Raw genomic sequence first — 42239 nt, forward strand, 5'->3', positions numbered from 1 at the left:
TCTCAAAACGATTTTGGAGCTGGCAAAGGAAAACGGCTTGTCCTGTGGGGTAGTAACCACCACAAGATTGACACACGCAACACCAGCCGCCTGGTATTCCCATAATCAGAACAGGGATAATGAGGATGATATAGCCATCGATCTTTTAAAACTACAGCTTGATGTTGCACTCGGAGGTGGTGATAGACATTTTTCACCTGAGGGAAGAAAGGATAAAAAGGACCTTTATGCAGAGTTCATGGCAAAAGGTTATGATGTAGTAAAAAACAGGGAAAGCCTAAAAGAGAAGCTTTACAGCAATAGACCATTACTTGGTGTTTTCAGTTCATCCCATATCAGTTACTATGTGGACAGGGTTAATGATAAAAATATTGCTTCAACCCAACCAGATTTGCCAGAAATGACCATTGCCGCATTAAATAGATTATCAAAAAACCCAAAAGGGTTCATCCTTCAAATCGAAGCAGGCAGAATCGATCACGCTTCCCATGCCAACGATGCCTGGAGTGCGATGATGGACTGTTATGAATTTGATAAAACTGTCGAAGTAGTACTTGATTTTATCAAAAAGAACCCCAGAACACTGCTCATAATAACCTCTGATCACGGTAACTCTGGATGGGGTATCAATGGCACCGGCCCAGAGTACAATGACTCCACCGAAGGATTATTTTTTTATAAACAAAACAAGGCCTCCTTTGAGTACATGATAAAACTGATGAAGAAACAGGACCAAAAATCAATAAAGGAGATCTTTGAACAGTATACCTCCACCAAAATCTCCCCAGAAGAAGCTGATGCCATCTTCAAAGGTCTTAATGAAAAAAAAGAATACACAATAAACGATATTTGGTATGAACCAGAAGCAACTATGGGTAGAATATTAGCCCACAGCAAATATCAGTCCTCAGGGGAAAAATTATCAAAACCAGCTATTTCTAGAAGGGGGAATGTAAACTGGACATCCACCAACCATACCGCAGAAGACCAGATCGTTATCGCCTATGGGCATAAAGCCCATGAACTGGGAATTAAAAGTTATATTGACAACACCGATCTTTATTTTGCCATGTCAAAATTTTTAGGTCTCAAATACAAAAACCCAGTCATGACCGAAGAGGAAGCAAGGTCTTACCTAAAATCTATTTCCATGAAAGAGTGGATGGAGCATCTTAAACTGCATATCTCCTGATCAAGAAGCTCCCCGTTATTTGGGGAGCTTTTATTTTTTTATACCTTTTATGATCTGTTCCATCACCTTCACAGCATCGTTATTTTTAACTGCTACCCAATAGTTGGTATCTTTTAAGAGAAAATAGTAGTTATCCATATCCATGCCTGATACATAATAGGCATCTATATCAGCTATCTTAACTTTTTTTAAGCCCATAAATACCTTACTGTGGGGCATTTTACGATGCATCTCTTCAAATAGTCTCTTAGCTTCGTATTCGTTTTTTGATTTTGAACCCCACATAATTATCAACTTATCTTTAAAGCTGTACTCTGCCACAAAACCGTCCACGAGCGGAAACCTTGTCCCATGCAACCTGTGTATCTCTTCTATGGCCTCATTACCCTTTACTAGCCTTGTCAAATTTATATTCAGTAGTTTTTTAGGTGGCTCGTAGCTCCATAGCATGTTGATGAAGGAAACACACATTACTAAGACTAATATAAAAACTCTCATATCACTGCACCCCCATTGTTCCGCCTTTTTTTACAGCAGTTATATATATCGCGGGTTTGTCTGTTATTGGGCATTTATATTGACATATACCACAGCCTATACACAAGTCCGGTTTTATTTTCGGTAGATGCACCTTCTTTTTGAGGCCATCGATGGTGGTAATTTCGCCCACTTCAAAAACAATCGCTTTAGGAGCCGTAGGGCAATGTTCTTCACATACCATACAATTTATCCCAAAAGCGTAAGGTAGACAACGATCTTTATCGAAATAAGCAGTACCTATAACAAATCTTTTTTTATCTGCCAAGGGAAGATTTTTGATAGCACCCGTAGGGCAGATCTGCCCACATAAGTTACAATTGTAAAGACAATAGCCATAGTTAGGATCACCAACTGGCGTCCAAAGCCCTTCCAACCCTGCTTGTAGAAATGCAGGTTGTAAAAAGTTTTCTGGGCATACTTTCATACAACCACCACATCTTATACAAGTTGATAAAAATTCCGATTCGACAAGTGCTCCGGGAGGTCTTATAAGGTGTTCATTTCTCATTGGGTCTTTCCTACCTGATTTAATTAGTAAAACTGCTATAAAACCGGACATTAAAGCGTGGATGGAGCTCCTTTTTTCAAGATCGATTTTAGAATAGGGTAGACTTTTTTCATATTTTAAAACCCCAGTAGGGCACTGCCTGAGGCAATCAAATAGGAGCATACATTCCGAACTTTTTATCTCGCCCATCGAAGGTTTCTGGCCTGCATAGCAAGCCCTATCGCAGCGCTGACAGCCACTACACCCATTATATCTCCTGATCTTAAACATAGAAAACTTTGCAATAAAGCCATACAATGCCCCCAAAGGGCAAAGTGCCACACACCAGAATCTTTTATAATATAAGTTCATCCCAAGGATGAACAAAAAAAATAACCCAACAAACATCGATTGATGATAATAAAACCTTTCTCTCCCCATCACATTATAGAAGAGAAAATTCTTAAATACCTCAGGAAATATATTCACATCATAAATCTGGGAAACAATCGGCAAAATAAAGATACTCAAACCTTTTACCAATATAGACAGTGGATCAAGGTAGCCTGAAAAGTTTATACCAAAAAGAGATAATGTTACCAATAGGATAAAAAGATAGTACTTAAGTTTGTGAAGATCATACCTGTAAGTATCCACCTTTTTTGAAAACATACTAACTATGTGATTTAACGTCCCCATTGGACAGACCCAACCACAAAAAAACCTCCCCATCACCCCAGTAAACAACAAAAAAGGGATAGACCACAAGAAGATAGTCTCAAGCCTGTATGTGGACAGAAGTGTTGTAAGAGCAACTAACGGATCCACCGCAAAAATATATTTTATCCCCCCTTTCAAAACCAAGCTTTCACTATAAATACCGCTATCAATGATCGCTGATAAAAAAATATAAATAAATATTATAAAAAAAATACTCTGGGATATAACCCTAAAGCTTTTCATATCTCATACTGATGTTTGTTTTAGCAATATTACCCAAACCGTTTTTATACCCCATCACCAGATACTGAACATCTTGGGGATTGACACCCAAAAACTCAGAGGCTATTGCATCAGCCGCTACCACATCAGTACTTACGATTACCCTATTGAGCTCCTTTACAAATCTCAGATCCCCACCAGTTGGACCACCCTTTAACATAACCCTTGTGCAATCTACAATAGTTAATGTTGGCTTAAAAAACGCAGCCAACTCATATATCGCCTGATGTAGATTCTGATGTAAAAAACCCCTATTTCCACCAATTGCACCCATCCAATTCTTCATACCTATCGTTACCCTTGAGGAAGCATGATCTTTTGCAACTGGTATATTGATCACTTTGTCCGCTTTCTTGAATACTTCAAGGACAGGCCAGTCTGTAAGAAACCTTCCTCCTATATCCATGTTTTTATAATGTCTACTCTGAGGGATAAAAACATTTGCATTCTCCTTCTGGGCAAAAAGGGGTATTTTTGATAAACTGAACACATTTCTGGCGTTATCACAGGGGTTATCCGTTACAATCACCTCTTTTGCCCCAGCTTTATAACACAACCTTACAACCTCCGCCACCACTACCGGATTGGTATTGGCAGCGAACTCCGGCTCCCTTGCCCATGCCATATTAGGCTTAATTGCAACAACATCCCCTTTTTTCACAAACCTTTCAATACCATTTGCCATCTCAACTGCTGCCCGCACCGCTTTAGCATGATCATTCGACTCGGCAACATATACATCAGATTTACCTATCTCTGATTTGCTATACAATGGGATAGCCATTGCAGCCAGCGTAAAAGAACCTATTTCTAAAAATCTCCTTCTATTCACCATATCTGCACCCCCATAAAGATATTTTAATATAATGTAGAATTAGTTCAACATTTTATTTCATCTCTATCATATTTATCATAAAAAACATGATTTTTATGTTGACAATTCATCTTTTTCGATATATATTCCTCAAAAAGGCAGGTTATATGCAAGTTACAGCCCAATCATTATATGCGATATATGCTCTATTTTATATAGGTAGGCTTGGCTACCCCATAAAAGCCTCCACCATATCCCACTCCACAGACATACCCAAACGTTTTCTGGAAATCACTTTGTCGAAACTAAAAAGCAGCGGCATCCTCGACTCTAAAAAAGGACCTAATGGAGGTTTCTACCTAAAGAGACCCCCATCAGAGATTACGCTATTAGAGATACTATCTTCAGTTGAAAGCAATCTAAACCTTTTCGAGTGTGAAAAGTATCTTAAAAACAACTGTGTGTTCAAAGAATTATTCTCCAGTATAAATGAAAAACATAAACAATTATTAAACTCTATAACCCTCGAGGATATACTAAAATCACAATCTCCAGGCTCGCTGGATTTTGTAATATAAAATTTTTAGGAGGAACAGATGAAAAACCCCGAATCAATACTTCTTCACTACGGATACGACCCCGATGGAACAGGTGCAAGAGCAGTACCCATCTACCAAACCACCTCTTACCTGTTCAGGTCCACAGAACATGCAGCAGATCTATTCGCTTTAAAGCAATTCGGTAATATTTACACACGTCTAATGAACCCCACACAGGATGTCCTTGAAAAGAGGTTAGCTGCCCTTCATGGTGCCACTTCAGCCCTTGTGGTCTCCTCAGGACAAGCAGCTATCACCTACTCAATACTTAATATCACAAGACCGGGAGATAATATTGTTTCCACATCCTTTTTATACGGTGGCACATACAATCTTTTTAAGTATACGATGAGAAAGCTCAGTAGAGAGGTAAAATTTGTAGACTCTTCCGATCCAGATAACTTTGCAAAAGCTATCGATAGCAACACAAAAGCACTATTCATTGAAAGCATCGGCAACCCCAAAAACAATGTAAACGACTATCAGGCCATAGCAAATATTGCCCATAAACACGGCATCCCCTTAATAGTTGACAATACCGTATCCCCATACATACTTAACCCCTTTGAATTTGGTGCAGATATTGTCATCTATTCCCTAACAAAATTTGCCTCTGGCAATGGAACCAGCTTAGGAGGAGCTATAATAGAAAAAGGTGATTTCCCCTGGGACAATGGTAGATTCCCTGAAATGACAGAACCCGATGAATCATACCATGGTTTAAATTACTGGAACACATTTGGTTCCCACGACAAATCTGTAGTAAAAGGGATCGCTTTTACCATAAAGATAAGGTTACAGCTTTTAAGGGATATAGGTGCTTGCATTAGCCCCTTCAATGCTTTTTTGATCATAGAAGGTTTAGAAACACTCCCCTTAAGAATGTTAAAACACTGCGACAATGCCCTTAAAGTAGCCCAATATCTTCAATCTCATCCTAAGGTCAGCTGGGTAAACTACCCCGGTTTAGAGTCCCATCCAGACCATGCCAATGCTAAAAAATATTTAAAGGGTAATTACGGAGCTATCATAGGCTTCGGTGTAAAAGGGGGGTATGAAGCAGGCAAAAAGTTTATCAATTCGTTGAAAATGATCTCCCATTTAGCTAATATTGGTGATGCTCGATCTTTAGTCATACACCCAGCTAGTACAACACATCAACAATTAAGCCCTGAGGACAGATTAAAATCTGGCGTCACAGATGATTTTATTAGACTATCTGTTGGTATAGAAAATGTAGACGATATTATCGAAGATCTTAACAATGCTTTGAATGGGTGAGGTTACCTATGAACAACTTCTATGAAAAATACTATTTAACAGTTGGTAATACCCCACTTGTTTTCCTACCAAAAATCAGCAGGTATACGAAAGCAAGGCTATATGCAAAGTTAGAGAGCCGTAACCCAGCTTTCTCAGTAAAAGATAGGATAGGGTATGCCATGATTATTGATGCCATCCAAAGGGGTACCTTAAAAGAGGGGATGGAGATACTTGAGCCCACAAGTGGCAATACTGGCATCGCCCTTTCCATGGTCGCAGCATCTATCGGCTTTAAGATAAAGCTAACAATGCCAGAATCTATGAGTATAGAAAGAAGAGCTCTCATGAAAGCCTTCGGCGCCGAATTGATCCTTACACCAGCTGAAAAAGGTATGAGAGGTGCCATAGAAAAAGTTAACGAACTCATAAGTACAGACCCTGATAGGTATTTTGTCCCCTCCCAATTCGACAACCCAGCAAACCCCAAGATCCATGAAGCCACAACAGGCCCAGAAATCTATAGAGATCTAAAAGGAGATATAGATTATTTAGTAGCTGGTGTTGGAACTGGGGGCACAATATCAGGCACTTCAAGATTTCTTAAAAAAGTCTCCTTTAAAAAGTTAACATCTATAGCAGTGGAGCCCTCAAAATCACCAGCAATCACAAGATTTCTAAACAATGAACCCTATACCCCATCCCCCCACAAGATTCAGGGTATTGGTGCAGGCTTTATCCCTAAAAATCTCGATTTGAGCATTGTGGATGAAGTGATTACCATCGACGATGAAGAGGCTATCGATACCGCCAAAAGACTTTTTACTGAGGAGGGTGTTATGGCTGGGATCTCCTCAGGAGCGAACTTAGCCGCAGCAATGAAAGTAGCTCAGAGGGAAGAAGCCAAAGATAAAAATATCGTCTTTATTGTTGCTGATACTGGTGAACGCTACCTAAGTACCGCATTATTTGCCTAAAGAGATGGGGGAAGCCCCATCTCTTTATTTTGTATACAAAATACAGTCCCCAAAACATAGATGTTTTGCAATATATTGATAATACTATGCTATAATCGAATCCCTTGACACATTATTAATTATACTATATAGGGGGGTTAATTTATTAGGTCACAATTGGAATGACTAATAAATTGAAACAAAATAAGAAGGAGGTTTTATGAAACTAGTAAAAACACTTTTGTTGCTAGTGCTCCTGGTCTATACTGGCACGGCAATCGCTCAAGTCAATCACGCCGATCTGGTAAAGGGTGATTTTAAAACTGGGAAAGATGTAACCAAAAAATGCCTCGAATGTCACGAGAAACAGGCAAACGATTTCATGGCTTCCAGTCACTGGACATGGAAAGGTGATCCAAAACTGTTGGCTAAAAAAACCAAAGAACAAATCGGTAAAGCAAATCTCTTAAACAACTTCTGCATATCAATTGAAGGTGGAAACTGGAAAGGGTGTACCAAATGTCACGCTGGGTATGGTTGGCAGGACAAAGCTTTTGATTTCAAAAACAAGGAAAACATAGATTGTCTGATGTGCCATACCAAGGAAAAAGCTTACTTTAATGCTAAGAAAACAGGTGTAGCAGGAAATATCAACCCCCAATCCATTGCATCTGGAATGTTGAATCTCGAAAAAGCAGCACAAAATATCGGTAAACCCACAAGGGACAACTGTGGTAGCTGCCATTTCTTTGGTGGTGGTGGAGATGCAGTAAAACATGGTGACTTAGACTCAACCCTTGCTAAACCCAAACCCGAGCTTGATGTACATATGGGTAAGCTCGATTTTGCTTGCCAAGAATGCCATGTGACTAAAAACCACAAGATTTCAGGTGCTTCCACTATGACAGGTGTTCATGAGGGCAGGGTAGAATGCAAAACATGTCATGGTGATATACATAAAGACAATAAGATCCTCTCCAAACATACAAACACCATAGCCTGCCAAACCTGCCATATCCCTTATTTTGCAAAAGGTCAAGCTACAAAAGTATTTTGGGATTGGTCAACCGCTGGTAAGGAAAAGGAAGATATACCTGAACAGCATGGAAAAGAGACTTACGCAAAGATAAAAGGTGATTTCAAGTGGGAGAAAAATGTCGTCCCAACTTATGCCTGGTATAATGGCACTATAAACCGCTACATAAAAGGTGATAAGATCGATCCAAAGAAGGTTGTTAAGATATCAGCTCCTGTTGGTAGTATCAAAGACCCAAAATCAAAGATCTATCCATTTAAAGTTCACGCAGGTAAACAGCCCTACGATGAAGAGTACAAACATCTACTCACTCCAAATACCGTTGGCGGTTATTGGGATCATTTAAATTGGCAAAAAGCCCTTGAAGATGGTGCAAAAGCTGCTGGTATACCTTTTAGCGGCAAGTTTGGATTTGTATCCACTGAACAATGGGTTTCTATTAATCACGAGGTTGTTCCAGCCAAATCTGCTCTTCAATGCAACGATTGTCATATGAGTGGTAAAAGATTTGATTGGAAAGCACTGGGCTATAAAGATGATCCAATAAAAATAGGTGTAAAGGTAAGAAAATAGTCGTAACCCAAAGCTCAGGCAACTGCCTGAGCTTTTTACTATTACATTTATCTTGTACCAATCAAAAATTTGTTGTATTTCAGATAATAATCGGATATATTTTAAGCATGCAAAATTTTTATATAGGTAGACAACCGATATTAGATAAAAACAACGCTGTTTTTGCTTATGAGCTGCTTTTTAGGGACAGCAGTCAAAATGCTGCAAATTTTAAAGATGCCAGATATGCCATCTCCAGAACCATCTTAAACGCCATTGATAAGTTTGGTATAGATAACATTTTGCATAATGCTAAAGGCTTCGTCAATGTAAACGAAGAGTTTATCATGAACGATTTTATCGAGATCCTCGACAAGAACCGTTTCATTTTCGAGATCCTTGAAACATCTAAGGTAGATGAAAAGCTGATAAAAAGAGTTTTTGAACTGAAAAACAAGGGTTATCATTTTGCACTGGATGATTTCATTTTTACAGATGAATATGTCAATACTTTCAAGCCCTTCTTCCAGATAGTGGATTACATAAAAGTTGACATCCGAGGTTCTACTAAATACGATCTGATCAAAAAGACAAGAAACCTAAAAACCTTAAAGGCTAAGCTCCTCGCCGAAAAAGTTGAAACCTATGACGAATTTATTTTTACGAGGGATTTGGGTTACGACTTCTTCCAGGGTTATTATTTTGAAAGACCCACTATACTTGTAAGAGAAGGACATAGTTCCAACAGAACTATAATTTTCAAAATTATAAGTGCTATCAACAAAAACGCAAAAACCACAGAGATAGCTAACTATTTTGAGATAGACCCAAACCTAACCATCAGTCTATTAAAGTTTATTAATTCAGCTGCTTTTTATTTCAGGACAACCATCAAATCGATAGTCCATGCTATAAACCTTATAGGATTAATAAAACTTCAAAACTGGCTACTACTCATGAGTTATGCTGAAGGAGAGTCGCCTGCCACATCGCCCCTTTTTCAAAACGCCATAATAAGAGGTAAGACCATCGAGTACCTATTAGAAAAAACAAGCAATGATAACAAACTAATCGACAAGGGCTTTTTATTAGGGGTGCTATCTTTAGCTGATGCCATCTACAAAGTAAAGATGGAGGAGATTCTCAAAGACCTCAACGTTGATGAAGAGATAGCCACTGCTATTCTCAAAAAAGAAGGGCTTTTAGGGAACCTTCTTAAGCTTACTGAACTTGATGAAAAAGCAAATTATCCCCAGTTTATAGAACTGGCTGTGGAATTAAATATTGATGAAATACTTTTCAACGATGCCAAACTAAGTAGCTACATCTGGCTGAACAATCTTTTAAAGAGTATCTAAACTTCCAAAAATCTTTATATATGTAGCAAACTGCTTCGCAGTTCTGCCATTTCTACCACCCTTGTGGATAGCAAAACTTTCTGCATCTTTCTCCCAATTATCCCAAAAAGGTATCTGAAACATAACAAAATAGTGTTTTACTATCTTAAGATAATCCTCTCTACTAAAAGGATAAAAACCAACTGTCAACCCAAATCGAGAAAAAAGAGAAATAGCTTCGTTTTGATCATCTCTACTGTAGATATCTTCTGTATCTAAAACCCTTTCTTGAATAAGATGCCTTCTATTTGAGGTGGCAACAACCAAAACATTTTTAGGTTGCAACAAAAGCCCCCCTTCAAGTATAGACTTAAATCGCCTATAGCCCTCGTTATCCGCATCAAAAGAGATATCATCGAACAGGAGCAGAAATTTATATTCCGCATCTGAAATAGCTTCATAGAGTTTGTACAAACTGGTAATATTGCTATCCACAAACTGAACAACCCTAAGTCCCTCATTATAAAACTTTGCCAGCATATTTTTTATCAACGAAGACTTGCCCGAACCCTTTTCACCCCATAAAAGCATATTCAGATAAATACCCTCCTTTATAAACGATGATATATTAAGAAAAACCAACTTCACCTGATGATCTATTGCTATTAAAGGCTCCTCCTTTAATTCAATCTTCAAAGGATAAAGAGATGAATCAGTCCACAGAAAACAGGTGCTTTTATCCAACATAGTTTTTAGTCGATTATTCTTGCTACATCTTTAGCAAAATAGGTAAGTATAAGATCTGCTCCAGCCCTCTTTATACCAGTCAAAGATTCCATAATCACCCTATCTTTATCAATCCATCCATTCTTAGCAGCAGCCATAATCATGGAATATTCCCCACTTACATTATATGCCGCAATAGGCAGGTCATAACGATCCCTCAATTCACGTACTATATCCAGATATGGTAGAGCAGGTTTTACCATCAGGATATCAGCCCCCTCTTCGATATCATATCTGGCTTCTCTTAAGGCCTCAAGTCTGTTTGCAGGATCCATTTGATAGGATCTTCTATCACCAAATTGGGGTGTACTCTCTGCAGCATCCCTAAAAGGCCCATAGAAGGCGGAAGCATACTTTACAGCATAACTCATGATCGGTATATTACTAAATCCATTGTCATCCAATATATCTCTAATCGCTGCAACCCTTCCATCCATCATATCACTTGGGGCGACCATATCTGCACCTGCTTTAGCATGGGATAAAGCCTCCATGGCCAGATACTTCAAAGTCTCATCATTATCCACATCGCCATCTTTAATTATACCGCAATGTCCATGGGATGTATACTCACACATACAGACATCAGTGATTACATATAGATTTGTATTTTGCTTAATAGCTTTTATGGCTTTTTGAATTACACCATTGTCATTATAAGCTTCACTACCCCACTCATCTTTACGAGCTGGTATCCCAAAAAGTATCACTGACAGTATACCTAATTTTTCCAACTCGATACATTCTTTGACCACATAATCGATACTCATCTGATAAATACCAGGCATGGAAGCAATCTCTTTTTTTACCCCTTCACCTTCGGCAATGAACAAGGGAAATATGAGATCGTCCAAAGAGAGCTTAGTTTCCCTAACCATTCTTCTGACCGTTTCATTTCTTCTCAGACGTCTTCCCCTATCGATGGGATATGCCATATATACCTCCAGAAACAGTTTAAGTCCATCAAAAAGATAATGTATTTCCGACTAATTGTCAATTTTTAGTTGACAAAAAAAATCACTTCTGTTAGTAAATATATCCCCATAAAAAGCCTGGGTGGTGGAACTGGTAGACACGCAGGACTAAGGATCCTGTGGGGTAACACCTGTGGGGGTTCGAGTCCCCCCTCAGGCACTCACCTTTTGTAAGCTTTTTTTAGATAGCAAATTTTTACTACTTATTCCATAGCTCCGTTCTTACAAAGGCAATGAACTGGTGCAGAGTTTTAAGACCAACAAGGCTATGGGGTTCAAAATATTTGAATGTCTTAGCGATATCAGCCAGTATCTCCAATTGCACCTGAGTATCCTGTTTTGGGGTAAGAATCAAAAAGATCAGATGGGCAGCATCTCCATCCCTACTGCCGAAATCTATACCTATTTCAGAGATACCAACAGCTATTATAGGTTTTTTAATACCTTCTACACGGGCATGGGGTATTGCAACACCGTTGCCTATCCCTGTGGGCATGAGCGATTCCCTTTCAAGCACTAAATTTTTTATCGTTTCATAGTCAAGCTTATGCAAGTCACAGATAGATTTTGTTAATTCTTCAATAGCCTCTTTATCAGTTTTGGCATGGATGTTAGGGATATACAGCTTTTCGGATAGATAATCATAAAATTTGTAATGATATCTCGTTGGAAGTATAAGCCTTAAGACAATAGGTGAAAATAAAACGATTAATAAAACAGACAAAATATAAGAAGCCAAAACCTTCTCATTGACAAAATGTAGAGAAAATAGGATAGACATGAATATTATATCGGTCGCTCCCCAGATTGACAAACCGTAACCGTAAGCAATACTCTCTCTCTTCGAGCCATTTATTTTATAATGGGGGAAAAAGCCAGCCAAAAACGATACCAAAAACCCCAAGAAAATAAATAGAAAAGTTAGTCTTAAATCGATATTTTTAAAAAAATTCAGGTATAAACCAAGCGAACCAAAGTATATCGGAGCAAAAAAGGCATTCACTATACCCTCTATCTTAGCCTGAATCTTATCCCTAAAATGCATGGAATCGCTTATAATAAGTCCAGATAAAAAAGCCCCCACTATGGCATGTGCCCCTAAAGATTCTGTAATAGTAGCAAACAGAAAACACAGTGAAAAAACAAAAGCAATAACCCCATCAGGCCAACTAAATTTTGACTGTATAATTGGTAACATTTTATCCACATAGCGTCTTATAACGGTAAGTATTAAAACAACAAAAAAAACTGTAATAACGATCTTAAGTACTATTCCAAACAAACCAGAAGACTGGGACTTCCTCGAGATGATCATAACAACAGAAAACCCAAGCCAAATCATGACATCTATAAACATTGCTGTCCCCACCAAGGACATGCCAAGATCCGATCGATAGATATTGAGTTCAGATAAAATTCTCACCAAAACTGGTAGAGCTGTAATGGAAATAGCAAAACCCATTGATAAGATGAAGAGATCCCTATCAATATTATTAAAGTTTAAGTTGATTAAAAAGCCAAAAACGACATAAGAAACTAAAATAGCAAAGAAGATTTTTAGGGGAGCAGCTATAACTATCACCTTCTGTTTTAGGATAGACCTCATATCCGATTCCATCCCAGCAATCAAAAGTAGCATAATCACGGAAATACTGTTGAAAAGACTTAAAAATTCTTTAAAACCTTTTTCATTAAATGTGAGATTGTAATAATCCGGGAAAAAATACCCAAAAACCGATTGCCCCAAAAGAATACCAGCAGAGATTTCCCCCAAAAGGGAACTCTTAAAGAGCTTTTTTGTGATTTCACCCAAAAACTTAGAACATATCAAAATGAGGGAAATAGACAAAAGTATAATTGTAAGATTATGTCCCATTGGCTACCATCAACAAGCTATTTCTCTTTAGCAATATACACACCGTTCCAACTATTTTTTTCTATGTTTAGAGCTATAAGCTCTTCACATCTTTTGTTATAATACTCGGACAACCCATCGTTGTACTTTTCGTACAATCGACCAAACTCCTCCTTAGCTGTCCTAAATTCAGCATCCAGGTATAAACTATATGCTAACTCAAACTCTTTGACAAGAGCTAAATTATCTTCATTTTTTTCCATAAGCTCAAATATAGATATGGGCTCCGTTTTCCCCTTTACCACCACTTTATCCACAATTCTGAACAAAAAAGGCTCTGTTGTTTTTGATTTAGTGGATTCACTGACTATAATATGTGTTTTGTAATACTTATTAAGCCCCTCAAGTCGGGAAGCAAGGTTTACACTATCACCAATTGCTGTATAGTCGAATCTTATATCAGATCCAATGTTACCAACAGTTGCTTCCCCAGTGTTTATCCCTATACCTATCTTCACAGGAGGTAAACCCTCCGCTTGAAACCTTTGGCTTAGTTCCTCCACCTTTCTATACATAAGTAGAGCAGATCTACAAGCTCTGTCTGGATGATGATCAATATCCACCGGAGCATTGAATATAGCCATAATAGCATCACCTATATACTTATCCAGAAGCCCACCATTTTCTATGATAATCCTTGTAAGAGGTGTGTTGAGTTGGTTAAGCATATACACTACCTGTTCAGAACTCAGCTTTTCTGATAATGTAGTAAAACCCCTTATATCTGTAAAAATAATTGTTACCTCTCTGTTTTCTCCACCGAGCTTTAACCGGTCGGGATCTTTGAGCATCAGTTCTACTACTTCTGGAGATACATAGGTAGAAAAAGCCTTCTTAATCTGCAGCGATTTTTGATCTGTTATAAAAAATAGCAATGCCTCAGTGGCTACAGCCACCAAAACAAAAGCGAAAAGATGATAAAACTCGTTTAACCATATCTTATTTAATATAAAAACTGTATTTGAAAACCCAAGTATCAACAAGGAGATAATGATATAAAGAAATATCCTATGACCTAATCTTGTAATAAAAGATATACCAAAACCTACGATGGGCAGTAAAATGATTATAGCTATATCCAACAGTGGTTTATCCACCAAAAAATCATTTTTCAAAATATTTGAAACAAGTGTATAGTGAAGCGATACCCCCGGTGTCACTGGATCTATTGGTGTTGGTCTCAAGTCGAAGACACCCACCTCAGTGATACCAACAATGACGATCTTGTCTTTGAAAAAAGAAGATGGTAGCTTTCCCGTTATAACATCATACGCAGAAACATAGGACACATTATCATAATAGTTAAGCCGAACATAATTCATCCCCTTTAAGCGTACATCCCCCATAGCAAACTCTTTAAATCCATTATCATCAAGCACAACCTCTATATCTTTGCCGGTATAAAACCTCAACAGTTGAAAACCCATACTTGGAAACAAAACACCTCTACTAATATAACCTAAGGGATAATTTCTATAAAGCCCATCCACATCCGGCTCAATGGAGAAAAAAGCACTTGCCATACCTGCTTTACTTATTTCCGGGATATTGGCTTCAATATATTGAAACTCCCTTATCTTGGTTGAGCTCGATTCCATCTTCACCCGGAAGATGGAAAATTCGGATAGAACATTAAATATATCTTCCTCCACATTCTCAGTTGCTTTATCCCTAAAGAAGAAGCCTAATATAACATTGCCATTTTTTGATATCGTTTCAGCTAAAATTTTATCACTTTCAGCATTTGATGGCTCAGAAAAAACGATATCAAGCCCTACTACATTTGCTTGAACTAAATTCTCTATCATCTTAGCAATCAATCTTCTATCCCACGGCCAACGCCCCAATTTATTTATACTTAGCTCATCCACATCGACTATCACAACCCTCTGATCAGGTTTATGATCAATACCAAGGGCCGTTCTGATTTTAAACTTTGAATCATTAACGGTATTCGAAACCTTTTCAACAAGCTGAAACTTCATTTTGAATAAAATTAGTACAAAAAGAACAACAGATACAACTACGATAACCCTGAACCAAACATATCTTTTCATCTATACCCCCTTAGGGATAAAACTCAAACTAACTTTAAAATTTCCAGATATAACATGAGGGGTGGCATCTGAAGCTTTTCTGCATTAAGCTTTATATCTTCCCACTCTGGCAAACATCTATCAACACCACCACCAGTAATCCTCTTGACCCGAAACTCATGCCCCTTATAATCTATCTTAAAGCTCTCTTTTTTAAGCTCATACCTACCTAATGGATAAAATCTTATACCTCCCGTAGTTGTATGCCGAAAAACTATATGTACGATTTCATCCTTTCTGCTCTCATCCAACAGTATGGACAACTTATATGCAGGTCTGTTTTTCTTCATAAAAATCGGTGTATAAAACACATCCAAAGCCCCCTTTTCAAAAAGGGTATCAAAAAGACCACCCAAAAACTCTGAAGAGATATCATCAAGATTCGTCTCGAACATATATAAATTATCTGCACTGATCCCCACATCAAACCCAATTAACCTTAGTATGTTGGGATGATTGACAAACCTCTTACTACCTGCAGAGTAAAAGATATCCCTTATCTCCCCCCTAAAAGAGTATGTAGTCTCCTTTGCATAATAGCGTATAATTGCAGCTCCCGTGGGAGTTGTTAACTCCGACTTTATATCCAACCGTTCAAAAGGAAAACCCCTCAAGATCTCAAGAGTAGCTGGTGCAGGTACCGGGATAAAACCATGAGCCGTACTTACAGTCCCAAAACCACATCTTGCAGGTGATGAATATATCTTTTCAGGTTTTATTTTATTTATTAAGTAGGCACATCCCACCACATCCACAATGGAATCTACCCCACCTACCTCATGGAAATGCACCTCATCAATATTACTACCATGAATTTTAGCCTCTGCCTCTGCAATTATTTTGAATATAGAAATGGCATCCTCTTTTACACATTCATCTAAGGATGAGTTTTCTATCTTCCTTCTTATATAGCGAAAATCCCTGTGAATATGGGGCTCTTTCTGTATATCTAAGTTTAGTACTGCTGCCTTTATACCATGTACATGATCAAACGATAAAGAGATCTTAATATCCACTGAAAACAAAGAGGAGACAACTGATGACAACTCTTCAAAACATGGAACCTTTTGAAGCAGAGCTGCCAGAGCCATATCCCCTGATATACCGGAAACCATATCAAAATATAAATTTCCCATAGGCTATTTTAACCGATAAAATCTTTCTTGTCAAACATACAAGCGGAGCAAAAAAACCACTTTGAGAATTTCTATTTTTTATATATAATGCAGAAAGAGGTTATTATTATGCGAAAAAGCATTGTTTTTCTAACTGCTATAATTGCTCTTATGTTTATATTCTTTATCAATCAAATGCTCTATAAAAATACAGAGCTTAACAGCAGCGAAATAAACTATCTAAAAAGCAAAAAAGAAATTGTTTTCATCAGTCAAAACAACTATCAACCCTTTGAATTTTTATCAAACAACTTACAATCATCAGGTATGATGATAGATCTGATCAGATGGATCAGTACCGAATTTGGTTTTGAACCTGTTTTTAAAAATACCACTTTTGCAAATGCCCAGGATATGGTGCTTAAGGGTGAAGCTGATGTATTGACAAGCTTTTTTTACAGTACCGAAAGGGACAAAATATTTGATTTCACTAAGCCTGTCTTCAAAATTCCAGCTTCCATATTCGTAAGACCAAATAACACCAGTATAAAAAGTATTGACGATCTGAACAACAAAAAAGTGGCAATACAAAAAGGTGATTATGCTATAAGTTATATCAAATCAAAAAATATAAACATTGACCTTGTGACAACAGAAGATTTCCATGCAGCAACGAATAGGTTAATAAAAGGTGACGTTGATGCAGTAATAGGTGACGAACAGATCATCTTTTTTTATCTAAACAAATTTGATTTAACATCCGAAGTAAAAACTGTAGGTCAACCCCTGTATACAGGTCTTAACTGTATGGCCACAAAAGAGGGCAACAAGATTTTAATCTCCATACTGAATAAAGGGATCCTAAAAGCCCAAAAAGCTGGTGTTTTGGATTCTATAAATAAAAAATGGTTTGGCATCTATCCCGACAATACTTATAAAAAGGCCTTATCTTTTTTTATAGTCTTTCTAATTATTCTCTTTATTTTGTTAATCATACTCTGGTTTTGGAACATTATACTTAATAAGAAGGTTAAAGAAAAAACAACCCACCTCACAGAGATCAACCAAAGCCTGCAACAGTCAAATAACAAGCTCAACGCTATTTTTCAAGCCTCTCCAGATGGCATAGGGATATGCTCTCTGGAAGGGGAGCTTCTTTTTATATCGGACAATTTTGCCAAAATGTATCATATACCGGTTGAAGAAAAGGAGTTCTATTTGGGTAAAAGTGTGTTTAGTTTTTTAGACCCATTATATGTAAACAGTGCAAAAGAGCATTTTCAACAACTGCTCAAAGGAGAAAAAAAAGAAAAATTGTCAGAATACTTAGCAATAAACAAACAGAATCAACGATTCTGGATAGAAGTAAGTTCATCAGTAATCTATGGTAAAAACAATAAACCAGAAAATATTATTTTCATCGTAAGGGATATCACAGAAAGAAAAAAATTAGAGCAGGAATTGATGGAGTATTATACCCGCATAGAACAAAATAAGGCTCAAGCTGAAGAACTAAAAGAAAAAGCTGAAAAAGCAAACAAAGCCAAAAGCGATTTCCTTGCCATAATAAGCCATGAGCTAAGAACACCCCTTAACGCTCTACTCGGCTATCTCGAACTGTTAAGCTTTAATCCCAATAAACTTAACGAATATTTACCGATAATGATCTCATCCGGTGAATTACTAAAAACACTAATAAACGATATAAGTGACCTCAACAAAATAGAACAAGGTAGATTCGAACTTATTGAAAAAAGGTTTAATCTCAGTGAACTGCAAAAAGATATCATCTACAACTCAAAATTAAGTAACGAAAGTAAAAACTATGATATATCTTTTGACATAGATCCAATGGATATAAATGTTGTGGGAGACAATTTGAGACTCAAACAGGTAATGTTAAACATAATCAATAATGCAAAAAAATATACTACAAATGGCAGCATAAAAGTTTGCTTTAAAAAATTATACGAAGATCATGGGAAAATAAGATTTCTCTTTTCCGTGGAAGATACAGGTATTGGCATAAAAGAAGAGAACCTACAAAGGATCTTTTTACCTTTTCAGAGGATTAACGATGATAAAAACCAAAAAAAGCATGGCTCTGGCATTGGCCTTTATATCTCAAAAACTATTATAGAAATGATGGGTAGTACGATAGAGGTAAAAAGTGAATACGGAAAAGGGTCCACATTTTATTTCGAACTGGAATTGCACAAAGCTACCCCCGAAATGTTTATAAACGAGGAGACCAATTATGACTTTTCAAAGCTCAAGGCTTTGATTGTGGAAGACAATACAGTAAATGCATTAATAGCTCAAGAGATGCTTAGAAAACTCAATATCCAATCATCTATCGCGACAAATGGCAAACAGGCCATTGAGATGCTAAAGCAAGAATCATTCGATTTTGTATTGATGGATATTCAAATGCCAGAAATGGATGGATTAGAAACCACGAGAAAAATAAGGGAGATGGGTTTGGATACAAAAATATATGCGATGTCAGCAAATGTTTATCAGAAGGATTTTGACGAAGCGTTAGCAAGTGGTATGAACGACTTCTGCCCAAAACCCATTTCATTGGAGATGTTAAAAAAACTTCTCATAAAACACTTCCCCGTCATCACCTGATATTTTTCAAAACATTTTCTATATCTACCACAGAATACCCCTCCGAAAAACATCCTAAACCGGCATCACAGTTAAAATAACTTAATTTCTCTATGAGTTTATCAGCGGTGATATCATCTATAAACTCTAAAGCAAGTATCCTTTCTAAAATATAATCGGGTAGGCCTCCTGTTTTGTTTTGCATTTTTGCAAGAGTTTTAACCTCTTCTAATCTATTCACCATTGCCTCCTATGATAAAAATATCTAAAAAAAGTAAGCTTTTAATCAGCCTTTAATCAGCCTTTAATCACTCACTTAAACATATTATAATATTTTTAAAATAAATTAAACTATTGACTTTGCAATAAATTTCTTTATAAATTAATTTATGGTAAATCGGATTAAGCAAAAGTCTTACATCATTTCGGTAGCAAGCGGTAAAGGTGGCGTTGGTAAGAGTAACTTTGCCCTTAACTTAGCACTATCATTAGCCAGATTGGGCTACAAGACTTGTCTATTTGATGCCGACTTATCTTTGGGGAATGCTGATATCCTACTGGGCTCCAAACCCTCCTATACAATAGAACACCTACTTTCCGATGAAATCTCCTTAAGTGATATCATCTTTACCTCTGAAAAATATCCCAATTTCTACCTCATACCAGCAGGCAACGGTGTAGCTAGACTTGCAACACTTTCCAAAAAAGATAGGATTAAAATTTTTCAAAAACTAACTGAATTCAGAGAAAACGTTGATTTTCTCATTATAGATTGTGCAGCTGGTGCATCAAACGATGTCCTTCAATTTGTCAAACTTGCAGATATCATGGTACTTATGATCATTCCAGAAGTAACTTCCATTAAAGATGCCTATGGACTTTTAAAAATACTAAAAAGCAAAAATATTATTAAAAATACTCAGGTAGTTATCAATAGAGCTCAGAATAAGACCCAGGTAAACAACATATTTTCAAAATTTAAAGAAGCGGTTAATAATTTTTTAAATTTAGAGATCTCTCTTCTAGGGCCTGTTCCAGAGGAGCCTTTGGTAAGAGAAGCCGTCAACAGACAAACCCCTGTCGTAAACCTTGCCCCCAATGGCGTTACAGCAAGGATATTCACTGAGTTTGCAAAAAATTTTATAAACAGTAAAAAACCCAACATGGATATCATAGAGTTTTTTAGTGAGATATTTACCTCAGAAGAAGGAAATGGTGAAATAGATGGGAGCAAAGAATACTCAGATATTAGGCAGGAAACAGATACCAGTCAAAACCAGCCAAAAGCTGTAGAGCTAACAAGTAACGAAACGTTTTTCATAGCTAATATTGAAAAATCTATCCAGAACCTATCCAAAGAGTTAGGGCAATTAAACAAAATCTTCAATATTTATGCCCGTAAGCATTATATCCAAAAGGAAGAAAAGATATATTTTAACAACTTTGAAGTGGGGCAAGATCTCATTTTTGTTTACAAAGAAGATAGGTTTTTTTCCACAAAGATCATCGGCTGGGATCTCGGCAAATATATCCTCATTGAAGCAACTCCCCCAGTTATAGAGATGCTAAGCCAAAACAAAGAGTGTAAAATAAGATACATGTACAGAGATAAACTGGTGGAGTTTACCACCAGAGCTATTCAGCTAATAACAGAATTTAGCGATATCATAAAGATTTCATATCCAAAAAATTACAAAGAATACAGCCTTAGAAACAACAAACGCTATCCGGTCAACAGAGAGTGTAAAATCTACATCAACGACTTACCACCATTTTCTGGTACAGTACTTGATATAAGCTTAAATGGACTTTTACTCTCTTCCACCAAACCATTGGAGATAGGCTCCTTTATAAGACTCAATTTCATTTTACCCAATGGAAAAAAGATCGACAGCCTTGTGGGTATGGTAAAAAATCTCAGAGATGCAAACAACTACGGCATATTTATACAAGAGCTCTCTCCAACAACTATAAAGTATATCTCTGAATACATAGAGCTTTATGATCAGCTTTTAGGGGAAGAAACAAAAACCACCTCAAAAACAACCCTCACCGGTAATCTCGGTAGTATCAACATTAAAGAACTCATTGATCTAATCGCAAGATCGAAAAAGAACACATTACTTGAAGTTGTTGGCAAAGAGATCTTTGGTAAGGTATATTTTAAGCAAGGGAATATTATCCATGCAGAAACTGAAAATAACAATGGCGTAGAGGCATTCTACGAAATCATGACTATTACCGACGGAGAATTCAATCTCTTTGATTGTAACGACTATGTTAAGCAAACTATTTCTGATACGGTTAACAAACTTTTGGTGGATGCTGAATTTATACAGTCTGCTCCAAATGATAAAAAATAAAGCAATCAAGGAGGAAGCATGAAGAGATTCTTCTGGTTAGTCCCCATTATTACACTATTTATAGCCTGTTCTTCGATTACCGATATTCAGCAGGTATCCATTAATAAAAACGCAAAAATCTATGTATCAACCTTTAAAAACAATACAGAAACCTATCTTGCCGGCGAAAGGGCTTCCAACATAACTAAAACACTACTAAAAGTCAAAGGGTATAATGTTATAAACATATTAGATGAAAAAAATGTTGAAGAGAAATACGATATAGAAAAGATAAAAGCATCGGCAAAAAATGCTGGAGCTGATATTTTAGTCACAGGTGAAGTTAATGAATGGCGCTACAAAACTGGAATCGATGGTGAACCTGCTGTAGGACTATCCATAGCTTTTTTTGACATTAACACTGAAAAAACTATCTATTCAGCAATAGGCGCCAAAACCGGGTGGGGGCATGAATCCATAACAACAATAGCACAAAAGTTAGTCAATGATCTTTTAAAATAATATAAAAATGAAGTTATTTAAAAGATCCTATTTTGATGTTGCAACACTATCCGTTCTATTTGAAATAGTGTTGTTCAGTTTGATATACTTTACCATTGGCTTTTTATATAATAAGTCTGATCCCCTCCTTTTTTCCTCTGAAATAAACTTCCTGCTTATACTACTATCCACAATAACCCTTTTCTATGGCCTAAATAAAGGTCTTATTTTACTTGTTATATTTGCTGGGGTGATGTTTTTATACTACAAACCCTTCCCCTTTATGACATTTGTGGAGAATTTAATTATAGTGCTTATATGTGGAGAATTCCATTTTTTTTATAAAAGAACTATCAGAAGATTAAATGAAGAACATTCATATATTACATCAAAATTTAATCAACTGCGGAACTCTTTTTACCTGTTAAAGCTTTCCCATGATCAACTTGAGAGAAGCTTTCTGCTAAAGCCTGTGAGCATTAGATCTATACTAGACGACATTAAAAGTATGTTAATATGGGATAAGGATGAGGCAGCTAAAAAGCTTGTCAATCTGATTGCAAAAAACTTAGGTGTTGTTCAGGCTGGATTATTTTTAATAGCAAAGGATGAATTAAAACCAACAGTGTTCATAAATGAAGAGTTTAAGCTTAACAAATTTAATATGCTACTTAAAAAAGCTATGGAAGAAAAAAGGGCTACCTTTATCTCCGAAGAGTTTGAAAATCTAAAAAATTATGAATACATAGCCGTAATTCCAGCAATAAACTGTGAAGACACTATAGTGGGGTATCTCATCATAAAGGAGATGAAGTTTTTATCGTATAATAGAGAAAATATGTTAACGATCTCCATAATAATGTCTATCTTTGCAGACTTTTTAACACAAAATGAGGTTTTGGATAAACTGAATGCGGTTTCAGAGGTACTAATTTTTGAACCTGAATTTAATTATGAACTGATCAAGCTGTATTCACTTAAAGAAAAGTTTGATATAACTAGTACTTATGTGATTTTCAGATATACCCCTGATCTTCAAATCAATAAAAATAGACTTTTTGACTTTATAAGAAATAGCATAAGAACAGTGGATTTAGTTTACGAACTTCAAAACTCCATCGTAGTTCTGTTGCCACTTATATCTTTAGACGGTGCCAAATCATTTCAAAGCAGAATCAACAATCTTATAAGAAATAAACTGAATTTTGATCCGGATAAGATTGATGAACGTATCATCGTTTTCAGTGATTATAATACCGATATTCAGATAATAAAAGAATATGCAAATTAAGTTTTTGTATTACTCCATATTAGCTGAAGGGTTAGCATTGGGAACATTAATAATAAACAACATCTATGGCTATCTTCTGTTTTATCTCATCCATACTATAGCAAGTCTTCTTATTTCATTGTTTCTACACCAATTTCTTCCGCCCCATTTTAGGACTAAAAGAAATCATTTTATAATCACCACAACCCTTATTATATCAGCAACATTTATAATAGGCTTTATCTCATCAATCGTTGTTTATTTGTATGTTATGCGAAAGCAAAAGGATCAAGAATTAATCCCTATGATCCAGATATCCCATAAAGATTATGACGACTTTCCAAACATAAAAAGGAACTTTGGGGAGGCTTCAGCAACAAAACTTGATGGCCCCAAAAACTATAAAATAAAACTATTATCCATGATTTCAGAATTCAAAACCAGAGACACATTAGCAGTAGTACAAAAAGGGGTCAGTGAGGAGGATGATGAAGTAAGACTAACAAGCTTTAGCATTATAAACAGATTCACATCCCAGATAAACAATATAATAAAAATAAAGTTAGATGAATACGAAAAATCCACCGACGAACTTAAAAAGGCTGAAATCGCTGTGGAACTTGCCAAAAACTATTGGGAGCTTATCTACTATGGGCTCTCCGACAAAGAGCTCGAAAAATATATCCTATTTATGATAGAAAAATACACTTTTTTCGCCATAAACATCAATCCAGACGATCCAGAGATAAGTTTTCTAAAAGGGAAATTACACCTGTACAAATATGAGCTCAGTAGCGCAGAAGAAAGCTTTTTAAATGCAATCAATAAAGGTTTAGAAGGTGAAAAAGTCTACCCTTACCTTGCTGAAGTCTATTTTTATAAAAAAGATTTTAAAAAGGTAAAAGAGCTAATAATGGAAATAGCTATTTTAGAACGATTGGATCCCAGACTGTTTACCATAATGAAGATGTGGACCCAGACATGAACCCCTTTAAAAAGTCTGATCATGTAGATATAGTAATATTAGCAGAGGGCACTTTCCCATACATAAAAGGTGGTGTATCTTCGTGGATATACCAGTTGATTACCGGATTGCCAGAGTTCAAATTTGGTATAATCTTTATTGGGAGTAGACCGGAAGACTACAAAGATATATCTTATTCAATACCTGAAAATCTCGTTTACTTTGAGAAATGCTATCTCTTTGATATATCTTCCTACCCTAAAGCAAGGAAAATAAAGGGGAGAAAGTCTGAATTGAAATTGATCAACGAACTCCATAACTTCTTTTTATCAAGAAGTGGAGAACTATCGGATGAAACCAAAAACCTCCATTTCTATAACAAAACGATCACAGAAGAGAAATTCTTATATAATAAGTTATTTTTTAATAGGATGGTTGAGCAATACCTCAAAAAATGCCCAGATTTTCCGTTCATAGATTATATCTGGACAATAAGAAACTCCCATTCTGCCCTGTGGAAATTGACAAAGGCAGGTTTGAATCTCCCCAGAGTACATCTTTTTCATAGTCCATCAACAGGCTATGCAGGTTTTTTAGGTGGAATGTTAAAGTTTACTTACAGATCTCCCTATATACTGACAGAGCATGGTATCTATACACGGGAAAGGAAAATAGACCTATTAACTGCCGATTGGTTAAAATACCACAAACCAAATCTACTAAGGGAGGTTACTGAAGAAAACTACCTTAAAAATATATGGATAAATTTCTTTCAGGGATTAAGCTATTTTTCCTACTATGCAGCAGATAAGATCCTCTCCCTCTATTATGGAGCCAGGGATGTACAACTGGAGTATGGAGCAGATATAGCTAAAACTGCTGTCATCCCAAACGGAGTAGACACTCAACGGTATGAAAAGATATCAAATATCCCAAGGGACAAAAAAATAATTACCCTAATAGGAAGAGTAGTTCCGATAAAGGATATAAAAACCTTTATCAGAAGTATCAGAATCCTTGCTAACATGTTTAACGATGTAGAAGGGTGGATCGTTGGCCCAGAAGATGAGGATGAAGAATACGTAAAAGAATGCAAAGATATGGTAAAAACTCTTTCCCTCGAACAAAATGTTAAATTTTTAGGATTCCAAAAGGTGGACGACATCTTATCAAAAACCAAAATTCTTACTCTAACCTCCATAAGTGAAGGGATGCCTTTGGTGATTTTAGAGGCCTTTGCCTCTGGAGTCCCAGTTGTTGCCACCGATGTTGGATCTTGCAGAGAGTTGATCTATGGTAGTTTAGACGATTATGATAAATCTCTTGGAAGCGCCGGTCATGTGGTAAAGATATCAAACCCCACCGCCTTAGCAGAAGCCTACAAAGATCTTATAACCGATGAAGAAAAATGGCAAAGGTGTAGAGAAGTGGCCCTAAAAAGAGTAAAAAAATATTATTCCCAAGAGCTTTTTTTCGAAAATTATCGAAATATTTATAACGAGTATATAAAGTATGGCAGGCATCGGGTTTGAGCTCAGGAAGATCTTAAAAGAAAACAGTCTTTTATCCCTGTTTAAAGTTTACGGGTATTCTGCTGTTCTATCTTCTGGATCCTGGATAATCTCTATACTAAGTATAATCTTCGTAGGCATAGTTACAGTAAAAATTACAAATAGATACGACGCCATAGTACAGTTCCAGGTAATCGTCACATACCTTGTTGCTTCCAGTCTTATATTCTCAGGTTTCTTTCAGCTTTCTTTTACAAGGTATATTGCCGATAGGCTTTTTGATAAAGATTTCTACAGAGTTCTACCAAACTATTACGGTCTGATTACCTTAACTATCGCTTTAGGTATGATTTTTGGGATCCCACTTTCGTTAATAGTGTTATTTGATCAGACAAACCTGCTTCGGATACTGTTTGTCTCCACCTTTGTAACATTAAGCAGTATTTGGTGTTCTAACAGTCTTCTATTAGGACTTAAGGAATACAAAAAGATCACTTCTTATTTTCTTATAGGCTATTTAATCGTCATTCTGTTATCTTTTTTACTTAGGCACTTTAAATTGGAAGGGTACATGATAGCCTTCCTGATGGGAAATGCCTTTATCTTCTTTGCAATGCTATCTCTTATTGTGAGAAACTACAAATCCGATCGTTTGATCGAATTCGACTTTATCCTCAGCAAAAGACATAAGTTTTACTGGAGCATGGCATTTGCAGGGCTATTTTTTAATTTGGGGATCTGGGCTGATAAATTTATATTCTGGTTCAATAATGAAACAAGTCATAGGGTAATCGGTTTATTGAGGGCTTCCGTTGTTTATGATCTTCCCATTTTTTTAGCATATCTATCCATTATACCGGGTAGTGCAATGTTTTTTTACAGACTTGAAGCAGATTTTGCAGAAAAATATGAAATCCTATACGAATCAATAAGAACAGATGGCACCTATGAACAGGTAATCAAACACAAAGAAGAAATGAATGAAACAATAAAGATATCCATAAAAGAAACAATCATAGTTCAAGGAATATTTAATATTCTCGTTTATGTGTTTTCTGAAAAGATCTTTGAGTTTTTAAATGTCCCATTGACTTATACCCCTCTTCTATTTATAGATATGGTTGGTGTTCAGCTACAACTCTGTCTTATGGTTATACTATCTATACTTTTCTATATGAACAGAAGGAAGGAAACCATCCTTTTGACAGTCTTCTTTTTTCTCCTAAATCTTACATTGAGTCAAATCACCATAAATATGGGTTTTATGTTTTATGGCTATGGTTATGCTATAGCCGGCTTATTGAGCTTTAGTCTCTCATTAATACTGTTAAAAAGGAGCATAGATGATCTTGAATATGAAACCTATTGTCTTATTAATTAGTTTTTTGACGCTTTACAATATTGCCTCTGCTTCAATCTTCGATAATCTTACATGCGGCATAGCCTTTTACTATAAAAAGGAACCCCCAAGACACATGACAGCTCTTTACGATTATATAGTGGTGAATCCAGATCATATAGAAAAGATCGACAAAAAATATATCGCCTATCTCTCCGTAGGGGAGATAAACCCAGTCAGCAATGATTACAATATGATAAAAAAAGACTGGATTATTGGTAAAAACGATCAATGGAAAAGCTATATAACAGACCTGGCAAATCCAGCATACAAAGATTTTCTGATCCAAAAAGCTGCCTCAATCCAGAAAAAGGGGTTTTCTGGGCTATTCCTTGATACCTTAGATAGCTACCAACTGATTATTAAAGATGAAGGACAGAAAAAAATCTTTGAACAGCACCTAACAGAACTCATCATAGAATTGAAAAACCGCTTCCCAGATCTGTATATTTTGATAAATCGTGGATTTGAAATATTAGATACTAAAATGAAAGACTATATAGATGCTGTAGTAGTTGAAAGCTATTTGACATCGTATGATTTCAAACAGAAAAAATATACAGAACAAACAGAAGAGGGCAAACGTTGGCTTGAAAATAAATTTAGCACTATAAAGTCTTTAAACAAACCTATAATCGTCATAGAATACACTGAAGACAAAGCAAAAAAACAAAGAAAGGTCTTAGCGAAAAATCTCTTAGATAAGGGGCTCATCCCATTTGTATCCAATATAGACCTTGATTCTTTTGGCATATCCCTTTGTGAACACTACCCTCGAAAGATCCTAACCATCTATAGCAAAGAGTCCTCAAAGGACACAACCCTAACAAGTGCCCATAGACTCTTTTCAATCCCCCTTGAATATTACGGGTACTATTCGGATTACCTGGATCCCAACGAATCCCCACTTCCAGATAGGATAGTAGACGAATACATTGGGATAATTGTAAAGTTAGAAGATGATAGACTGAATAAAGAAGAGGAATTTTATAAATGGATAAAAAAACAGATAGAAAATGGAATAAAAGTTCTATTTATAAACTATTTTGGTTTTGAAATGAACGAAGACAAGCAGCGCTTTTTAAATCTAAAAATAACGCCAAACACATCCACGGAAAATACTTACACCATAGTATACGCCGATAAAAGCGGAAACTTTGAAACTAAAATAAACACCTACTGGGGAGGGGATCTCTACGAAACAGATGGTAACCCCCTCTTGTTACTAAAGAATGCTAAAAACGAAAAGCATGCCCCCATAGCTATAACTAGTTGGGGAGGATATGCCCTTTCGGAGATGTTATACACCAGTTATCCCGAAGAGATGTGGGTGTTTGATCCATTTAGCTTCATAAAAAATGCTCTAAGGTTGCCAACCATTCCTGCCCCAGATGTTACCACAGAAAACGGAAGAAGAGTCTTTATCTCCCACATCGATGGTGATGGTTTTACTGAAGTAGCCCTTTTCAATAAAAAGAGGTATACAAGTGAAATCATCAGGGATGAAATCATAAAAAAATATAATCTCCCCATTGCAGTATCTATCATTGAGGGTGAAATCTCTGAACAGATCAAAAAATCTACCCTCTTTGAAGAGATAGCTAAGTCCATCTTCCGGTTAGATAATGTGGAGATAGCCAATCATTCCTATTCCCATCCCTTTAAATGGAAGGCGATGGAAAAGTTTGAACAAACTCAAGCATATAATCTAACCATAGATGGGTATAAATTTGATCTCGAAAGGGAGATAAAAGGGAGTACCCAGTATATAAACGAAAAACTTGCCCCAAAGGACAAAAAGACCTCCATATTTTTATGGACAGGAGATTGTAATCCCACCGAAAATGCCATAAAACTAGTCTACGAGAACAATCTACTCAATATGAACGGTGGTGGCTCCATAATGACAAACCTAAGCCCTTACTTATCAAAAAACTTCCCAATAGGTATAAAAAAAGGTGATCTATACCAGATCTACGCCCCAAATCAGAATGAAAATGTATATACTAATCTTTGGACAAGTAACTTTTATGGCTATAAAAATGTGATACAAACATTCAAACTTACAGATACTCCAAAACGAATAAAACCGATAAATGTATATTATCATTTCTATTCAGGTAGTAAACTTTCATCACTAAACGCCTTAAAAGAAGCCTACAATTATGCAACATCCCAAAAAATAACACCCATGTTCCCTTCCCAATACATTAAGCGGGCATTAGATTTTTACTCTACACTGGTAGCAAAAGAGGTCCGATCTGAGTCTTGGATTATAAAAACATCTGGTGATCTTAAAACATTAAAAATCCCAACATCGGAAAATGTAGAACCTATAATAAACAGCTCCTCAGTGGGTTTTTCTGACCATAATGATATGATATATATACACCTATCTAACTCAAACACCCACAGAATACAACTGGGGAAAAATAGCAGACAAACACCCTACCTAAAAGAAGCAAATGGGATAATAACATCTTACAAATATACAAAAACCAAACGTTTTTATCGTATTTCAGGATATACAAATCTTGAAGTTGTTTTGAAAAATGTAATCAACTGTTCCATCAGATCCAACAAGGTTTTCTCCAAAAGCACAAACATGGATGAAACATTACTTAAATTTAACAGCAATGAGGTAGATATTGAGATCGAATGTACCTAAGCCAAAGTCCTTTATAACTTATTATGAAATTGTAGCAATAACTTTTATCTTTGCCTTTGTGTTGTATCTGCTTTTTCCTGGTGATAAAATAAGAACATTAGCTCTACGGGAAACTAAAAATGTTGAATTAGCAACCATCTACCTCAAACAGATCTTAAAAATCTATCCCAACGATATTGAAAACTGGGATAGACTGTTATCCATGTATCTCAAACAAAATGATAAGGAGAGCGCCTACAACCTTATAACAGAAATGGAGCGTTCCCCTAATCAGCATATACACCAAAACGCCATCCTCCTCAAATATAACTTTTTAAAGCAACTTCTCTACAGCACTAACAAGCCTGAATATAAAGAAAGCCTGTTTAATCTGCACACCTCTTTAATAGAAAACTACGCCACAGATAAGGAAAAACTCAAAATCTTTTACAAGGATTACCTACAGATCGGTTATCCCACAATATCCCTAAATTTAGCTGGTATCCTATACAAAGGGTATTTAAGAGAAGACAGATTGCCGGAAGCCAAATTTTGGCTTAATGAGTTCTATAAACAAGCCTTAGCGACTTCTAACAAAGAAGCCATTTTAGAATATTTGATTACTATGGAAAAGATTGAGCCAGAAAACATAGCTATAAAAAATAAGCTTGCCGAAACATATCTAATGATTGGTGAACATAAAAAGGCTGCCGACATCTTTGTCTATCTATCTGAAAAAAATGTTTCATCTAAAAAAGAGTTTATACTAAAATCTGTAAACATCCTCATATCAGTGGGAGAAAAGGAATATGCTGCTACAATTCTAAAGAAAAATGAAACTCTCTTTCTTACTAACAACGAAGACACAAAAAAAATACTTAAACTATACTTAAATATAGGTAGACTCGACTATGCAAGAGAACTTTCCCAGAAGATTATTGGTGGTTAATAGATGAAGAAGCTGATGTACATATTTTTTGTTGCAATCGCTGTTATAATTAATCCCCTTTATGGGTATAATAGCGAAATAAAGAGTATAAGATATAAAACATACACAGATTACACAAGAATAGTTTTAGATCTAACCCACAATACATCTTTTACCCATACATTAAAAACTACAGACCATAACTCTATCAAACATGCAAAAATCACCCTAAATATCCCCACTGCTAAAACTTCAAAAAAAATAAAAAATACCATAATAGATGATTTCAGAGTAAGGAGTATAACACTTGATACACAAAAAGGATACCCCGTTTTCATTATCGAAACAAAAGATATAGATCAATATAAGATATTTAGCCTTACAAACCCCCATAGGATTGTCATCGATCTCTTATCCACCAAAACATTTCTAACAGAAACTGAGAAAAGATCAACATCCCAAGACAACAAAACTGCTAATAAGTCAATACCTAATTTAAAAATCGATAAAACACTCAGCGATGATCTGTTAAACTTAGCTTTTTCCATCTTTTTACAGTCCAACGACCTAAAAAATGCCCATAAAACTGCCAAAATAGCCTTAGAAAAAAAGCCTAACAGTCTTTACTGGCATGAACAATTCGCAAAGGTTTCCCTATGGTTAGGTTTAATAGATGATGCCCATTCATCGATGTTATTCATTTTTAAAAACAAAAAAACCCATGATCCCCAGTTTATCAAAAATCTAAGGAGCACAGCCTTTAACGTTGGTGATTACAAGACTATAACAGACCTTATAAAAAACGACATACTCAATGGTGATCTGTCGAAGATCGATGAGTATGTCTATATAGAAACAGAGATAATGGGAAATATAGAAACTGTGCTCAATTTTTTACACAATCTAACAACGGGTGATAATCCAAATTTAAGAATCAAAGCTTATAAAGAGATAATAAAACTATATTACCACCTAAACGACATCCCAAATACAAAACGCTTTTTTGATGAATATGTCTCCCACTATAATATAGACCCTGAAATATCCCTGATCGGATCTACAATCTATTTTACTATCAGACAATATGATCGATCCCTCGATATACTAAAAAAGGCCTACTCCTATGCCACAGATAATGATACAGATTACTTAGAACAACTAAGCGACATGTCGGAGTTTTTAAAAGATACTAAAACTGCCCTTAAAGCCTCTTTAAGATTATACAACATAAAAAAACATAGAGAGGTAGATACCCAGAGGATTATATCTTATACCGATGATCTAAATCTGAAAAAAAGCCTCCTTCTTGAATCTTGGACAAAATATAAATTGCCTTTTTACGCCTACAATTATCTGTATCTGCTGATGAAAATGAATCTTCAAAAGGAAGCCTTTGATTTCCTTGAAAGATATCGAAATGAACCATCCCTATACAATGATATCCCTTTTCTGCTGTTAACCATAAACCTTTACAACAACACCAAACGATATGGTGATGTCAAAAAAACCTACTTAAGGCTTCTAACTTTATCCGATTCCCCAGCTATAAAGGAGGCCTTTATCTGGAGTCTCATCGATAACAAAGATAAAGATGCAGAACAATATATTCGACTCTTCAGACAAGAAACTGAAACCTTTTATACACTTAACTTAGCATACTCAGCATATTTTGCTTCTATACAGAAATACAATAAGGCACTATATCATCTTTCAAAATATATGAGATTTAAAGGGGATACCCCTGAGCTATTATCCCTATATGCTGATATACTTCAATCTTCTGGTAGAGTTGAAGAAGCTGAGAATATAAGGTTTAAGGCCTATACCCTTTTTATGAAACTATCAAAAACCATTCCCGAGTTCCTGCTTGAAAAAGAAAAGATAGTCGTCTATCTTAAGCTATCCCTTTATTACAAAACACCAGAAGAGTTTAAAGCTCTTCTTGAAAAATACGAAAGCTATCTAACAACGGAAGAGAAAAAAGATATCCATCTACTTTATATGCTCAAAAATAATAAACAGGAACATGCCCGGTACCTAATAGAGCGTTTCAAGTATGCACAACCTTGGATGTTATTAAACATAGCCCTTGTCTATGATGATAGGGATACTATTCAAAACCTTTTGTACAAACATATATCCCATCTCCCAACAAGGGACAGAGTCGAAGCCGCAAGAAGAATAGGGGATATTATGACTGCAACCCAGTTAGCCTTCGATGGATTGGAAGAGGAATTTGAAAACTACGGCTCAGTCAACCACGAATATAGATCTGTAGATTCTGAGCTCTATAAACAGTACAGAGATCTTATAAGCGAGTATCAAAACTTTCTCACTTTAGAAACAACTTTTGGCACTAAGGGGAGTATCGATTTTCTCAACAACACTTTAGGCATTAAGCAACATCTATGGAAAACCTTTTACACCCAACTAAAAATCAGCTCAACAACTATTAATCCCAATAGCAACAACATAACCAATCCCCCCAACAACCTAACTTCAATACAAATCGATCTCTACAAACAGCTCAATGAAAGAACAAAGCTGAGTCTAACATTAGGTTATAACGAATTTATGAAGGCGTTTTACAGTACCAGTATAGGTCTGGATCACTATCTTTTAAATAAGACAAGCATAGGCCTAAGCTTAAAACATCATATCCCCACAGATGAAACCACCTATATGTCTATAGGTGCCATGAAAGACGAAGTAAAAATAGACCTAAGACATCATCTCAGCCAAAAACAAACTATATATACCAGTTTTGGATTCAGTAAATTCTACGCCCAGGATAAAAATGATCTTGGTGCTTCAAAAAATCTATATGCAGAGTATAGTTTTAAATTAAGGGAAGGCTATCCAGATATACTTTGGCGCAGCTTTCTCTCCTATGGTAGTTATAGCCAAAAGGATTGTACTAACTGTATAATAAACAAACTCTCACCCTATAACAATACTAAATTCTTACCGGATGATTTTCAGGAAATAGGTATAGGGGTTATCATCGGTGATATAAACAGATATGGATACACCAGAGTCTTTAGACCCTTTGCATCGGCTACCTTGTCCTACAGCAGCCAAACAGATCTCAATTATGGACTAAGTTTAGGGATCGGTGGTAGTTTATTTAATCAAGATCATCTAAGTATATCAATTGGCTACGGTACAAACAGCAAGAATAGCAAGGATGTAACCCGAGAAATAAAAATGATATACAGACTATGGTACTAAACAATAACTCCATCAGCAATCCTGATAACCCTCTTAGAATAGGATGAGATAACAGGATCATGCGTTACTAACACAATAGTTTTACCCTCTTCATTCAATTGTACTAAAAACTCCATAATACTCTTTGCCGTTTCACTGTCCAACTGACCTGTAGGTTCGTCCGCTAAGATAACTTCAGGATCATTTATCAGCGCCCTTGCTATTGCAACCCTTTGTTGCTGTCCTCCTGAAAGCTGATCCGGCTTATTGTTCCTCTTATCGTAAAGACCAAGTCTGTTTAACAACTCTTTGCCTTTTTCCATATATCTATTTAGATCCTTACCAGAATAATACACCGGTAGCAACACATTCTCCAAAACAGTAGAATAGGGGATCAAATAAAAGCTCTGAAATACAAACCCCACAAATCTATTTCTTAGTTTAGAAAGAGTATCATCATCCGATTTGGAGATATCCTTACTATCCAGATAATAGCTACCGGATGTGGGGGTGTCAAGCATACCTATAATATTCATAAGTGTTGTTTTACCCGAACCAGACTGCCCCATCAAAGAGACAAACTCCCCCTTATCTATCTCAAGGGATATACCTTTTAATACCTTTACAACGTTTCCCCCTACAACATAATCTTTGCAGATATCAACCAATTTTATAAGGCTCATTATCTCGTTGCTCTTTTTACATTGGGTTGTTTCTTCTTGGCAAAATCTGGTGGAAGTATGATCTTTACAGCAACCTCATCCCCCTCTTTCAAACCTGACAATACCTCTGTTCTCTCCTCACCCCTTACCCCAACTTTTATGGAGACCCTATCAACCTTGTTCTCCTCTTTGGATATAACCCTGTAAACAACCTGCTCCCCTGACTCAAATTTGATGGCACCATTCTTGACAGTAAGAACATCCTTTTTCTCAGAGGCTTTTATCTTAACATGTGTGGTCATCTCTGGTCTAAGCAGTTTTGCATCCTCTTTACTGATGGGGACAATCCCCAAGTAGTATACAATACTATCTTTAACAACAGGTTCATAGTAAATTTTGGCTAACCTACCCAAAAACTTTCTGTCACCGTAAGTATCCACAGTGTATTCCACCTCATCACCAATCTTTACTTTTCCTATGTCAGTTTCATCTATGTATATCCACATCTCCAACATATCTGGATTAAAAACAGTAATAAGATTTGCCACCTGTAGCCCAGCTACGATTGTTTCACCTTCATCTGCATTCACCTGGGAAACAATCCCATCTATTGGGGAATAGATCCTGGTATAGCTCAACCTCACCTCTGCTTCCTTTAGGTTATTTTTTTCCCTGTCGAGCTTTATTTTTTGAGCATCTTTAGTTAGTCTATGTTCTTTGATGAGTTTATCAAGAGCAATCTCAGCATTTTTAAAGTTGTTGTATGCTACCTCCAACTCAGTCTTCTGACTATCCAGCATCTCAAGTGTGGAAAAACCCTTATCAAAAAGTAATTTTTCCCTTTCATATTTACCCTTTGCTAAAAGATACTTAGCCTTTGTGTTTTCCAATTCCTTTTCGAAACTGCTTTTCTTAATAGGAAAAAGCTCATCCTCCTGCTTAATCTCCTGTTCGATAGATCTTATATTATTTTTTATCTGCTCGATCTGGGCAATAAGCTCTCTATCATCGATCATAGCCACAAGCTCCCCCTTCTTAACCCTGTCCCCCACCTTGACCTTCAACATACGAATGGTTCCTGTCGCTCTTGCTCCTACACTAATCTGTGCTCCCACCTGGGCTTTGATAATCCCTGTTTGCTGAAGATATCCACTGACATTCCCCCTTTTTACTATATCTGTGTCTATAATCTTGACCGTTTGTTTTTTCCCTTTATAAATATAAACACCAAAACCTACTGCTATAAGAGCTATAGTAAGGATAAAAACAATGACCTTTTTCATTCGATCGCCCCTGTGAGATATTGTATGTTAAGATACATCTGTGTCATAGCATTTAGATTATTCACCAAATCTATTTTTGCAGACACAAGTTCGTCTTTTGCCTTCAAAAGCTCCATAATTGTTGCTCTACCTAATTCGTATGCTTCACTGGTTAGTCTATAGTTTTCCTCAGCCACCTCTATAAGTTTTATCAGATACGTAACCATCTCCTTTGAAGAGGCAACCTTGTTTTGTGCCAATACCAGATCTTTTTTTGCTTCGTTCAAGTACTTGCGCTTTTCATCCAAAATGTTATAATAATTGAGTTTCTGTTTTTTATAGCTATTCTTGTCCTTAAAACCATCAAAAAGATTCCAAGTAAGGGATATACCAAGGGAGGCAGTATTCGCATTCGTCTCTACTGAGCCCCTTTTGTAGTAATTATGTGATATAGTACCAAATAGATCCAAAGATGGATAAAAAGTTGCTTTACTCTGCTCCAACTGTTTTAAAGCCATATCTGATCTAATCTGATAATTCTTCAGTTCCGGGTTTGTTTGCTCTAACCGTTGCAAGTAATTTTCCAAAGTCAAGAGATTTATATCCGGAAAGTCACTGGCTAAAACAGTCTTCTCATCGTACTGCTCTCCAGTGTAGTAACCCAGCAGGGTAAGGGAACTAAGATATTGATTTTTTAAGTCGTTTTTTTTAGTTTCGTACTTTTTTACTTCAGTTAAACTCTTTAACATATCTATCCTGAGCGATCTGCCCGATTCATACTTTGCCTTTGTAAACTCGTATGTTTTAAGGGATGTATTATACAGTTCATCATAGTACCTAAATATTTTATAATTCATCAGAGCATCGTAATAAGCAGATTTAACATTTTTTATCACAAGGTTGTTCGTAGATTTTAATGTAAGCTCCTTTGATCTCAGCATTAATCTGGTAGAATCAAGCTGTGTAACAGTGGAGAAACCAGAAAAAAGGTTATAGCCCAGTTTTATTTCATTGTTAAAACTTCTAGAATCAGGACTCCCCTCTTGATCGGAGATGCTGTATGAAGATGAAAAATTTAATTTTGGGTAAAAATCTCCTCTGGCAATCTCCACATCTAACTTCTGCATATCCACATTCCTTTTAGATATGGATATCTCGGGAAAATGTTTCAGAGCCTTTTCCACAGCTTCATCTACAGTCAACGCAAATACAGACGATCCACAAACTAAAAAAAACAATAATATCAATCTCTTCATCTTCACACCATATAACCAGATTCTTAGAATAGGAAAAAGTTCATTAAACAACCCTAATATTGTAATGCGTTTTTTGCCTTAAATAGCCAAACTCTATCCCAAACAGCTTTTCACAGTACTTGCAGTATCTTGCCATTATATCGTATGAGTTGTTCTCCTCACTGATATGAGCAAAGTAAACCCTTTGGAGTTTGCTATGATAAAGCTCATGAACTACCTTTAAAGCATCCCTATTGGACAAATGCCCCTTGTTAGATAGGATTCTTTTCTTAAGATGCAGGGGATAGCTACCTTTTATCAGCAAATCATCTTCATAGTTAGATTCTAAAAATAATATATCTGACTTATCTATGGCAGATAATATATCTTTTGTCACAATACCGGTATCTGTAACAAAAGATATCTTGTAGTTATCAATAAAGAATGAATAACCAAACGAGGCAATGCTATCGTGACTTAAGGGGAATGGGTACGTAAGCCAACCTGGAAACTCATACATTACCCCCTCATCAATTAACTTTACATTGCCAATATCATAACCTGCATCGGATAGATGTTTTGCCACATCTAAGCAGCAGAATATGTCAGAGTTAAACAGAGCTTGATAGTACCGTAGCCCTTTAATGTGATCATGGTGTTCATGGGTTATAAAAAGATATATCTTCTTATCAACCAGCTTATCCTTTACCCTGACCAAATCCCTTTTATTTACTCCGATATCTATGAAAACACCATAATTATCATTTGTAATTAAGTAACAGTTACCTGAACTTCCAGAGGAAATAACATCAATTTCGAGCATTGTTTTATAATATATATCTTTTTAAAAAAATAAAGGGAAATGTTTGTAAAAGAAAAAAGGTGGGTGAACCCACCTTATACTGTTACTTTTATAGTACGACCAGCCCTTAACTTCTGAATTATCACCACAGAAAAGAACAACAACACCCCCACAGGGTACATATAGTATCTATAGCTATGGTCGATCTCTAAAAGGGCCGTCAATATCTTTGGGTTGAAACATATCAATGAAGCAGCAAAAAGCAAAGGCATTTCGTACCATTTATTTTTAATTATCAGCCAACCTTGCAAAAGGCTTGCAAAGGATAACCCACCGATAACAGCCATAGAAAATATCAATAGTGCAAAACTCCATGAGTTTATCCCGTGTAGTATAAGATCTGGATTGAAGATAAACATGAAAGGTATGATAAAGGTCCTCATGTGATAGATAAACCCTTGTATACCAGTTTCGATGGGGTTTGAACCTGCTAGAGCCGCAGCAGCGTAGGAACCCAGTCCAACAGGAGGTGTATCATCAGCAAGCATACCAAAATAAAAACAGAATAGATGAGCAGCCATTATTGGGACCACGTAACCGTAATTACCTCCCAATTCTACTATTACAGGGGCAATCAATGATGCCATAACAATATATGTTGCAGTAGTGGGTAGCCCCATACCTAATATCAAACTTGCTATAGCGGTAACTGTCACAAGAATATAGATATTCCCTTGGGATAAAGATTCCACGATTTGGGTTAGCATCCCACCAACACCCAATGTCACAATCCCCACAATTATTCCAGCAGAAGCACAGGCCAGTGACACAGAGACCATATTTTTAGCTCCCATTACAAAGCCATCTTTGAGTTCCATCAAAAATTTAATCAGCCCCTCTTTATAGCCCTTATTATCCTTCATTGCACTGTACAGCTCTTTAACCAACATAATTATTGCAAGAAATATAATAGCCCTAAAAGCTGACATTTCAGGGGAATGCCTTAAAATGACCAGTTCATACAGAAGCACAAAAATAGGTATTAGGTATATCACCCCCCTCTTGAGGGTTTCAAAGAATTTGGGTGTCTCTTCAGGTGAAAGCCCCCTCATCCCCAATTTAGATGCTTCAAGATGGCTCACAAAAAACAATGCAAAATAAGAAGTAAACGCTGGTATGGCAGCAGCCTTGATCACCTCAATATAAGGAACGCCCACATATTCACCGATGATAAAAGCAGCTGCACCCATAACAGGGGGCATGATTTGACCATCAATACTGGCAGCAACCTCAGTAGCTGCAGCTTTCTTGGCTGGATAGCCAACTTTTTTCATCAACGGTATAGTAAACGTCCCGGTTGTAACAACATTTGCAATACTCGATCCGGAAACTAATCCCGTAAGACCGCTGGATACAATAGCAGCCTTCGCAGGTCCCCCCTTGTATTTTCCAAAGATAGACAGTGCCAAATCTATAAAAAACTTCCCTGCACCTGCCTTATCCAACATTGCCCCCAACAATACGAAATAAAAAACAACTCCAGCAGACACACCAAGCGGTATACCAAAAATCCCTTCAGTAGACAAATAGATCTGATTCATAAACTTTACAATGGAAACACTCTTCAGTGCCAAAAAATCTGGCATATATGAGCCATAAAACACATACAGGCAAAATACAACAACAATTATCGGCATAGCAAGGCCAATAACACGCCTTGTCGCCTCCAGAATAGCAATAATTGCAACAACTCCAACATATATATCCATTTCAGTAGGGGATCCTGCTCTTGCCGCAAGCTCTTTAAAATTAAACACAGTATACATGACAGCAAAAAATCCTATTACCACAAAGATATAGTCAAAAATCGGTATCCTATCCCTTGCTGACAGAAAGCTAAAAAACCCACTGATCCTTTTCCTTTTTAAAAAGGGCATGTTTAAATATGCCAATACGATGGCAAACGCCAAATGGATTGCCCTGACCCTTGCACTGTCTAAAACAATAAAGGTCAGCAATCCAAACTGAAACAAGACCCAGCCCACAGATACCAACACTATCAAGAACTTATCGAAATTTCTTGGGTCCCTAAGTGATCCAGTATCCTCTCTTACCAATTCTTCAAGATCCAACTGCTTTCCAGACATATTTCTTCCTCATTTTCATAGATTAAAAAAGGGGGACACGCCCCCTAATCGAGTTTATTTTATTAGACCTTTTTCTTTGAAATATTTAAGTGCGCCCGGGTGCATAGGAGCCACATTTACATTTATAAGATCTTCAAGATCTAAGCCACCCAATGCGGGATGAAGCTTTTTAAACTCCTGAAGATTCTCAACAACCTCTTTTGTGATAGCATAAACAACATCTGCTGGAACGTCTGTGCTCGTTACCAAAAGTGCCTGAATACCTATTGATGGGACTTTGCCATCTTTTGCGTTAGCAGCATTAGGATATAGAGATACTGGTATATAGCCTTTAGAATAGTATGGAAGCTCCTTTATCAGTTTTTCCACAGGGGCACCTGTAATTGGAACAATTTTCACCTTGATTCTACCGGAAGTTGCTTCACTTACGCTACCATTTGGATGTCCAACTGTATAAAAGAAAGCATCCAATCTTTCATCCTGAATGAGTCCTGCAGATTCTACCGGCTTGATATATTCAGCTTTAAGATCAGATTCTTTCATACCAAAGGCTTTTAATAGATCCTTTGAGTTCTCAAGCTGTCCAGAACCAACACCACCCAAATTTACCCTTTTACCTTTGAGATCAGGGATACCATTTATGCCACTGTTGACTGATGCGACAAGTGTAATAAACTCATTATGAAGCCCAAACACAACCGCAAGCTTTTTTTGAGGTCCTTTATCTTTCCAAGCACCTTGACCATGATACGCTTGATATGTCAAATCTGCTTGAGCTATACCAAATTCGAGATCTCCAGACAAAACAGAGTTAATATTATACACTGAGCCACCTGTGGATTCAACTGTTGCTTTGATGTTGTATTGGGACCTCTTTGCATTCACAAGTCTAGCTATAGCCCCTCCAACAGGATAATAAACGCCGGTCACACCACCAGTACCTATGGTGACAAATGTTTGCTTAGTTGCAAACACCGATCCAGAGACAATAAGTAAAAAACCTAACACCATCATTAACAATTTTTTCATTTTATACCTCCTGCATATTCGTTATTTTATTTTATCTATTTTTGTTTTCATGTCAAGATATTATTAACCTTATAGCTCTTATTTTATATAACTAGATGATAAGAAATAAACTTTGTTAAGTTAGTTTTTAACACAATTAAGTCTGACCAAACAAATTTTTGTATTGAATAATTATTTTATATGGTATAATTATAATATGGGGGAACTATGGATCAAGAAAAGGTTAATTATTATGCAAATATACTTGAATTAGGCTACAATTTTACCTTAGAGGAGATAAAAAAGAACTATTATAGGCTTATTAAGCAATATCATCCCGACAAAATCACAGACAAGTCTTCAAAAGAGTATTATGAAATCTTGACCCATTTCCATAAGATCAATGAAGCCTACGATTTTCTGCTCAAACATTATAGTCAAATTTCACCTAAAAGCTATAAATCTGAGGAGCAAACAGAAAAAGATTTAGAAGCATACTTTTCAAATGGTTACCGTTTTTTCAAAAAGGGTGACATAAACTCTGCCCTTGATTGCTTTATGATATGCCACAGAAGGGATCCAAAAAACACAAATTACATAAGGATGATCGTTCGCTGTCTTATGACGAAAGATAGAAGGCTTTTAGAAGCCATCGAATATGCAAAAGCCCTTTTAGAGATAGAGCCTTATATAAGTGAGAACTACTACCTCATCGGAAGATGCTACTACCTTCTTAAAAACTTTCAATTAGCCCTTTCTTATCTTAAAAAAGCTCACAGTATGGGCTACAACGCTGAGGATATCGAAACTATATTAGAGCAACTTGAGCCTAAATCGTTTGTAAAAAAGATGTTAACAAAATTTAAAAAAAGCTAAATTATCTTTTTTTATCCTAAAATATGTTGTAAAATATGTGTAAATAGGTAAACTAAAAATATGAACGTAGATATTTTAAACAACAATATTGCTGTAATAGATTTAGGCAGTAATAGCTTACGTCTTCAGATTGCCACTGTTTTTGAAAAAAGTTATAAAATAGTTTGTGAATATAAGGAGTTAATAAGAATAGGTGATGAT

32 protein-coding genes, 1 tRNA gene and 1 pseudogene (1 of these 34 only partly in view) are annotated in these 42239 nt (G+C 36.3%); 19 read left to right on the forward strand and 15 right to left on the reverse strand.

The features are described from left to right. On the forward strand, positions 1-1192 hold the 3' portion of the coding sequence (locus N3C60_06740) for an alkaline phosphatase (protein MCX8084596.1). 353 nt of this gene lie to the left of the window's left edge; 1192 of the gene's 1545 nt are visible here — the last part of the coding sequence; its start codon lies off the left edge, out of view; it ends in the stop codon at positions 1190-1192. Between the two features lie 30 nt (positions 1193-1222). On the opposite strand, the gene N3C60_06745 is transcribed toward N3C60_06740, so the two are convergent. From N3C60_06745 to N3C60_06755, 3 genes are all read right to left on the reverse strand, one after another. Continuing rightward, a complete protein-coding gene (locus N3C60_06745; GenBank protein MCX8084597.1) occupies positions 1223-1690 on the reverse strand; it encodes a hypothetical protein in 468 nt (155 codons plus the stop codon). A 1-nt stretch (position 1691) separates the two neighbouring features. Next, positions 1692-3047, reverse strand: a complete 1356-nt coding sequence (locus N3C60_06750) for a 4Fe-4S dicluster domain-containing protein (protein ID MCX8084598.1) — start codon at positions 3045-3047, stop codon at positions 1692-1694. Between the two features lie 121 nt (positions 3048-3168). Then, entirely contained in the window at positions 3169-4056 is an 888-nt protein-coding gene (locus N3C60_06755; protein ID MCX8084599.1) for a DUF362 domain-containing protein, read from the reverse strand. A gap of 146 nt (positions 4057-4202) precedes the next feature. Between N3C60_06755 and N3C60_06760 the strand changes: the two genes are divergently transcribed. From N3C60_06760 to N3C60_06780, 5 genes are all read left to right on the forward strand, one after another. Next, a complete protein-coding gene (locus N3C60_06760; protein ID MCX8084600.1) occupies positions 4203-4613 on the forward strand; it encodes an Rrf2 family transcriptional regulator in 411 nt (136 codons plus the stop codon). 18 nt (positions 4614-4631) lie between these two features. Further along, positions 4632-5915, forward strand: coding sequence for an O-acetylhomoserine aminocarboxypropyltransferase/cysteine synthase (locus N3C60_06765; GenBank protein MCX8084601.1), 1284 nt, complete (start codon positions 4632-4634; stop codon positions 5913-5915). Between the two features lie 8 nt (positions 5916-5923). Next, complete coding sequence (gene cysK / locus N3C60_06770) at positions 5924-6871, forward strand: cysteine synthase A (protein ID MCX8084602.1); 948 nt, start codon at positions 5924-5926, stop codon at positions 6869-6871. A gap of 199 nt (positions 6872-7070) precedes the next feature. After that, positions 7071-8459, forward strand: a complete 1389-nt coding sequence (locus N3C60_06775) for a tetrathionate reductase family octaheme c-type cytochrome (protein MCX8084603.1) — start codon at positions 7071-7073, stop codon at positions 8457-8459. A gap of 107 nt (positions 8460-8566) precedes the next feature. Continuing rightward, positions 8567-9796: an HDOD domain-containing protein gene (locus tag N3C60_06780; protein MCX8084604.1), complete on the forward strand. Its 1230-nt coding sequence runs from the start codon at positions 8567-8569 to the stop codon at positions 9794-9796. On the opposite strand, the gene N3C60_06785 is transcribed toward N3C60_06780, so the two are convergent. Both N3C60_06785 and hemB read right to left on the reverse strand, forming a co-directional pair. Continuing rightward, on the reverse strand, positions 9782-10522 hold the full coding sequence (locus N3C60_06785) for an ATP-binding protein (GenBank protein ID MCX8084605.1): 741 nt from the start codon (positions 10520-10522) through the stop codon (positions 9782-9784). The two genes, N3C60_06780 and N3C60_06785, sit on opposite strands and share 15 nt — an antisense overlap. Before the next feature lie 5 nt (positions 10523-10527). Next, entirely contained in the window at positions 10528-11496 is a 969-nt protein-coding gene (gene hemB, locus N3C60_06790) for a porphobilinogen synthase (GenBank protein MCX8084606.1), read from the reverse strand. Between the two features lie 115 nt (positions 11497-11611). Between hemB and N3C60_06795 the strand changes: the two genes are divergently transcribed. Next, positions 11612-11695, forward strand: a tRNA-Leu gene (locus N3C60_06795). 39 nt (positions 11696-11734) lie between these two features. On the opposite strand, the gene N3C60_06800 is transcribed toward N3C60_06795, so the two are convergent. Genes N3C60_06800 through larC form a run of 3 tightly spaced genes read right to left on the reverse strand, consistent with a single transcriptional unit; the run spans position 11735 to position 16682 of the window. Beyond that, entirely contained in the window at positions 11735-13411 is a 1677-nt protein-coding gene (locus N3C60_06800) for a cation:proton antiporter (protein ID MCX8084607.1), read from the reverse strand. Positions 13412-13428: 17 nt separating this feature from the next. Beyond that, positions 13429-15507: an adenylate/guanylate cyclase domain-containing protein gene (locus N3C60_06805; protein MCX8084608.1), complete on the reverse strand. Its 2079-nt coding sequence runs from the start codon at positions 15505-15507 to the stop codon at positions 13429-13431. Positions 15508-15530: 23 nt separating this feature from the next. Beyond that, a complete protein-coding gene (larC, locus tag N3C60_06810) occupies positions 15531-16682 on the reverse strand; it encodes a nickel pincer cofactor biosynthesis protein LarC (GenBank protein MCX8084609.1) in 1152 nt (383 codons plus the stop codon). A gap of 108 nt (positions 16683-16790) precedes the next feature. Here larC and N3C60_06815 point away from each other — a divergent pair, with 108 nt between their 5' ends. After that, positions 16791-19295: a transporter substrate-binding domain-containing protein gene (locus tag N3C60_06815; protein ID MCX8084610.1), complete on the forward strand. Its 2505-nt coding sequence runs from the start codon at positions 16791-16793 to the stop codon at positions 19293-19295. Here N3C60_06815 and N3C60_06820 read toward each other — a convergent pair. Beyond that, a complete protein-coding gene (locus tag N3C60_06820) occupies positions 19288-19515 on the reverse strand; it encodes a hypothetical protein (protein ID MCX8084611.1) in 228 nt (75 codons plus the stop codon). The genes N3C60_06815 and N3C60_06820 overlap by 8 nt on opposite strands. Positions 19516-19696: 181 nt before the next feature. Between N3C60_06820 and N3C60_06825 the strand changes: the two are divergent. The 10 genes and pseudogenes from N3C60_06825 to N3C60_06870 all read left to right on the forward strand — a co-directional run bounded on the left by N3C60_06825 (position 19697) and on the right by N3C60_06870 (position 34067). Beyond that, positions 19697-20422 (forward strand): annotated as a pseudogene (locus tag N3C60_06825) (P-loop NTPase). A 15-nt stretch (positions 20423-20437) separates the two neighbouring features. Continuing rightward, positions 20438-21637, forward strand: coding sequence for a DUF4388 domain-containing protein (locus N3C60_06830; protein MCX8084612.1), 1200 nt, complete (start codon positions 20438-20440; stop codon positions 21635-21637). An 18-nt stretch (positions 21638-21655) separates the two neighbouring features. Then, complete coding sequence (locus N3C60_06835) at positions 21656-22138, forward strand: hypothetical protein (GenBank protein ID MCX8084613.1); 483 nt, start codon at positions 21656-21658, stop codon at positions 22136-22138. Between the two features lie 7 nt (positions 22139-22145). After that, positions 22146-23408 (forward strand): PelD GGDEF domain-containing protein, encoded by a 1263-nt coding sequence (locus N3C60_06840; protein MCX8084614.1) that lies wholly within the window; start codon positions 22146-22148, stop codon positions 23406-23408. After that, complete coding sequence (locus tag N3C60_06845) at positions 23398-24372, forward strand: hypothetical protein (GenBank protein MCX8084615.1); 975 nt, start codon at positions 23398-23400, stop codon at positions 24370-24372. Before N3C60_06840 ends, N3C60_06845 begins: the two co-directional genes overlap by 11 nt. Beyond that, positions 24369-25883 carry a GT4 family glycosyltransferase PelF gene (gene pelF, locus N3C60_06850; protein MCX8084616.1) on the forward strand — a complete coding sequence of 505 codons (1515 nt, stop codon included), beginning with the start codon at positions 24369-24371 and terminating at the stop codon, positions 25881-25883. Before N3C60_06845 ends, pelF begins: the two co-directional genes overlap by 4 nt. Then, complete coding sequence (gene pelG / locus N3C60_06855) at positions 25864-27243, forward strand: exopolysaccharide Pel transporter PelG (GenBank protein ID MCX8084617.1); 1380 nt, start codon at positions 25864-25866, stop codon at positions 27241-27243. The genes pelF and pelG overlap by 20 nt, the downstream gene beginning before the upstream one ends. After that, positions 27206-29929, forward strand: a complete 2724-nt coding sequence (locus N3C60_06860; GenBank protein MCX8084618.1) for an endo alpha-1,4 polygalactosaminidase — start codon at positions 27206-27208, stop codon at positions 29927-29929. Before pelG ends, N3C60_06860 begins: the two co-directional genes overlap by 38 nt. Next, positions 29910-30857, forward strand: a complete 948-nt coding sequence (locus N3C60_06865; protein MCX8084619.1) for a hypothetical protein — start codon at positions 29910-29912, stop codon at positions 30855-30857. Before N3C60_06860 ends, N3C60_06865 begins: the two co-directional genes overlap by 20 nt. 3 nt (positions 30858-30860) lie before the next feature. After that, a complete protein-coding gene (locus N3C60_06870; GenBank protein MCX8084620.1) occupies positions 30861-34067 on the forward strand; it encodes a tetratricopeptide repeat protein in 3207 nt (1068 codons plus the stop codon). Here the strand turns inward: N3C60_06870 and N3C60_06875 are convergent. From N3C60_06875 to N3C60_06900, 6 genes are all read right to left on the reverse strand, one after another. Next, complete coding sequence (locus N3C60_06875) at positions 34064-34729, reverse strand: ABC transporter ATP-binding protein (protein ID MCX8084621.1); 666 nt, start codon at positions 34727-34729, stop codon at positions 34064-34066. The two genes, N3C60_06870 and N3C60_06875, sit on opposite strands and share 4 nt — an antisense overlap. Next, a complete protein-coding gene (locus N3C60_06880; GenBank protein ID MCX8084622.1) occupies positions 34729-35991 on the reverse strand; it encodes an efflux RND transporter periplasmic adaptor subunit in 1263 nt (420 codons plus the stop codon). The genes N3C60_06875 and N3C60_06880 overlap by 1 nt, the downstream gene beginning before the upstream one ends. Then, complete coding sequence (locus N3C60_06885; GenBank protein MCX8084623.1) at positions 35988-37226, reverse strand: TolC family protein; 1239 nt, start codon at positions 37224-37226, stop codon at positions 35988-35990. The genes N3C60_06880 and N3C60_06885 overlap by 4 nt, the downstream gene beginning before the upstream one ends. A 43-nt stretch (positions 37227-37269) precedes the next feature. Beyond that, the gene (locus tag N3C60_06890; GenBank protein MCX8084624.1) at positions 37270-38028 is read right to left on the reverse strand and encodes an MBL fold metallo-hydrolase; all 759 of its coding nucleotides are present in this window, start codon (positions 38026-38028) and stop codon (positions 37270-37272) included. A 74-nt stretch (positions 38029-38102) separates the two neighbouring features. Further along, positions 38103-40154 carry a TRAP transporter permease gene (locus N3C60_06895; GenBank protein MCX8084625.1) on the reverse strand — a complete coding sequence of 684 codons (2052 nt, stop codon included), beginning with the start codon at positions 40152-40154 and terminating at the stop codon, positions 38103-38105. A 54-nt stretch (positions 40155-40208) separates the two neighbouring features. Then, on the reverse strand, positions 40209-41183 hold the full coding sequence (locus N3C60_06900) for a TAXI family TRAP transporter solute-binding subunit (GenBank protein ID MCX8084626.1): 975 nt from the start codon (positions 41181-41183) through the stop codon (positions 40209-40211). 207 nt (positions 41184-41390) lie between these two features. Between N3C60_06900 and N3C60_06905 the strand changes: the two genes are divergently transcribed. After that, the gene (locus N3C60_06905) at positions 41391-42038 is read left to right on the forward strand and encodes a DnaJ domain-containing protein (GenBank protein MCX8084627.1); all 648 of its coding nucleotides are present in this window, start codon (positions 41391-41393) and stop codon (positions 42036-42038) included. The last annotated feature ends 201 nt before the right edge of the window (positions 42039-42239 follow it).

It is taken from the genome of Calditerrivibrio sp. (assembly GCA_026415135.1).
Classification (GTDB): Bacteria; Chrysiogenota; Deferribacteres; order Deferribacterales; family Calditerrivibrionaceae; genus Calditerrivibrio.

Bases quoted from the DNA above. Each gene is read 5' to 3' on its own strand.
- N3C60_06745 (MCX8084597.1), bottom strand. From the start codon at position 1,690: ATGAGAGTTTTTATATTAGTCTTAGTAATGTGTGTTTCCTTCATCAAC.
- N3C60_06755 (MCX8084599.1), bottom strand. From the start codon at position 4,056: ATGGTGAATAGAAGGAGATTTTTAGAAATAGGTTCTTTTACGCTGGCT.
- N3C60_06760 (MCX8084600.1), top strand. From the start codon at position 4,203: ATGCAAGTTACAGCCCAATCATTATATGCGATATATGCTCTATTTTAT.
- N3C60_06765 (MCX8084601.1), top strand. From the start codon at position 4,632: ATGAAAAACCCCGAATCAATACTTCTTCACTACGGATACGACCCCGAT.
- cysK (MCX8084602.1), top strand. From the start codon at position 5,924: ATGAACAACTTCTATGAAAAATACTATTTAACAGTTGGTAATACCCCA.
- N3C60_06775 (MCX8084603.1), top strand. From the start codon at position 7,071: ATGAAACTAGTAAAAACACTTTTGTTGCTAGTGCTCCTGGTCTATACT.
- N3C60_06780 (MCX8084604.1), top strand. From the start codon at position 8,567: ATGCAAAATTTTTATATAGGTAGACAACCGATATTAGATAAAAACAAC.
- N3C60_06785 (MCX8084605.1), bottom strand. From the start codon at position 10,522: ATGTTGGATAAAAGCACCTGTTTTCTGTGGACTGATTCATCTCTTTAT.
- hemB (MCX8084606.1), bottom strand. From the start codon at position 11,496: ATGGCATATCCCATCGATAGGGGAAGACGTCTGAGAAGAAATGAAACG.
- N3C60_06800 (MCX8084607.1), bottom strand. From the start codon at position 13,411: ATGGGACATAATCTTACAATTATACTTTTGTCTATTTCCCTCATTTTG.
- N3C60_06805 (MCX8084608.1), bottom strand. From the start codon at position 15,507: ATGAAAAGATATGTTTGGTTCAGGGTTATCGTAGTTGTATCTGTTGTT.
- larC (MCX8084609.1), bottom strand. From the start codon at position 16,682: ATGGGAAATTTATATTTTGATATGGTTTCCGGTATATCAGGGGATATG.
- N3C60_06815 (MCX8084610.1), top strand. From the start codon at position 16,791: ATGCGAAAAAGCATTGTTTTTCTAACTGCTATAATTGCTCTTATGTTT.
- N3C60_06830 (MCX8084612.1), top strand. From the start codon at position 20,438: ATGGATATCATAGAGTTTTTTAGTGAGATATTTACCTCAGAAGAAGGA.
- N3C60_06835 (MCX8084613.1), top strand. From the start codon at position 21,656: ATGAAGAGATTCTTCTGGTTAGTCCCCATTATTACACTATTTATAGCC.
- N3C60_06840 (MCX8084614.1), top strand. From the start codon at position 22,146: ATGAAGTTATTTAAAAGATCCTATTTTGATGTTGCAACACTATCCGTT.
- N3C60_06845 (MCX8084615.1), top strand. From the start codon at position 23,398: ATGCAAATTAAGTTTTTGTATTACTCCATATTAGCTGAAGGGTTAGCA.
- pelF (MCX8084616.1), top strand. From the start codon at position 24,369: ATGAACCCCTTTAAAAAGTCTGATCATGTAGATATAGTAATATTAGCA.
- pelG (MCX8084617.1), top strand. From the start codon at position 25,864: ATGGCAGGCATCGGGTTTGAGCTCAGGAAGATCTTAAAAGAAAACAGT.
- N3C60_06860 (MCX8084618.1), top strand. From the start codon at position 27,206: ATGATCTTGAATATGAAACCTATTGTCTTATTAATTAGTTTTTTGACG.
- N3C60_06870 (MCX8084620.1), top strand. From the start codon at position 30,861: ATGAAGAAGCTGATGTACATATTTTTTGTTGCAATCGCTGTTATAATT.
- N3C60_06875 (MCX8084621.1), bottom strand. From the start codon at position 34,729: ATGAGCCTTATAAAATTGGTTGATATCTGCAAAGATTATGTTGTAGGG.
- N3C60_06880 (MCX8084622.1), bottom strand. From the start codon at position 35,991: ATGAAAAAGGTCATTGTTTTTATCCTTACTATAGCTCTTATAGCAGTA.
- N3C60_06885 (MCX8084623.1), bottom strand. From the start codon at position 37,226: ATGAAGAGATTGATATTATTGTTTTTTTTAGTTTGTGGATCGTCTGTA.
- N3C60_06890 (MCX8084624.1), bottom strand. From the start codon at position 38,028: ATGCTCGAAATTGATGTTATTTCCTCTGGAAGTTCAGGTAACTGTTAC.
- N3C60_06895 (MCX8084625.1), bottom strand. From the start codon at position 40,154: ATGTCTGGAAAGCAGTTGGATCTTGAAGAATTGGTAAGAGAGGATACT.
- N3C60_06900 (MCX8084626.1), bottom strand. From the start codon at position 41,183: ATGAAAAAATTGTTAATGATGGTGTTAGGTTTTTTACTTATTGTCTCT.
- N3C60_06905 (MCX8084627.1), top strand. From the start codon at position 41,391: ATGGATCAAGAAAAGGTTAATTATTATGCAAATATACTTGAATTAGGC.